This window comes from Halomonas sp. SL1 (assembly GCF_003030865.2).
GTDB classification, from domain to species: Bacteria; Pseudomonadota; Gammaproteobacteria; order Pseudomonadales; family Halomonadaceae; genus Halomonas; species Halomonas halophila.
The window spans coordinates 1-55499 of record NZ_PYUQ02000007.1; the positions used below are offsets into that span (position 1 = coordinate 1).

The 55499-nt window shown below is 69.1% G+C and carries 56 protein-coding genes (1 of these 56 running past the window's edge); 26 read left to right on the forward strand and 30 right to left on the reverse strand.

Annotation, left to right across the window (positions count from 1 at the left end; translation table 11 throughout):
• Window positions 1–80 precede the first annotated feature (80 nt).
• The 3 genes from rpsI to zapE form a co-directional block, all read right to left on the reverse strand.
• Entirely contained in the window at window positions 81–470 is a 390-nt protein-coding gene (gene rpsI / locus C9J49_RS02335) for a 30S ribosomal protein S9 (RefSeq protein WP_035592430.1), read from the reverse strand.
• A 13-nt stretch (window positions 471–483) separates the two neighbouring features.
• Complete coding sequence (gene rplM, locus C9J49_RS02340; RefSeq protein ID WP_016854409.1) at window positions 484–912, reverse strand: 50S ribosomal protein L13; 429 nt, start codon at window positions 910–912, stop codon at window positions 484–486.
• A 241-nt stretch (window positions 913–1153) separates the two neighbouring features.
• Window positions 1154–2311 carry a cell division protein ZapE gene (gene zapE, locus C9J49_RS02345; RefSeq protein WP_258393727.1) on the reverse strand — a complete coding sequence of 386 codons (1158 nt, stop codon included), beginning with the start codon at window positions 2309–2311 and terminating at the stop codon, window positions 1154–1156.
• 204 nt (window positions 2312–2515) lie between these two features.
• On the opposite strand from zapE, the gene C9J49_RS02350 reads away from it, so the two are divergent.
• Entirely contained in the window at window positions 2516–2941 is a 426-nt protein-coding gene (locus tag C9J49_RS02350) for a YhcB family protein (RefSeq protein WP_160174894.1), read from the forward strand.
• A gap of 102 nt (window positions 2942–3043) precedes the next feature.
• On the opposite strand, the gene C9J49_RS02355 is transcribed toward C9J49_RS02350, so the two are convergent.
• The gene (locus tag C9J49_RS02355; RefSeq protein ID WP_035592426.1) at window positions 3044–3805 is read right to left on the reverse strand and encodes a Nif3-like dinuclear metal center hexameric protein; all 762 of its coding nucleotides are present in this window, start codon (window positions 3803–3805) and stop codon (window positions 3044–3046) included.
• Between the two features lie 100 nt (window positions 3806–3905).
• On the opposite strand from C9J49_RS02355, the gene C9J49_RS02360 reads away from it, so the two are divergent.
• A complete protein-coding gene (locus C9J49_RS02360; RefSeq protein WP_046079767.1) occupies window positions 3906–5126 on the forward strand; it encodes a S1C family serine protease in 1221 nt (406 codons plus the stop codon).
• A gap of 83 nt (window positions 5127–5209) precedes the next feature.
• On the opposite strand, the gene hisD is transcribed toward C9J49_RS02360, so the two are convergent.
• The 9 genes from hisD to C9J49_RS02405 all read right to left on the reverse strand — a co-directional run bounded on the left by hisD (window position 5210) and on the right by C9J49_RS02405 (window position 12118).
• Complete coding sequence (hisD, locus tag C9J49_RS02365) at window positions 5210–6532, reverse strand: histidinol dehydrogenase (RefSeq protein ID WP_046079768.1); 1323 nt, start codon at window positions 6530–6532, stop codon at window positions 5210–5212.
• Between the two features lie 34 nt (window positions 6533–6566).
• Entirely contained in the window at window positions 6567–7220 is a 654-nt protein-coding gene (gene hisG / locus C9J49_RS02370) for an ATP phosphoribosyltransferase (RefSeq protein WP_035592422.1), read from the reverse strand.
• 19 nt (window positions 7221–7239) lie between these two features.
• Entirely contained in the window at window positions 7240–8502 is a 1263-nt protein-coding gene (gene murA / locus C9J49_RS02375) for a UDP-N-acetylglucosamine 1-carboxyvinyltransferase (RefSeq protein ID WP_046079769.1), read from the reverse strand.
• A 13-nt stretch (window positions 8503–8515) separates the two neighbouring features.
• Window positions 8516–8770, reverse strand: a complete 255-nt coding sequence (locus tag C9J49_RS02380) for a BolA family protein (RefSeq protein ID WP_016854417.1) — start codon at window positions 8768–8770, stop codon at window positions 8516–8518.
• A gap of 233 nt (window positions 8771–9003) precedes the next feature.
• Window positions 9004–9351, reverse strand: coding sequence for a lipid asymmetry maintenance protein MlaB (locus C9J49_RS02385; RefSeq protein WP_046079770.1), 348 nt, complete (start codon window positions 9349–9351; stop codon window positions 9004–9006).
• Window positions 9348–10004 (reverse strand): phospholipid-binding protein MlaC, encoded by a 657-nt coding sequence (locus C9J49_RS02390; protein ID WP_046079771.1) that lies wholly within the window; start codon window positions 10002–10004, stop codon window positions 9348–9350. Before C9J49_RS02390 ends, C9J49_RS02385 begins: the two co-directional genes overlap by 4 nt.
• 5 nt (window positions 10005–10009) lie before the next feature.
• Entirely contained in the window at window positions 10010–10474 is a 465-nt protein-coding gene (gene mlaD, locus C9J49_RS02395; protein ID WP_035592413.1) for an outer membrane lipid asymmetry maintenance protein MlaD, read from the reverse strand.
• Window positions 10475–10526: 52 nt separating this feature from the next.
• On the reverse strand, window positions 10527–11309 hold the full coding sequence (mlaE, locus tag C9J49_RS02400) for a lipid asymmetry maintenance ABC transporter permease subunit MlaE (RefSeq protein ID WP_035592411.1): 783 nt from the start codon (window positions 11307–11309) through the stop codon (window positions 10527–10529).
• Window positions 11306–12118, reverse strand: a complete 813-nt coding sequence (locus C9J49_RS02405) for an ATP-binding cassette domain-containing protein (protein WP_046079772.1) — start codon at window positions 12116–12118, stop codon at window positions 11306–11308. Before C9J49_RS02405 ends, mlaE begins: the two co-directional genes overlap by 4 nt.
• Window positions 12119–12306: 188 nt before the next feature.
• On the opposite strand from C9J49_RS02405, the gene C9J49_RS02410 reads away from it, so the two are divergent.
• From C9J49_RS02410 to C9J49_RS02460, 11 genes are all read left to right on the forward strand, one after another.
• Window positions 12307–13293, forward strand: coding sequence for a KpsF/GutQ family sugar-phosphate isomerase (locus tag C9J49_RS02410; RefSeq protein ID WP_035592405.1), 987 nt, complete (start codon window positions 12307–12309; stop codon window positions 13291–13293).
• A 14-nt stretch (window positions 13294–13307) separates the two neighbouring features.
• On the forward strand, window positions 13308–13865 hold the full coding sequence (locus C9J49_RS02415; protein ID WP_107180755.1) for an HAD family hydrolase: 558 nt from the start codon (window positions 13308–13310) through the stop codon (window positions 13863–13865).
• A gap of 4 nt (window positions 13866–13869) precedes the next feature.
• Window positions 13870–14454 (forward strand): LPS export ABC transporter periplasmic protein LptC, encoded by a 585-nt coding sequence (gene lptC, locus C9J49_RS02420; protein ID WP_107180756.1) that lies wholly within the window; start codon window positions 13870–13872, stop codon window positions 14452–14454.
• Entirely contained in the window at window positions 14451–14978 is a 528-nt protein-coding gene (lptA, locus tag C9J49_RS02425) for a lipopolysaccharide transport periplasmic protein LptA (protein ID WP_107180757.1), read from the forward strand. Before lptC ends, lptA begins: the two co-directional genes overlap by 4 nt.
• Window positions 14975–15700, forward strand: coding sequence for an LPS export ABC transporter ATP-binding protein (gene lptB / locus C9J49_RS02430; protein WP_035592394.1), 726 nt, complete (start codon window positions 14975–14977; stop codon window positions 15698–15700). The genes lptA and lptB overlap by 4 nt, the downstream gene beginning before the upstream one ends.
• Before the next feature lie 156 nt (window positions 15701–15856).
• Window positions 15857–17257, forward strand: a complete 1401-nt coding sequence (locus tag C9J49_RS02435; protein ID WP_107180758.1) for an RNA polymerase factor sigma-54 — start codon at window positions 15857–15859, stop codon at window positions 17255–17257.
• Between the two features lie 112 nt (window positions 17258–17369).
• Window positions 17370–17681, forward strand: a complete 312-nt coding sequence (hpf, locus tag C9J49_RS02440) for a ribosome hibernation-promoting factor, HPF/YfiA family (RefSeq protein WP_016854429.1) — start codon at window positions 17370–17372, stop codon at window positions 17679–17681.
• 3 nt (window positions 17682–17684) lie between these two features.
• Window positions 17685–18170 (forward strand): PTS sugar transporter subunit IIA, encoded by a 486-nt coding sequence (locus C9J49_RS02445; protein WP_107180759.1) that lies wholly within the window; start codon window positions 17685–17687, stop codon window positions 18168–18170.
• 32 nt (window positions 18171–18202) lie between these two features.
• The gene (gene rapZ / locus C9J49_RS02450; protein ID WP_107180760.1) at window positions 18203–19102 is read left to right on the forward strand and encodes an RNase adapter RapZ; all 900 of its coding nucleotides are present in this window, start codon (window positions 18203–18205) and stop codon (window positions 19100–19102) included.
• Window positions 19103–19106: 4 nt separating this feature from the next.
• Window positions 19107–19376, forward strand: a complete 270-nt coding sequence (locus C9J49_RS02455) for an HPr family phosphocarrier protein (protein WP_107180761.1) — start codon at window positions 19107–19109, stop codon at window positions 19374–19376.
• Between the two features lie 50 nt (window positions 19377–19426).
• Window positions 19427–19966 (forward strand): hypothetical protein, encoded by a 540-nt coding sequence (locus C9J49_RS02460; protein ID WP_046079779.1) that lies wholly within the window; start codon window positions 19427–19429, stop codon window positions 19964–19966.
• Window positions 19967–20048: 82 nt separating this feature from the next.
• Here C9J49_RS02460 and pmbA read toward each other — a convergent pair whose 3' ends face one another.
• Window positions 20049–21389, reverse strand: coding sequence for a metalloprotease PmbA (gene pmbA / locus C9J49_RS02465; protein ID WP_107180762.1), 1341 nt, complete (start codon window positions 21387–21389; stop codon window positions 20049–20051).
• A gap of 125 nt (window positions 21390–21514) precedes the next feature.
• On the opposite strand from pmbA, the gene yjgA reads away from it, so the two are divergent.
• Window positions 21515–22018 (forward strand): ribosome biogenesis factor YjgA, encoded by a 504-nt coding sequence (gene yjgA, locus C9J49_RS02470; protein ID WP_107180763.1) that lies wholly within the window; start codon window positions 21515–21517, stop codon window positions 22016–22018.
• Window positions 22019–22118: 100 nt separating this feature from the next.
• Here the strand turns inward: yjgA and tldD are convergent, their stop codons facing one another.
• From tldD to C9J49_RS02505, 7 genes are all read right to left on the reverse strand, one after another.
• On the reverse strand, window positions 22119–23573 hold the full coding sequence (gene tldD / locus C9J49_RS02475; protein WP_035592371.1) for a metalloprotease TldD: 1455 nt from the start codon (window positions 23571–23573) through the stop codon (window positions 22119–22121).
• Window positions 23570–27427, reverse strand: coding sequence for a YhdP family protein (locus C9J49_RS02480; RefSeq protein WP_107180764.1), 3858 nt, complete (start codon window positions 27425–27427; stop codon window positions 23570–23572). The genes tldD and C9J49_RS02480 overlap by 4 nt, the downstream gene beginning before the upstream one ends.
• A 4-nt stretch (window positions 27428–27431) precedes the next feature.
• A complete protein-coding gene (gene rng, locus C9J49_RS02485; RefSeq protein WP_046079784.1) occupies window positions 27432–28895 on the reverse strand; it encodes a ribonuclease G in 1464 nt (487 codons plus the stop codon).
• Window positions 28896–28928: 33 nt separating this feature from the next.
• Window positions 28929–29546, reverse strand: coding sequence for a nucleoside triphosphate pyrophosphatase (locus tag C9J49_RS02490; protein WP_106488740.1), 618 nt, complete (start codon window positions 29544–29546; stop codon window positions 28929–28931).
• Between the two features lie 5 nt (window positions 29547–29551).
• On the reverse strand, window positions 29552–30040 hold the full coding sequence (gene mreD, locus C9J49_RS02495; protein WP_035598422.1) for a rod shape-determining protein MreD: 489 nt from the start codon (window positions 30038–30040) through the stop codon (window positions 29552–29554).
• Window positions 30040–30918, reverse strand: a complete 879-nt coding sequence (gene mreC, locus C9J49_RS02500) for a rod shape-determining protein MreC (protein WP_052052561.1) — start codon at window positions 30916–30918, stop codon at window positions 30040–30042. Before mreC ends, mreD begins: the two co-directional genes overlap by 1 nt.
• Window positions 30919–31236: 318 nt before the next feature.
• Window positions 31237–32274, reverse strand: coding sequence for a rod shape-determining protein (locus C9J49_RS02505; RefSeq protein WP_035598417.1), 1038 nt, complete (start codon window positions 32272–32274; stop codon window positions 31237–31239).
• A 160-nt stretch (window positions 32275–32434) separates the two neighbouring features.
• On the opposite strand from C9J49_RS02505, the gene gatC reads away from it, so the two are divergent.
• From gatC to C9J49_RS02530, 5 genes are read left to right on the forward strand one after another with little or no spacing between them, the layout of a single operon-like run.
• Window positions 32435–32722 carry an Asp-tRNA(Asn)/Glu-tRNA(Gln) amidotransferase subunit GatC gene (gene gatC / locus C9J49_RS02510; RefSeq protein ID WP_035598414.1) on the forward strand — a complete coding sequence of 96 codons (288 nt, stop codon included), beginning with the start codon at window positions 32435–32437 and terminating at the stop codon, window positions 32720–32722.
• Window positions 32723–32773: 51 nt separating this feature from the next.
• Entirely contained in the window at window positions 32774–34234 is a 1461-nt protein-coding gene (gatA, locus tag C9J49_RS02515) for an Asp-tRNA(Asn)/Glu-tRNA(Gln) amidotransferase subunit GatA (RefSeq protein ID WP_107180765.1), read from the forward strand.
• Window positions 34234–35700 carry an Asp-tRNA(Asn)/Glu-tRNA(Gln) amidotransferase subunit GatB gene (gatB, locus tag C9J49_RS02520; RefSeq protein WP_107180766.1) on the forward strand — a complete coding sequence of 489 codons (1467 nt, stop codon included), beginning with the start codon at window positions 34234–34236 and terminating at the stop codon, window positions 35698–35700. The genes gatA and gatB overlap by 1 nt, the downstream gene beginning before the upstream one ends.
• A gap of 53 nt (window positions 35701–35753) precedes the next feature.
• The gene (locus C9J49_RS02525; RefSeq protein ID WP_035598406.1) at window positions 35754–36305 is read left to right on the forward strand and encodes a cupin domain-containing protein; all 552 of its coding nucleotides are present in this window, start codon (window positions 35754–35756) and stop codon (window positions 36303–36305) included.
• A 56-nt stretch (window positions 36306–36361) separates the two neighbouring features.
• Window positions 36362–36571 (forward strand): 2-hydroxymuconate tautomerase family protein, encoded by a 210-nt coding sequence (locus tag C9J49_RS02530; protein ID WP_035598404.1) that lies wholly within the window; start codon window positions 36362–36364, stop codon window positions 36569–36571.
• A gap of 95 nt (window positions 36572–36666) precedes the next feature.
• Here C9J49_RS02530 and C9J49_RS02535 read toward each other — a convergent pair whose 3' ends face one another.
• The 4 genes from C9J49_RS02535 to C9J49_RS02550 form a co-directional block, all read right to left on the reverse strand.
• Entirely contained in the window at window positions 36667–36834 is a 168-nt protein-coding gene (locus C9J49_RS02535) for a DUF6435 family protein (protein ID WP_107180767.1), read from the reverse strand.
• Window positions 36835–37125: 291 nt separating this feature from the next.
• Window positions 37126–38637: an aldehyde dehydrogenase gene (locus C9J49_RS02540; RefSeq protein WP_107180768.1), complete on the reverse strand. Its 1512-nt coding sequence runs from the start codon at window positions 38635–38637 to the stop codon at window positions 37126–37128.
• Window positions 38634–40031 carry an aspartate aminotransferase family protein gene (locus C9J49_RS02545; protein WP_107180769.1) on the reverse strand — a complete coding sequence of 466 codons (1398 nt, stop codon included), beginning with the start codon at window positions 40029–40031 and terminating at the stop codon, window positions 38634–38636. The genes C9J49_RS02540 and C9J49_RS02545 overlap by 4 nt, the downstream gene beginning before the upstream one ends.
• Window positions 40032–40062: 31 nt before the next feature.
• Complete coding sequence (locus tag C9J49_RS02550) at window positions 40063–40836, reverse strand: gamma-glutamyl-gamma-aminobutyrate hydrolase family protein (RefSeq protein ID WP_107180770.1); 774 nt, start codon at window positions 40834–40836, stop codon at window positions 40063–40065.
• Between the two features lie 256 nt (window positions 40837–41092).
• Between C9J49_RS02550 and C9J49_RS02555 the strand changes: the two genes are divergently transcribed.
• A complete protein-coding gene (locus C9J49_RS02555) occupies window positions 41093–42469 on the forward strand; it encodes a glutamine synthetase family protein (RefSeq protein ID WP_035597878.1) in 1377 nt (458 codons plus the stop codon).
• Window positions 42470–42614: 145 nt separating this feature from the next.
• Window positions 42615–44093, forward strand: coding sequence for a Na+/H+ antiporter NhaC family protein (locus C9J49_RS02560; RefSeq protein ID WP_107180771.1), 1479 nt, complete (start codon window positions 42615–42617; stop codon window positions 44091–44093).
• A 50-nt stretch (window positions 44094–44143) separates the two neighbouring features.
• Here C9J49_RS02560 and C9J49_RS02565 read toward each other — a convergent pair whose 3' ends face one another.
• A complete protein-coding gene (locus tag C9J49_RS02565; protein WP_035597874.1) occupies window positions 44144–45205 on the reverse strand; it encodes a substrate-binding domain-containing protein in 1062 nt (353 codons plus the stop codon).
• A 133-nt stretch (window positions 45206–45338) separates the two neighbouring features.
• Here C9J49_RS02565 and C9J49_RS02570 point away from each other — a divergent pair, with 133 nt between their 5' ends.
• The 5 genes from C9J49_RS02570 to C9J49_RS02590 are packed head-to-tail and all read left to right on the forward strand — an operon-like array spanning window position 45339 to window position 51357.
• Window positions 45339–45833: a formate dehydrogenase subunit gamma gene (locus C9J49_RS02570; RefSeq protein ID WP_046079802.1), complete on the forward strand. Its 495-nt coding sequence runs from the start codon at window positions 45339–45341 to the stop codon at window positions 45831–45833.
• Window positions 45830–47386, forward strand: coding sequence for an NADH-quinone oxidoreductase subunit NuoF (locus tag C9J49_RS02575; RefSeq protein WP_046079803.1), 1557 nt, complete (start codon window positions 45830–45832; stop codon window positions 47384–47386). The genes C9J49_RS02570 and C9J49_RS02575 overlap by 4 nt, the downstream gene beginning before the upstream one ends.
• On the forward strand, window positions 47383–50250 hold the full coding sequence (gene fdhF / locus C9J49_RS02580; RefSeq protein WP_046079804.1) for a formate dehydrogenase subunit alpha: 2868 nt from the start codon (window positions 47383–47385) through the stop codon (window positions 50248–50250). The genes C9J49_RS02575 and fdhF overlap by 4 nt, the downstream gene beginning before the upstream one ends.
• Before the next feature lie 56 nt (window positions 50251–50306).
• Window positions 50307–51101: a formate dehydrogenase accessory sulfurtransferase FdhD gene (fdhD, locus tag C9J49_RS02585; RefSeq protein ID WP_181454232.1), complete on the forward strand. Its 795-nt coding sequence runs from the start codon at window positions 50307–50309 to the stop codon at window positions 51099–51101.
• Window positions 51102–51111: 10 nt separating this feature from the next.
• Window positions 51112–51357, forward strand: coding sequence for a formate dehydrogenase subunit delta (locus C9J49_RS02590; RefSeq protein ID WP_035597861.1), 246 nt, complete (start codon window positions 51112–51114; stop codon window positions 51355–51357).
• A gap of 127 nt (window positions 51358–51484) precedes the next feature.
• On the opposite strand, the gene C9J49_RS02595 is transcribed toward C9J49_RS02590, so the two are convergent.
• The 4 genes from C9J49_RS02595 to C9J49_RS02610 all read right to left on the reverse strand — a co-directional run.
• On the reverse strand, window positions 51485–52033 hold the full coding sequence (locus tag C9J49_RS02595; RefSeq protein WP_107180773.1) for a glycine zipper 2TM domain-containing protein: 549 nt from the start codon (window positions 52031–52033) through the stop codon (window positions 51485–51487).
• Window positions 52034–52276: 243 nt separating this feature from the next.
• A complete protein-coding gene (locus C9J49_RS02600) occupies window positions 52277–53569 on the reverse strand; it encodes an FAD-binding oxidoreductase (RefSeq protein ID WP_046079806.1) in 1293 nt (430 codons plus the stop codon).
• 168 nt (window positions 53570–53737) lie between these two features.
• On the reverse strand, window positions 53738–54811 hold the full coding sequence (locus tag C9J49_RS02605; RefSeq protein ID WP_107180774.1) for a PotD/PotF family extracellular solute-binding protein: 1074 nt from the start codon (window positions 54809–54811) through the stop codon (window positions 53738–53740).
• A 60-nt stretch (window positions 54812–54871) separates the two neighbouring features.
• Window positions 54872–55499, reverse strand: the 3' end of a protein-coding gene (locus tag C9J49_RS02610) for a glutamine synthetase family protein (protein ID WP_035597851.1). 737 nt of this gene lie beyond the right edge of the window; the window shows 628 of its 1365 coding nt (coding positions 738–1365); its start codon lies off the right edge, out of view — the gene reads right to left on this strand; the stop codon is at window positions 54872–54874.

A 55499-nucleotide genomic window follows, 5' to 3' on the forward strand; every position in this document is an offset into this window, starting at 1 on the left:
CCCCGAAGGTTGGATTGGGTGTCCAACTTTCGGGGTGCAGTTCAGAGGACCCGGGCGTTCTTGACGAGGCTCGTCGCAGATCAGCGCTTGGAGAACTGCGGACGACGACGGGCCTTGCGCAGACCGATCTTCTTACGCTCGACTTCACGGGCGTCACGGGTGACGTAACCGGCTTCACGCAGCGGCTTGCGGAAGTCTTCGTTGTACTGCATCAGGGCGCGAGTGAGGCCGTGACGAATGGCGCCGGCCTGGGCGCTGCCACCGCCGCCCTTGACGGTCACGTAGACGTCGAACTGGCCGAGGGTCTCGGTCAGCTCGAGCGGCTGACGGACGACCATGCGACCGGTGACACGGCCGAAGAACTCGTCCAGATCACGGTTGTTGACGGTGATCTTGCCAGTGCCCGGCTTCAGGAAGACGCGGGCGGTAGAGGTCTTGCGGCGACCGGTACCGTAATACTGCTGTGTCATGGCGAAAGCTCCCTCAGATGTTCAGTTCTTGCGGCTGCTGCGCGGCGTGCGGATGCTCGGTGCCGGCGTAGACCTTGAGCTTGGAGTACATGGCACGACCCAGCGGGCCTTTCGGGAGCATGCCCTTGACCGCGGACTCGATGACGCGCTCCGGTGCGTGAGCGATCATCTTCTCGAAGTTCATGGAGCGCAGGCCACCCGGGTAACCGGTGTGACGATAGTAGTTCTTGGCGCTCGCCTTGTTGCCGGTGACATGCACCTTCTCGGCGTTGATCACGACGATGTAGTCGCCAGTGTCAACGTGCGGGGTGTATTCCGGCTTGTGCTTGCCACGCAGGCGGCGAGCGATCTCGGTGGCCAGACGGCCCAGAGTCTTGTCCGCAGCGTCGACGACGTACCAGTCGCGCTGGACGGACTGCGGCTTGGCAGTGAACGTCTTCATGGGTGAATCACCAAATCGATGTATTGGGTCCTGCCCCGGCTCGGCGGTTCGGACCATCCCTATTTTTCTTGGTTGCCGTCCGCGGACGACAACGGTCAAGCGCGCGAATTCTACACGCCCCAGACCGGCAAGGCAATGACGCACAAGCTGGAAAACAGCATGCCCCCTTCGTCACGGAGGAAAGAAAGGGGGGGCTTCCGGCTTCAAGCTCAAGGCTTACAGCTCCCGGCCAGAGGCCGGGTCAGGGCTTGTGCGGCAGGGCCAGATACTCCCTCGACTGCATCTCCTGGAGGCGCGAGAGGGTCCGCTCGAACTCGAACTCCAGCTTGCCGTCGCGATAGAGCCGCTCGGCCGGCGCTTCGGCGGACATCAGCAGCTTGACGCCGCGGTCGTAGAACTCGTCGACCATGTTGATGAAGCGCCGGGCCTGGTCGTCGCTGGCGCCGTCCATGCACGGCACGCTGGAGACCAGCACGGTGTGGTACTCGCGAGCCAGCTCGATGTAGTCGTTCTGACTGCGCGGGCCGTCGCAGAGCTCGTCGAACGCGAACCACACCACGTCGTCATGCAGCCGCCGGCTGTGCAGCACCCGATGATTGATCTCGATCGGCGCCCCGTCCTCGCCCTCGTGGCCGGCGATCTCGCGGAAGCTGCGTGACAGCTCGGCCTCGGCGGCCTCGTCCAGCGGCGAATGAAAGATCTCGGCGCGTTCCAGGGCGCGCAGTCGGTAGTCGATGCCGGAGTCGACGTTGACCACCTCGCAGTGACGCTCCAGCAGGTCAATCGCCGGCAGGAAGCGCGCGCGCTGCAGGCCATCCTTGTAGAGGTCGGCCGGCACGATGTTGGAGGTCGCCACCAGCACCACCCCGCGGGCGAACAGCGCCTCGAGCAGGTTGGCCAGGATCATGGCGTCGGTGATGTCCTTGACGAAGAACTCGTCGAAACAGATCACCCGCGCCTCGGCGGCGAACTTGTCGGCCACGAGGGTCAGCGGATTCTTCTCGCCCTTGTAGTGCTCGAGTTCGTTGTGCACCCGCTGCATGAAACGGTGAAAGTGGGTGCGCATCTTCTCGGGAAAGGGCAGCGCCTCGAAGAAGGTGTCCACCAGGTAGGTCTTGCCCCGCCCGACACCGCCCCAGAAATAGAGCCCGGTCACCTCCGGCAGTGCCGGTGCCTCGGGCTCGCCGCGGCGGCCGAACAGCCCGGCCATCCGCGACTTCAGCCCCTTGCCCGCCGACGCCGGCCGAGCATACTCGCGCGGCTTGGCCAGCAGGTCGTCAAACAGGCGCTGCAGGTGCGTCACGGCCTGTTCCTGGGCGGGATCGAAGACGAAATCGGCGCGCTCGAGATCGGCGCGATAGCGGCCCATCGGGGTGTTCGGCTCGGCGGCGGTCGGCATCCTGTGACGCTCGCTCATGGACATGGGGGCGACGGTCCTCGGCATCCGGTGAAAGAGGGGCATTATACCCACCGGGGCGTCGCTTGGCATCGCCGGCCGGCCGTTGACCCCGGCATCTGCCTCGGCCCTATAATGGGCCGCCGGCACGCCCGGCGCTGGAGCCGGCCGCCGATGCCGAGCCGAGAGACCGCTCAGGAGAACGATGTGGAATTAAGCAATATCAACTGGATGCTGGGCGCCGCTTGCCTGCTGGCCGGGATCGGCCTCGGCGTGATGGGCTACCACCTGATGAATGCGGGCGCACGCAACGTGCAGATGTTGCGCCAGCGCCTCGCCGAACGCGACCGCCAGCTGGCCGAACTTCGCGACGGCGTCGGCGATCACGTCGAGCGTCTCGGCAGCCTCGCCGCCGCGCTGAACAAGGAAGTGAGCGAGGCCAGCAGCCGGCTGGGGGCCGAAGCCCCGCAGCGCGCCGACCTGGCCGCCGCCACGCCCACGACGCCCGAGGTCGAAAGCGACGACGATGTCGCCGCCCCCCGCGACTACGCCGATGGCAACCGCGGCACCCTCTCGGAGGACTTCGGCCTCAAGCAGAACGACGCCGACGCGCCCCAGCCACCCCGCTACTGAGGCCCTCCCGGCGCCCGATCCGGGAACCCGCCACGAACACGAAGACGCCGCCCATGGCTCGAGCTCCATGGGCGGCGTCTTCGCGTCCACGCCCCGCCGCCGTCAGGCGGGGTTGTCGATATCCACGAAGCGATGCTCGATGCCGAACTCCGCGGCGAGGCGTTCGCCCAATGCCTGGACGCCGTAGCGCTCGGTGGCGTGATGCCCCGCCGCCAGGTAGTGGATGCCCAGCTCCCGCGCCAGGTGCGTGGTGCGCTCCGAGATCTCGCCGGAGATGAAGGCATCGGCCCCGGCCGCCGCGGCCTCGGCGATCATGTCCTGGGCCCCACCGGTGCACCAGGCCACGCGCCGGACCTCGCCGCCGCCGGGCGCCTCGACCAGCAGCGGCTCGCGACCCAGCCGCTCACCGACATGCTCGGCCAGCGCCGCCGCGCTCATCGGCACGGAAGGCCGCCCCCGCCAGATCAGCCCCTCGCCGAGCTCGCCGTCGGCGCAGCCTTCCGCCACGAAGCCCAGCCGCTCGCCCAAGCGGGCGTTGTTGCCGAGCTCGGCATGGGCGTCCAGCGGCAGGTGATAGGCCAGCAGGCCGATGTCATGAGCCAGCAGGGTCGCCAGCCGGCGACGCTTCATGCCGGTGACCGCCACCGGCTCGTTCTTCCAGAAATAGCCATGGTGCACCAGCAGCAGATCGGCGTCCCAGGCCACCGCCTGGTCGAGCAGTGCCTGGCAGGCGGTGACGCCGCTCATCACCCGAGCGACCCGCTCGCGGCCTTCGACCTGCAGGCCGTTGAGGGTGTAGTCCTTGAATCGCGCCGGTGACAGCAGCCGATCGCAGGCCGCCACCAGTTCCGTGGATGTCGTCATGAAGCCTCCGGACGGTTCACGCATGCAATGTTACAATTCGAGCCATTCTAAACCGCCGCCCCGCCACCCTGCGACCACGCACCAGAAGGAAGCCCGCCGCATGCGACGCGCCCTCCCCTATGTCTGGCCCATCCTGATCGGCCTGCTGCTGGCCATCGTGCTGCTCAACGCCTTCCCGCGACTGGTGGGTCGCCAGGCCACGCCGCCCGTCGCCACCTCGCCGCCCCCGCTGCAGACCGCCGACGAGGTCGAGCGGCCGGCCCCCAGCCTGCGCGAAGCCCCGCCCATGGAACGCGGCGAAGGCCCGGCCAGCTACGCAAGCGCCGTGGCACAGGCCGCCCCGGCGGTGGTCAACGTCTATTCCTCGCGGGTGGTGGAGCGCGACAGTCATCCGCTGATGTCCGATCCCTTCTTCCGCCAGTTCTTCGGCGATGACGCTCCGCGCCGCCAGCGCATGCTGTCGAGCCTGGGCTCGGGGGTGATCGTCAGCGCCGACGGCTATGTGCTGACCAACCACCACGTGATCCGCGGCGCCGACCAGATCCAGGTGGCACTGCGCGACGGCCGCGAGACCCTGGCCGAGGTCATCGGCACCGACCCCGAGAGCGACCTGGCGGTGCTGCGCATCGACCTCGACGACCTGCCGGTCATCGAGCTGTCCGACTCGGACCAGGCGGCGATCGGCGACGTGGCGCTGGCCATCGGCAATCCCTTCGGCGTCGGCCAGACCGTGACCATGGGTATCGTCAGCGCCACCGGCCGCAGCCACCTGGGGCTCAACGCCTACGAGGACTTCATCCAGACCGATGCCGCCATCAACCCGGGCAACTCCGGCGGCGCCCTGATCAATCCGGACGGCGCACTGGTCGGCATCAACACCGCCATCTTCTCGCGCTCCGGCGGCTCCCAGGGCATCGGCTTCGCCATCCCCGCCAACCTGGCACGCAGCATCCTCGAGCAGATCGTCACCCAGGGCCGGGTGGTGCGCGGCTGGCTGGGCGTCGAGGCCCAGGAGCTCAACCCGGAGCTGGCCGCCTCCTTCGGCCTGGCGGCACCCACCGGCGTGATCATCGCCGGCGTAGTGCCCGACGGCCCGGCGGACGATGCCGGCCTGCAGCCCGGCGACGTGCTGCTCAAGGTGGATGGCAACCCGATTCTCGATCCGCGCCAGACCATGAGCGACATCGCCGACATCGCCCCCGGCACCGATCTGCCGGTGACGGTGGTGCGCGGCGGCGAGCCCCTGGAGATCACCCTCGAGGTCGCCGAGCGTCCCACGCCGTCGCGCCCGCTGTCCCTCGAGAAGCCCGACTCGCCCTGAGCGACACCCTTCCGCCGAAACGACCGCGGCCCCGTCGCTGACGGGGCCGCGGTCGTTGTTGCCTGGCAAGGCCCGAAGGGCCCTCAGTCGCGGATGCGGTACTCGGCGCTGCGGGCATGGGCGGTCAGCGACTCGCCGCGGGCCAGCACCGAGGCCGTGCGGCCCAGGGTCGAGGCGCCCTCGGCGGAGCAGCCGATCAGCGAGGAACGCTTCTGGAAGTCGTAGACGCCCAGCGGCGAGGAGAAGCGCGCCGTGCCGGAGGTCGGCAGCACGTGGTTGGGGCCGGCACAGTAGTCGCCCAGCGCCTCGGCGGTGTAGCGACCCATGAAGATGGCGCCGGCGTGGCGCACCTCGGGCAGCCAGTCCTGCGGGGCTTCCACCGACAGCTCCAGGTGCTCCGGGGCGATACGGTTGATCAGCGCCACCGCCTCGTCGCGGTCGCGGCAGTGGATCAGCGCGCCGCGCTCGGCCAGCGAGGTGCGGATGATCGCCTCGCGCTCCATGGTCGGCAGCAGCCGGGCCATGGCCTCGCCGACTGCCTCCAGGTGATCGCCGTCCCAGCTGACCAGGATCGACTGGGCGTCCTCGTCGTGCTCGGCCTGGGAGAACAGGTCCATGGCCAGCCAGTCGGCGTCGGTGCCGCCATCGGAGACCGCCAGGATCTCCGAGGGACCGGCGATCATGTCGATGCCGACCTGGCCGAACACCGCTCGCTTGGCGGTGGCCACGTAGATGTTGCCGGGGCCGACGATCTTGTCGACCCGCGGCACCGTCTCGGTGCCGTAGGCCAGCGCGGCCACGGCCTGAGCGCCGCCGATGGTGAAGACATGATCGACGCCCGCCAGGTGGGCGGCGGCCAGCACCAGCTCGTTGAGCACGCCATCCGGGGTCGGCACCACCATGACGATCTCGCCGACGCCGGCCACGTGAGCCGGCAGCGCGTTCATCAGCACCGAGGACGGATAGGCGGCCTTGCCGCCGGGCACGTAGATGCCGGCGCGGTCCAGCGGCATGACCTGCTGGCCGAGCACCGTGCCGTCATCTTCGGTGTACTGCCAGGATTCGGGCTTCTGGTGCTCGTGGTAGCGGCGCACCCGGTCGGCGGCGGTGGCCAGCGCCTCGCGCTGCGCCTCGGGCAGGCCATCGAAGGCCTGGCGCAGGCGATCCGGCCCCAGGGTCAGATCGGCCATGCTCGACGCCGAGAGGCGATCGAAGCGGTTGCTGGTCTCGACCACGGCAGCATCACCGCGGGTCTTCACGGCCTCAAGGATGTCGGCGACGCGGCGCTGGACCTCGTCATCGGACACGCCTTCCCAGGCCAGCAGGGCATCGAGGCGTGTCTCGAAGTCGGCGTCGGCGGTGGACAGACGCGCGATCTCGAGGCGGCCGGCGGACACTTCACTCATGACGATTGCTCTCCTCTCGGGGATGACCGGCCGCTCAGGCCGGCGCCTCGGCGCTGCGCCGCTCGACCGCCTCGCGCAGGCGGGCGATCAGCGGCTTGAGGCGGTCGTGCTTCATGGTCATGGCCGCCTTGTTGACCACCAGACGGGTGGAGATCGGCGCGATCAGCTCGCGCGGCTCCATGCCGTTGGCCCGCAGGGTGTTGCCGGTATCGACGATGTCGACGATCTCGTCGGCCAGGTTCATCAGCGGCGCCAGCTCCATGGCGCCGTAGAGCTTGATCACCTCGGCCTGGATGCCCTGCTCGGCGTAGTAGCGCTTGGCCACGTTGACGAACTTGGTGGCCACCCGACGCCGGGCGTGGGACGGCTCGGCACCGCTGACCCCCGCGGTCATCAGCTTGCAGCCGGCGATCTCGAGGTCCAGAGGCTCGTAGAGGCCCTCGGCCCCGTGCTCGAGCAGCACGTCCTTGCCCGCCACGCCCACGTCGGCGGCGCCGAGCTGGACGTAAGTGGGCACGTCGGTGGCGCGGATCACCACCAGCTTGACGTCCGGCAGGTTGGTGTCGAACAAGAGCTTGCGGCTGGCCCCCAGGTCCTCGGCGGGCGTGATGCCGGCCTCGGCCAGCAGCGGCAGGGTCTCGTCGAGAATGCGGCCCTTGGACAGGGCCAGAATCAGTTGCTTGCTCATGGTCTCGCCTGTTGTCGGCTCAGCCCGGAATGCGCCGGATCTTGGCGCCCAGCAGCTGCAGTTTTTCCTCGATGCACTCGTAGCCACGATCGATGTGGTAGATGCGGTCGACCAGCGTCTCGCCCTCGGCCATCATCGCCGCGATCACCAGCGACGCCGAGGCGCGCAGGTCGGTGGCCATGACCGGCGCACCGGACAGGCTCTCGACGCCGGTGATCACCGCGGTATTGCCCTCGAGCGCGATGCTCGCGCCCATGCGGTTGAGCTCCTGGACGTGCATGAAGCGGTTCTCGAAGATGGTCTCGACCACCCGGGCGGTGCCTTCGGCCACCGCGTTCAGGGCCACGAACTGGGCCTGCATGTCGGTGGGAAAGGCCGGATAGGGCGCGGTGCGCACGTTGACCGCCCTGGGCCGCTTGCCGTGCATGTCCAGCGCGATCCAGCCCTCGCCGGTGGTCACGGTGGCACCGGCCTCCTCGAGCTTGGCCAGCACCGCCTCGAGGATGTCGGCGCGGGTGTTGCGCACCTTCACCCTGCCCCGCGACAGCGCCGCGGCGACCAGGAAGGTGCCGGTCTCGATGCGGTCCGGCATCACGTCGTGCTCGGCGCCGTGCAGCCGCTCGACGCCCTCGACGACGATGGTGTCGGTGCCGTGGCCGCGAATGTTCGCGCCCATCTTGATCAGGCATTCGGCCAGGTCGGTGACCTCCGGCTCGCGGGCGGCGTTCTCGAGCACCGTGGTGCCCTCGGCCAGCACCGCGGCCATCAGCAGGTTCTCGGTGCCGGTGACGGTGACGGTGTCGAAGAAGATGGTCGCCCCCTTGAGGCGACCGTCGACCCGCGCGCGGATGTAGCCACCCTCGACGCGGATGTCGGCGCCCATGGCCTCGAGGCCGCGGATATGCAGATCGACCGGCCGGGAGCCGATGGCGCAACCGCCGGGCAGCGACACGTCGGCCTGGCCGAAGTGGGCCAGCAGCGGTCCGAGCACCAGGATCGAGGCGCGCATCTTCTTGACCAGCTCGTAGGGCGCGTGACAGTCGGTCACCTGGGCGCCGTCGAGCTGGATGCTCATGCGCTCGCCCATCACCGGCTGCACGCCCATGTGGCCGAGCAGCTCGAGGGTGGTGGTGATGTCCTGCAGGTGCGGCAGGTTCCCGATGGTCACCGGCTCGTCGGCCAGCAGGGTCGCGCAGAGAATCGGCAGGGCGGCGTTCTTGGCACCGCTGGCCCAGACCTCGCCATCGACGGGGCCGTTGCCGGTAATGATCAGCTTGTCCATGTCACCTCGAGCCTCAGGCCCCCTTGTTCTCGGCGGCACCCTGCCACTGCTCGGGCGTGTAGGTCTTGATGGTCACGGCATGCAGGGCGCCGGAGGCGATCTCGTCGGACAGCGCGCCGTAGATCAGCTGCTGTCGCTTGACCCGGGACAGCCCTTCGAACACCTCGCCGACGGCGACCACCTGGAAGTCGCAGCCCTCGCCCTGGATATGAAATTCGCAGCCATCGAGCCGGCTCTCGAGCAGCGCCTTGACCTCAGTGGGAAGCATCGAACCCTCGCTAGAAAATGGTTGATCCGTGAAAGCGCCACCGCGATGCGATGACGGGACGAACAGGCCGACCATGGTAATGAAAAGCGACGCCGTTGGCGACGTGCGCGTATGGCGACATGCGCGCCAGCCGACGAGTCTCGACACGATACGCCTGGTCATGACGAGCCTCGAAACACGAAGGGGCCGGGGCGACGCCCGTCGCTCCCGGCCCCTTGCCGTCATGGTGCCGCTCACGCTTCGGTGGCGTCGACGCTCGCCTCCACCGGCAGCAGGGTATCGACTCCGGCGACCTCGGTCAGCCGGGCCAGCGGCGGCGACAGCCGCACCGCCTCGAGAGTGAGGCCACCGGCCCGACTCTGGCGCGTCCACTCCAGCAGCACGCTGACCGCCGCACTGCTGACGCGCCCCACCCCGCCGAGATCGAAGACCACGCGGCTACCCTCGCTCTGGCTGGCAAGCCAGCGCTGGCCGGCGGCGGCAATCTCCGCGGCCCCGTCGAAGTCGACCTCGCCGGACACCGACAGCACCTCGCCATCGACCTCGAGGCGATTGGCACCGTTCTCCAGCAGCACGCTCATCCTGCCTCACCCTGCTCCAGCTCGTCGACGGCGAGCTCCGGCGCCCAGCCATCGATCACGGCGTCGTAGTCGCGATTCTGGTCGCGCATCGCCTGATCGAACTGGTTGCGGAAGGTCAGCCCCAGGTTGATGCCGTTGACGATCACGTTGACCACCTTCCACTGGCCGTCATCCTGACGCAGCGAATAGCTCACCGGGTAGACGGTACCGTCACTGGCCACCACTTCCATCTCGACGCTGGCCTGGTCCTCGTAGCGGCCGGCATCCTGGTTGTCGAGCACGCGGATGTCCTGGTAATCGAAGGTCACCAGTCCCTTGGCATAGGTATCGATCAGCGTCTGACGGAAGGTGTCGACGAAGCGCGAGCGCTGCGACGGGGTGGCGTTGCGGAAATAGCGGCCCATGACGCTGGCGCCGATATAGCGGAAATCGGCCACCTGCTCGAGGCTGTCGTCGACCACGACCTCGAGCTCGTCGGGATGCTCGCGGTAGTAGTCCCGACGCCCCTCGATATCGCCCATCAGCTCGTCGATGCTGTCGCGGATCAACTGTTCCGGGGTGTTGGCCTGGGCGACCGCCGGCAGCGCCATCAGGCACATCACCAGGATCGTCATGGCGCCGACCAGGCGCCGGGAAAGGCTCGTTGCGTTCATCGGGTTCACTCCTTGGCCATGTTGGACACGAACTGCTGGATGAGCTCTTCCAGCACCAGGGCGGACTGGGTATCGCGCAGGCGATCGCCGTCCGCCAGCGTCTCGGGGGCGCCGCCCACCGACAGTCCCACGTACTGCTCGCCGAGCAGCCCCGAGGTAAGAATCGCGGCGGTGGTATCCTCGGGCAGCGCCCCTTCCAGCTCGTCGTCGAGCGTCAGCACCACCCGCGCGTCGTACCACTCCGTGTCGAGGTCGATGCTCTCGACCCGCCCCACCGTGACACCGGCCATGGTGACCCGGGCACGCGGCTTGAGACCGCCGACGTTGGCGAAGTTGGCCTCCAGGCGGAAGTCGTCGCCCGGGGGCGCGAGGCTCAGGCCGCTGACCCTCAGGGCGAGGAACAGGAGCCCCAGGATGCCGGCCAGCATGAACAGGCCGACTCCGAGTTCCATCGTCTTGCTGCGCTTCATTCCATGTCTCCACAAATCCGCGGCGGCCGACAGCCGCCATCATGCTTCCGCCTCAGGCGAGCCCGCCGAACATCAGGGCGGTCAGGACGAAATCCAGCCCCAGCACGGCCAGCGAGGCATAGACCACGGTGCGCGTGGTGGCGCGGGCGATGCCCTCCGACGTCGGCACCAGGGCGTAGCCCTGATAGACCGCAATCCAGGTCACCACCAGGGCGAACACCAGGCTCTTGATCAGGCCGTTGAGGATGTCATCGACGAATTCGACGCTGGCCTGCATGTTGCCCCAATAGGAGCCCTCGAAGACGCCCAGCCACTTCACGCCGACCAGCTCGCCGCCCCAGATGCCGATCACGCCGAAGCCGATGGTCAACAGCGGCAAGGCGACGAAACCGGCCCACAGGCGCGGGGCAACGACCCGGCGCAGCGGGTCGACGCCGATCATCTCCATGCTGGTGAGCTGCTCGGTGGCCTTCATCAGGCCGATCTCGGCGGTCAGCGCCGAGCCGGCACGGCCGGCGAACAGCAGCGCCGCCACCACCGGCGCCAGCTCGCGCAGCAGCGACAGCGCCACCATCTGGCCGAGCGCATCCTCGGCGCCGAAGTCGACCAGGATGGTGTAGCCCTGCAGGCCCAGCACCATGCCGATGAACAACCCCGACACCATCACGATGGCCAGCGACAGCACGCCCACGAAGTACATCTGGCGCAGCCACAGACGGATCCCTTCGCCGGAGGGCACGCCCACCGCCGACTGGACGAGCAGCAGCGTCGCCTGGCCGAGTCCCTCGGCGACGCCGAAGCCCAGGCGTCCCAGACGTTGAATCATCGCCATCATCTCGCGCCTCCCGTCCCCAGCAGGTCCTCATGGAAATCCCTGGCGGGATAGTGGAACGGCACCGGGCCGTCCGGCTCGCCGTGAACGAACTGGCTGACCCTGGGGTCGCGATCCACGTCGAGGCTCTGTGGCGTGCCCTGGGCCATCACCTGGCCGTCGGCGATCACGTAGACGTAGTCGGCGATGGACAGGGTCTCCTTGATATCGTGGGACACCACCACCGCGGTCAGCCCCAGGGCATCGTTGAGCCGGCGAATCAGCTGCACCAGCACGCCCATGGAGATGGGGTCCTGGCCGACGAAGGGCTCGTCGTAGAGGATCAGGTCCGGGTCCAGGGCGATCGCCCGGGCCAGCGCCACGCGCCGCGCCATGCCGCCGGAAAGCTCCGACGGCATCAGCGTTCGGGCGCCGCGCAGGCCCACCGCCTGAAGTTTCATCAGCACCAGGTCGCGGACCATCGATTCGGGAAGGTCGGTGTGCACGCGCAGCGGAAAGGCCACGTTCTCGAACACGTCGAGATCGGAGAACAGCGCCCCGCTCTGGAACAGCATGCCCATGCGCCGACGCATCCGGAACAGCGCCTTGCGCGACAGGGCGTGCACGTCCTCGCCGCCGATCATCACCCGACCGGCGTCAGGGGCGAGCTGGCCGCCGATCAGCTTGAGCAGGGTGGTCTTGCCGGTGCCGCTGGGTCCCATGATCGCGGTGATCTTGCCGCGTGGCACCGCCATGTCGAGGCCGCGGAAGATCTCCGTCTCTCCGCGAGAGAAGCGCAGGCCCTCCACCTCGATGAGGGGAGAATCGGTCATCCAATGAATTCCCTGATAGATTATCGAACATCGTATCCTAACCATCGACCGGGGCGCCAGCGCCGTCATGTGCCGGCTTGCGCAGCACGGCCTCAGCGGGTTCAATGAGCGCCCTCTTGCGTGGCCCGCCGGCGCCGAATCGGCCGTCCGCCCTTGAGCCCAACCCCGCGACAGGCAACAATCCTCCCATGACAGACGACACCTCCTCCCTCACCGGCCTGCTGGCCAGCGCCGAACGCACCCTGCGGCTGGAGCAGCAGGCCATCGGCGCCCTCGTCGCGCGCCTGGACGGCGACTTCGAGCGCGCCTGCGAGCTGATCCTGGCCTGTCGCGGCCGCGTGGTGGTCACCGGCATGGGCAAGTCCGGCCACATCGGCAGCAAGATCGCCGCCACCCTGGCCAGTACCGGTACCCCGTCCTTCTTCGTGCATCCGGGCGAAGCCAGCCACGGCGACCTGGGCATGATCACGCCGGGCGACGTGGTGCTGGCGCTGTCGAATTCCGGCGAGACCGCCGAGGTCACCGCCCTGCTGCCGCTGCTCAAGCGCCTCGGCACCCCGCTGATCAGCATGACCGGGCGCCCCGGCTCGACCCTGGCTCGCCACGCCGAGGCCCACCTGGATGCCGGCGTCGAGCGCGAGGCCTGCCCGCTGGATCTGGCGCCCACCTCTTCGACCACCGCCGCCCTGGCACTGGGCGATGCCCTGGCCGTGGCGCTGCTCGAGAGCCGCGGCTTCACCGCCGAGGATTTCGCCCTCTCGCATCCCGGCGGCAGCCTCGGCAAGCGGCTGCTGCTCAAGGTCTCGGACCTGATGCATCAGGGCGCCCGCCTGCCGCAGGTCGCGCTGGGCAGCCCGCTGCGCGATGCGCTGCTGGAGATCACCCGCCAGGGCCTGGGCTTCACCTGCGTCATCGACCCCGAGGGCAGGCTGGCCGGGGTCTACACCGACGGCGACCTGCGCCGCACCCTGGATCAGTTCAGCGACCTGTCGTCGCTGACCGTGGATCAGGTGATGACGACCCCCGGCAAACGGACCTCGCCCGACACCCTGGCCGCCGAGGCCGTGCGGCTGATGGAGGACAACCGCATCACCGCCCTGGCCGTGGTCGACGATGACGGCCGCCCGGTGGGCGCGCTACACATGCATGACCTGCTGGCCAGCGGCGTCATCTGACCCAAGGAGATTCCATGCCCTTCGACGCCCCCCTGCTGAACCCGGACCTGGTCCAGCGCCTGCGACAGGTGCACCTGCTGGCCCTGGATGTGGACGGCGTGTTGACCGACGGCCGCCTCTACTTCGATGCCGACGGCGACAGCCTCAAGGCCTTTCATACCCTCGACGGTCACGGCATCAAGCTGGTGCAGCGCGCCGGCATCCAGGTGGCGCTGATCACCGGCCGCGACTCGCCGATGGTCACTCGCCGCGCCAGCGCGCTCGGCATCCGGCATCTGCATCAGGGCATCGAGAAGAAGCTGCCGACGCTGCGCCAGCTGTGCCAAGACCTCGAACTCGACCTCTCCCAGGTCGCCTACTGCGGTGACGACCTGCCCGACCTGGCCCCGATCCATCGGGCCGGCGTCGGCATCAGCGTCCCCGGCGCGCCGAGCTACATCCGTCGGCACGCCGACTGGGTCACCGAACGCGAGGGCGGTCATGGCGCGGTTCGCGAGATCTGCGACACCCTGCTCCAGGCCCAGGACAGCCTGGACGCCGTGCTCGACACCTATCTGAACGGCCAGGACTGACGCCATGCGCCTCCCTCGTCCCGGCTTTCGCACCTGGCTGTTCCTGCTGCTGCTCGCCCTGGGCGGCGGCCTGGCGCTGCTCGACCAGCGCCCCGAGGCACCGCCGGGCCCCGCGCCCCAGGGCGAGACGGGAGAGCCCGACTACTACCTGGAGGACGCGCACCTGACGCGATTCGACGCCCAGGGCGCGCCTCACCAGCGCCTCACCACGCCGCGCCTGGAGCACACGCCCGTCGACGACGTCACCCGGCTGACCACGCCCCACGCCCAGCTTCGCGACAGCGAAGGCCGGCAATGGCTGGCCGACGCCGAGCGCGGACGCCTGGAAGACGGCCAGCGCCTGCTCACCCTCGAGGGGCAGGCGGTGCTGACCGCCCCCGAGGAACGCTGGCGGCTCGAGACCGAACGCCTGTACTACGACAGCATCGCCGGTCACGCCTGGAGCGACACGCCGGCACGACTGAGCCAGCCGCCGCAGTGGATGCGCGGCGAGCGCTTCGACGCCTGGCTCGATGACAACCGCGCCCGACTGACCGACAATGTGCGCGGCCACCACCCGCCGGACCCCCAGGAGGACCCCGAGTCATGACGCGATCCCTCGCTTCACTGCTCAGCGCAGCGCTGCTCGCCAGCGCGCTGGCTGCCCCCGCCGCCCTGGCGCTGGAAGGCGACGCCAGCGCGCCCATCCAGGTCGAGGCCGACCGCCTGGACCTCGACGACCGCGCCGGCACCGCCGTCTATCAGGGCGACGTGCAGATCCAGCAGGGCAGCATGCAGCTGACCGGCGACCGCGTGGAGATCCAGCGCAACGAGGCCGGCCAGCTGACCACCGCCACCGCCACCGGCCAGCGCGCCTACCTGGAGCAGAAGCCCGCCCCCGATCAACCCCTGGTCCGCGCCTGGGGCCGCACCGTGGTCTACCACGTGGCCGAGCGGCGCATCGAGCTCGTCGACCAGGCCGAGCTGCACCAGGGCGGCGACACCTTCGACGGCGGCTACCTCGAATACTTCCTCGACCGCCGGGTGGTGCAGGCCCGCTCCGACGCCGAGGGCATCGGCGAGCGCCAGCGCGTGCGCATGACCCTGGAGCCGGAACAGCAGGACGGCCCATGAAGACCCTGAGTGCCCAGAACCTCGCCAAGAGCTACAAGCGCCGTCGCGTCGTTCACGACATCAGCCTGGAGATCCAGCAGGGCCGCATCGTCGGCCTGCTGGGCCCCAACGGCGCCGGCAAGACCACCTCCTTCTACATGATCGTCGGCCTGGTTCGGGCCGACGCCGGCCGCGTCGCCATCGACGACCGCGACCTCTCCGGCGCCGCCATGCACCAACGCGCCCAGGCCGGCATCGGCTACCTGCCCCAGGAAGCCTCGATCTTCCGCAAGCTGTCGGTGGCCGACAACATCATGGCCATTCTCGAGACCCGCCGCGACCTCGACCGTGCCGGCCGCAAGGCGCGCCTGGAGGCACTGCTGGAGGAGTTCCACATCACCCACATCCGCGACAACCTGGGCATGAGCCTGTCCGGCGGCGAGCGCCGGCGGGTCGAGATCGCCCGGGCGCTGGCCACCGAACCCGATTTCATCCTGCTCGACGAGCCCTTCGCCGGCGTCGACCCGATCTCGGTAGGCGACATCAAGGGCATCATCCGCCAGCTCAAGGCCCGCGAGATCGGCGTGCTGATCACCGACCACAACGTGCGCGAGACGCTGGACATCTGCGACGGCGCCTACATCGTCGGCGACGGCCAGATCATCGCCGAAGGCGACGCCGAGGCCATCCTCGCCAACCAGCGGGTACGCGACGTCTACCTGGGCCAGGACTTCCGACTCTGAGCCTATTGGCTTCGCAAGTCACTGATATATTGTCGCCATGCACAGACAGGCATGGCAATTGCCATTGGCATGCTAATTGCTGAGCAAAGGCTTGCACGGCGGGCACACCCACACTAGGGTGGAAGGCCTCTTTGCCGCAGGACCGGAACGCTTGCCATGGCCATGAAGGCATCCCTCCAACTGCGTGTCGGCACCCAGCTGACCATGACGCCCCAGCTGCAGCAGGCCATCGGCCTGCTGCAGCTCTCGACCCTTGATCTGCGCCAGGAGATCCAGCAGGCCCTGGAAGCCAATCCCATGCTGGAGCTGGAGGACGACTTCGGCGAGCAGGCCGCCGGGGAGACGCCGGACGACGACTGGTCCGACGAGATTCCGGAAGAACTCAGCGTCGACAGCGACTGGTCGGACACCTTCCAGGACGCCGGCGGCAGCGGCGAGGCTCCCGACTTCGAGCGCCAGGCCGCCGGCCAGAGCCTGCAGAGCCACCTCGTCTGGCAGCTGGCCATGAGCGAGCTCGACGAACGCGAGACCCGCATCGCCGAGAGCCTGATCGATGCCGTGACGCCGGACGGCTATCTGGATCAACCGCTCGACGAGCTGCGCGACGGCCTGCGCGCCCAGGGCCTCGACGGGCTCGCCACCCGCGAGGTCGAAGCGGTGCTGCTGCGCCTGCAGCAGTTCGAGCCCACCGGCGTGTTCGCCCGCGATCTGCGCGAGTGCCTGCTGCTGCAGCTGGCCACCCTGCCCGACGACACCCCGCTGCTGCCCCAGGCGCGCCGCCTGGTACGCCAGTTCCTCGAGGCCCTGGCCGGCAACGACCGGCGGCTGCTCAAGCGGCGCCTGGGGCTCGACGACGAGACCCTCGACGAGGTCATCGGCCTGATCCGCGGCCTCGACCCGCGCCCGGGCAGCGAATTCGCCAGCGGCGACAGCGACTACGTGATTCCCGACCTGATCGCCCGCTACACGCCCCAGGGCTGGCGCGTCGAGCTCAACCCCGAGGCGATGCCGCGGCTGCGCATCCAGCCCGACTACGCGGCGCTGATCAAGCGCGCCGACAAGAGCGACGACAACCAGTTCCTCAAGGACCACCTGCAGGAGGCGCGCTGGCTGATCAAGAGCCTGGCCAGCCGCAACGACACCCTGCTGCGCGTCGGCCACGAGGTGATGACCCGCCAGATCGAGTTCCTCGAGCACGGCGAAGAGGCCATGAAGCCGCTGATCCTGGCCGACATCGCCCAGACGGTGGAGATGCACGAGTCGACCATTTCTCGGGTCACGACCCAGAAGTTCATCCACACCCCCCGCGGCGTCTTCGAGCTCAAGTACTTCTTCTCGAGCCAGGTCGGCGACGGCGAGGATGCCCACTCCAGCACCGCGATCCGCGCCCGCATCCGCAAGCTGATCGAGGGCGAACCGCCGCGCAAGCCGCTGTCCGACAGCAAGCTGGTCACCCTGCTCGCCGAGGAGGGCATCGAGGTGGCCCGACGCACCGTCGCCAAGTATCGCGAAGCGATGCACATCCCCTCCTCCAGCCAGCGCAAGCGCCTCGGCTGAGGCCCTCCCGACGGGGGGTTCCAGAGTATGAAAACGCGTCTGGCACGGGGGGTTTGCAAGGCACCAAAAAGGGTTACAATCGAGTCACCACCCAAGGAGCAAGGAGCGTGTCATGCAAGTCAACCTCACCGGCCATCACGTGGAATTGACCGAGCCCCTGCGTGACTACGTGCAGGAGAAACTCTCCCGCCTGGAACGCCATTACGACAACATCACCACCGTTCAGGTGACGCTCTCCGTCGAGAAGGAACGCCAACAGGCCGCCTGCACGCTGCACGCCGCCGGTGCCGATCTGCACGCCGAAGCGATGGACGCCGACATGTACGCCGCCATCGACGCCCTTGCCGACAAGCTGGACCGCCAGCTCGTCAAGCACAAGGAAAAGACTCAGGCCCGCGCCCAGGGCGCCGCAAGCGTCCGCTGAGTCATGTCACTCGAAGCCATCCTGCCCCCCGAGCGCACCCTCTTCGGTGTGCCCGGGGGGAGCAAGAAACGTGTGCTGGAGTTCTTCAGCACCTTCATCGCCCAGAACATTCCCAGCCTCGACAGCCAGGAGGTCTTCAGCCGGCTGATCGGGCGGGAGCGCCTGGGCAGCACCGGCATCGGGCACGGGGTCGCCATCCCCCATTCCCGCAACCCTCACTGCAAGGCCCCTATCGCCGGCTTTCTCAAGCTCGACGAACCGGTCGACTTCGACGCCATCGACGGTGAACCCGTCGACCTGGTGTTCGTGCTGCTGGTACCCGAGGAAGCCGACGACGCGCATCTCGCCCTGCTCGGCCAGGTCGCCGGCGTGATGAACGACGCCGCGACCCGCAGCGCCCTGCGTCGGGCCGGCAGCCAGCGCGAGCTGCACGACAGCCTCCTCGACGCCATCCGACGACAGGCACCGGCCGCCAGCGGACGCAGCTGAGGGCCGCCCCCGACCAGGAGACCCGATCCGTCATGCAGCTCGTCATCATCAGCGGACGCTCCGGCTCCGGCAAGTCGATCGCCCTGCAGGCCCTCGAGGACCTCGGCTACTACGCCATCGACAACCTCCCGGCGATGCTCCTCGGACCGCTGGTCGACGAGCTGCGCAGCGGCCAGTCCCTGCGCAGCGCCGTCGCGGTCAGCATCGACGCCCGCAACCTGCCCCATGCCCTGGAACGCTTCCCGACGCTGCTCGAGGACGTGCGTGCCCGCGACATCCAGTGCCAGGTGATCTACCTGACCACCGATGCACGCATCCTGCTGGAGCGCTACTCCGCGACCCGGCGCCGACACCCCCTGACCCGCGATACCGAGATGACGCTGGCCGAGGCGATCGATCGCGAGGAAGACGCCCTGTCGGAGATTCGCGACCTCGCCGATCTGCTGATCGATACCTCGCGGCTCTCGGTGCACGACCTGCGTGGTCGCATCACCGACCAGGTCGCCGGGCACGGCCGCGAAGGGCTGACGCTGACCCTCGAGTCGTTCGGCTTCAAGCGCGGCGTGCCTCTGGACGCCGATATCGTGTTCGACGCCCGCTGCCTGCCCAACCCCTACTGGGACCCGCGGCTGCGTGATGCCACCGGCCGCGACGACAGCGTGATCGCCTTCCTCGAGGGCTACCCGGTGGTCGACGAGATGGCCGACGACATCCTGGCCTGGATCGAACGCTGGCTGCCCCGCTACCGCGCCAGCCAGCGCAGCTACCTGACCGTGGCGATCGGCTGCACCGGCGGCCAGCACCGCTCCACCTACCTGGCCGAGCGACTGTCCCGGCGTCTTGCCGAGACCCACGCCGGCGTGCGCCTGCGCCATCGCGAGCTCGGCCTGCAACTCACGCTTCCCGACCCGAACGACGCCAAGGACCGCTAGTCACGTGCCCAGCCGCAAGCTCACCCTGACCAACAAGCGCGGCCTGCACGCCCGGGCCGCCACCCGCCTGGTGCAGTGCTGCCAACCCTACGCCTCCCGCGTCACCGTCTGCCATGGCGACCAGCAGGCCGATGCCACCAACATCATGGCGCTGCTGATGCTGGCCGCACCCTGCGGCACCGAACTGATCCTCGAGGCCGACGGCGACGACGGCGAGGCGGTGCTGGATGCGCTGGAAGCCCTCTTCGCGGCCCGCTTCGACGAAGAAGCCTGACCAGAGGCCGTCTCGACGGCGCCATCACTCCCCCTCTACCGAGCAGGACCATGCAGCTGATCCAGACCGGCAAGTACTCCAGAGTCCACTTCGATCCCGAGCGCGACCACTTCATCAAGACCTTCCAGCCAAAGACCGTCGACCGGCTGCGCTACCTGGCGCGCATCCGGCCCTACCCCGGGCGCAACTTCGCCCTCATTGCTTCGCGGCTCGAAACCCTCGGCATCGCCACGCCGACCATCGTCGAGGCGCGCCCCTATCGGCTGGTCACGGAGAACATCCATGGCGTACCGCTCAAGCAACTGATCCTCGACTCCCCCGACCTGCAGGAACAGTATCTGGACGCGCTGGTCGCCTTCGACCGCGACGGCATTCACTGCCGCGGCCTGCACACCGACAACTTCCTGGTTCGCGACGGTCGCCTGTTCGCCATCGACCTCGATGCCTACAAGGCACCGCGCTGGCGGCGCTATCCGCGCCGCGAGTACCTGGACTGCCTGAGCCGCTCGCTCAAGGGCAACGAGGCCTTCCTGTTCACTCGCCTGCTCGAGCGACTGGGCGTGGACGAACACTACCGCCCGAAACGCTGAGCACCGGCACCCGGACCACGACAACATCGTACAAAAAAGCCCGCGAGCGTCTCGCGGGCTTTTTGTCGTCACCAGGGCCGGCTCAGCTGCCGGCCACGGTCATCTCGTCGATCAGCCAGCTGCCGGTATGGATGCTGCCGCGGGTGTCGATGTCGTCGCCGACGCCGACCAGTCCCCGGAACATAGTCGCCAGGTTGCCGGCGATGGTGAATTCCTCCACCGGGTGCTGGATGCGGCCGTTCTCGACCCAGAAGCCCGCGGCGCCGCGGGAGTAGTCGCCGGTAACGCCGTTGACGCCCTGACCCATCAGCTCGGTGACCAGCACCCCGCGATCCATGCGCGCGAGCAGCGCCTCCTGGGACTCGAGCGGCGCGCTGAGGCGCAGGTTGCGGGCGCCGCCGGCGTTGCCGGTGGTCTCCATCCCCAGTCGCCGCGCGCTGTAGGCGGACAGCATGTAGCTGGCCAGCCGTCCCTGATCGATGAAGACGTTGTCGCGGGTCGCCACGCCGTCACCGTCGAAGGCGCTGCTGGCCATGCCGCGCACCAGGCGCGGCTTCTCCTGCAGCGAGAACCATTCGGGGAAGAGCGCATCGCCGAGGCGGTCGCACAGGAAGGAGGATTGGCGATAGAGGGCGCCGCCGGCGATGGCACTCAAGAAGCTGCCGACCAGCCCCGACGCCAGGCTCGGATCGAACAGCACCGGCATCCGCCCGGTGGCCGGGCGCTGGCCGCCGAGCCGGCGCAGGGTGCGCCGCGCGGCGCTCTCGCCCACGGCCTCGGGCGCCAGTAGCTCGCGAGGGTCGCGGGCGCTGGTGTAGTCGTAGTCGCGCTGCATGCCGTGCTCGTCCTCGGCGATCAGCATGCAGGACAGCGAGTGGCGGCTGCCGCGCTGACTGCCCAGGAAGCCGTGGCTGTTGGCGTAGACGCGCACGCCCTCGCCGCTGGACAGCCCCGCGCCGTCGGAGCTCCTGATGCCCGCCTGGCCGCGGCCGGCGTTCTCGCAGGCCAGCGCCAGCTCGACCGCCTCCTCGGTGGACAGCGCCCAGGGATGATGAACGTCGAGGTCCGGCAGCTCCCGGGCCATCAGTTCGGCCGGGGCGAGCCCCGAGGCCGGGTCCTCGCCGGTGTAGCGGGCGATGGCCATGGCCTTCTCGACCACGTCCTGAATCGACGCCTCGGAGGCGTCGGTGGACGAGGCACTGCCTTTGCGTTGGCCGACGTAGACAGTCACCGCGATGCCCTGATCGCGGGACAGCTCGACGGTCTCGACCTCGCCCTCGCGCACGTTGACGCCCACGCCCTGGTCGACGCTGGCGCCCACCTCGCAGGCATCGGCGCCGAGCCGGCGGGCCAGCGCCAGGGCCGCCTCGGCACGGGTTTCCAGCAGCGACTGCTGGGCGACGGCATCGAAAGCCTGTGTCATCGTCTTGACTCCTCACTCGACCGGCCAGGCGGCCGATACACAACATGGTCGTTTGGCCAGCCCGACGCGGCGGGCTGGTATACTGGGCCGATGCCTAACGCCCCTCTCATGAATCAGGACGCCGCATGACCCAGGATGATTTCTCTTCGGCCGACGAACGGCCCAGCAAGTCGCAGCTCAAGCGCGAGATGCATGCCCTCCAGGAGCTCGGCGAACGGCTGATCGCCATGCGCGAGGCCGAACGCGACCGCTTCCCGCTCTCCGACGACCTGCTGGCGGCCATCGAGGAGACCGGCCGCATCCGCGCCCGGGAGGCCCGCCGCCGGCACATGCAGTACGTCGGCAAGCTGATGCGCCGCGAGGACCTCGACGGCATCCAGGCGGTGTTCGACGAGATGGACCGCGAGCAGCTGCGCCGCGACCACGCCTTCCATCGCCTGGAACAGTGGCGCGACCGCCTCATCGAGGACGACGACGCCCTCGAGGCCTTCATCGCCGACTACCCCGACGTCGACCGCCAGGCCCTGCGCCAGCTGATCCGCAACGCCCGCCGCGAACGCGATCAGGGCAAGCCGCCGACCAACGCCCGGCGGCTGTTCAAGCTGATCCGCGAGACCGCCGAGCTGTAAAGCCGGAAGCTTGAAGCCTGAAGCTGGAAGTCCTCCCGTCAGGCCATGGGTTTCTCTTCCAGCTTCCCGCCGCGAAGCGGCGCTCTTACAGCTTCAAGCTTTAGGACTGCGTGCCGCCGACGGTCAGCTCGTCCAGCTTCAGCGTCGGCTGGCCGACGCCCACCGGCACACCCTGCCCTTCCTTGCCGCATACGCCGATGCCGGTATCCAGCTCCAGGTCGTGGCCGATCATCGACACATGCCCCATGGCCTCCGGACCGTTGCCGATCAGGGTCGCACCCTTGACCGGCGCGGTGATGCGGCCGTCCTCGATCAGATAGGCCTCGCTGGCCGAGAACACGAACTTGCCGGAGGTGATGTCCACCTGGCCGCCGCCGAAGCTCACGGCATAAATGCCGCGAGAGACGCTCTTGATGATGTCGGCGGGGTCGTCCTGGCCGGCGCGCATGTAGGTGTTGGTCATGCGCGGCATCGGCATGTGGGCGAAGGACTCGCGGCGGGCGTTGCCGGTGGGCGCCATGCCCATCAGTCGGGCGTTGAGCTTGTCCTGCATGTAGCCGGTGAGGATGCCGTCCTCGATCAGCGTGGTGCACTGGGTGGCCGTGCCCTCGTCGTCGACGGACAGCGAACCGCGACGGTCGGCCAGGGTGCCGTCATCGACCACGGTCACGCCGGGCGCGGCCACGCGCTCGCCCATGCGGCCGGCGAAGGCCGAGCTGCCCTTGCGATTGAAGTCGCCTTCCAGGCCGTGGCCCACGGCCTCGTGGAGCAGGATGCCCGGCCAGCCGGCGCCTAGCACCACCGGCATCTGGCCGGCCGGGGCGTCCACGGCGTCGAGGTTGACCAGCGCCTGGCGCACCGCCTCCTTGGCGAAGCGCTCGGCGACGTTCTCGTCGCGTAGCCGGGACATCGGGTAGCGGCCACCGCCGCCGGCACTGCCGCGCTCGCGGCGGCCGTCGCGTACCGTGATCACGCTGACGTTGAAACGCACCAGCGGGCGCACGTCGGCGGCCAGGGTGCCGTCGCTGGCACGCACCAGCACCACCTCGTAGACGCCGGTCAGCGAGGCGCTGACCTGGCTCACCGACGGGTCGGCGGCCCGGGCGACGCGATCGGCCTCCTTGAGCATGGCGACCTTCTCGTCGGCGGAGAGTCCGGCCAGCGGATCGATGCCGGCATAGCGAGCGGCCGGCGCCGTCACCACCCGCGGGGCGGCGCTCAGGCGCTGGCCGCTGCGCACGATGCCGGCGGCGGTGCGCCCGGTCTCGGCCAGGGCCTCCATGGAGATCTGGTTGGAGTAGGCGAAACCGGTCTTCTCCCCGGCCAGGGAGCGCACGCCGACGCCCCCGTCGATGTTGTAGCTGGCCTCCTTGACCTCACCGTCCTCCAGCACCCAGCCCTCGTGCCAGCTGCGCTGGAAGTACAGATCGGCGTAGTCGATGCCGGCGCCCATGGCGTGGCCGAGGCCGGTGTCGAGGGCATCGAGATCGAGCCCGCCGGGGGTCAGCAGCGCCTCGGCGGCCTGGTCGAGCAGGGGTTGCGTGTGTGATGTCATTCGGCACTTTCCAGAGCGATGCGCGGCGAGGTCCAGGGCCCCTCCACGCGATAGTGAATTCGGGTCACGCGGTCGAGGGCGTCGCCGAACAGCTTGTCGGCGATGAACAGCGCCCCTCCGACCACCGGCGCCCCGGCGATCACCGCCGCCAGGGGCAGGTTGCTGCTCACCGGCAGGGTAATGCCCAGGCGCTGGTCGAGTTCCCGCCGCGCCAGATCGACGCTGCCGTCGAGGGTGAAGCGGGTGGCCGGACCGTCGATCTCGACCGGACCGCGGGTCTCCAGCACCCCACCATACAGGGTCGCATCGCCGCTGACACGATCGAAGGCGGTGCCCCGCCCGGTGACGTCGGAGAAGTCCAGGGTCAGCCGGCGCAGCAGGTTGTCCACGTTGAGCAGGCCGACCAGCCGCGCCGAGGGCGATTCCAGGTTGACGAAACGACCGTCGCGCAGCTCGACCGCCAGGTTGCCCCGGGAGCGCGCCAGGGCGAACTGCCAGGGCGCACCGGGCCAGGCCAGCTGTCCGTCGACGCGGGTCTCGGCGTTGCGGATCGCCACCGGCTGGCCCAGCGCCTCCAGGGCCGACCCCAGGTCGCCGCCATCGATGTCCAGCCGTGCCCGGGTCAGGCTCGCCTCGGGGCCGGCGGCCTCCCAGGTCAGGCTGCCCCGGGCATCGATCTCGCCCAGCGTCAGCGCCAGCGGATCGATCACCAGGCGATCCGGCTCGGCCCGCCACTGGGCGTTCAGCGGCCCGAACCGTCGACCCTGATAGCTCAGTTCGTCGATGCCCAGCCGACCCGCCGGCAGCGCTTCGAGAGACGCCGGCATGGCGACCGGCGTCGGTGGCACCTCCAGCTCCTCGAGCAGGCGGCCGCCTCCCGCGGAGACCGGTGCCGGCTCGGCCGGCAGCAGACCGTCGAGGCGCAGCCGCGACAGCGAGACGTCGAGCGGCTGCGAAAGCCCCGGCCGATAGGCTAGCCGGCCGGTCAGCAGGCTGCCGTCCAGGGCCAGGTCCCAGCCGCCGGCCGTCGGGGCTCCCTCGACGATCATCGAGCCCAGGCAGCGCCGCTCGACGCTCAGGCAATCGGTATCCAGTATCAGGTGCGAGATGGCGCCGCTGCCCGCCAGCCCCTCGCCGGCACCGTCCACGCCGGCGGACAACGGCGCCAGGGCGGTGCCCCAGGCCTCGGCATCGACGCGCGGCAGATAGGCCTGCAGCGACCAGCCGGATTCACTGGGCCAGGTCGCCGGTGCCTCGCGGCCCAGCCAGGCCTGCCCCTGGCCGCCGCGCCCGGGGCGCCAGCGCCAGCCGAGGCGCGCACCCAGCCGGCCCGACCAGGGCCCGGACTCGGCCAGGGCGAAGGTCAGGCGCAGGTCCCGCGGCGTGCCGGCCGGCTTGCCCAGCGGCGCCGGCAGGTCGATGACCAGGTCGCGCAGTTCGCTCGACAGGTTCAAGATCGGCGTCTCGGCGTCGAGATCCACGTCGCCCTGCCAGGCCAGCGGGCCGGACAGCATGCCGCCGATGCCGGCCGGCGCGCCCAGCTCGGTCAGCGCCCCGGCGCGGGCAGTGCCCGACAGCGCGACACGTCCCTCGCCGGTGGCCAGCGTGGCGCTGACCGGCCCGCCCAGCAGCCGGCCGCTCAATCGACCGTCGAGGGAGCCGGCCTCGCCGCGCTGGCGCCAGGCCAGCGGCCCGCTGATGTCGCGGAACGAAAGCCCGCTCGCCGCATGGGTCAGGCGCGGCAGGTCGGCGTCGCCGGCGATGTCGAGCTGCAGCGCCTGGGGCTCGTCCAACGCCATCTCGAGGTCCAGGCCGGCCTCGACGCTCCCCTCGGCCTGCCAGTCGGTGACCGCCTCGATGCCATCGACGGGCATCGCGGCAAGATAGCCCGAGAGTGCCGGGGCGTCGGCGACGAGCGGCCCGCTGACCGAGAGCCGATCGTCCTCGAGGCGCACCTCGGCGTCGCGGGTGCGGATGCCCAGGCTCTCGGCGGCGTCCACCTCGGCCTCGAGGGTCTCGCCGCGCAGGCGCAGGCGGCCGGCCACGTCATCCAGCGCCGGCCAGCCGTCGGCGAACGGCAGCCGCCCGGCCTCGACCTCGAGATCCAGGTTCAGGGTCGGCTCGATGGTGGAAAGCCCGGTCTGCTCGTCGCGCAGCGGCACGTGCAGGCGCAGCGCCCCCGCAGGCACCCGCCCGGCCAGGCCGCCGGATAGCCAGTCGGCGAGCTCCGGGGCTTCCTCGCGCAGCACCACCATCGGCAGCCAGTCGGTCAACGGCCGCGAGCGAGCGTCCACGTCACGGAAATCCAGCGCCAGGCCGAAGCCGCCGCGGCCGGGGCCACCGGTGGCCAGGCCGAAGTCGCCGCTCACCTCGGCGCCGCGCCAGCCCGCCGAGAGGTGCCGCCCGCTGACGAAGCCGCGCTCGCCGTCGTAGCGCCAGCTCACCTCGCCGCTGGCATGATCGAGCGACATCGGCGCCTCGAAGACCTCGGGAAAGGCCAGCGTGCTGCCCTCGCCGCCGGCGAAGCGCACGCTGCCGTGATTCCCGTCGGCCTCCAGCCACAGCGCCAGCGGACCGCCGCCCGGGGCTTCGTTCCAGGGCGCCACGCTCACCTCGCTGGCACTGACCCGGGCCTGCCAGACGCCATCCTTCACCCCGGCGCCGAGGGCCTCGATGCGCCCGCGCGGGGCCAGCGCGGCCACGCCGCGGTCCAGCGCCTCCGGCAGCGGCAGCCGGGAGCGCCAGGCGGCCAGGGCCTCGAGATCGAACGGGCCGGTGGTGAGCCACCAGTCGCTGTCGTCGCCCTGAAGATACCAGTCCCGAGGCAGCGCTCGCGCCTCGGCCGAGGCCTCGGGGCCGGCGACCTGCTCGGCGTCGGCCTGCACCCAGGCCTGCCAGTCCTCGGCGCCGGCCGTGCGCCGCCATTGGCCCCGCAGCATGGCGTTGTCGAGCACGATATCCGACGCCTCGGCGTCGTCTACCGTCGTGCCCAGCACCAGGCGTGGCGCGGTGACGTCGAGGCGCGCGTCGGCCAGGCGCCCGTGGGTCCAGCGCCCCCACAGCCGGGCCTCGCCCGCCAGGTCGTCGAAGTCCGGCAGCCCCTCGACGCCGAACAGCGACGACAGCCCGGTCAGGCTGTCGAGGCTCATGTCGGCCTGCAGGGCCGCGCCGAAATCGTCCAGCCCCTCGCCCGGCACCAGCTCCATGACCACGCTCGCGGCCTCCCCCGGTCGGCCCCGCAGCCGCACCCGCCCCTCCAGATGCGTGCGTCGGGCATCGCCGACCATCAGCAGCCGCGGCGCCTCGAGCACCGCCTCGTGCTCGTCGCCGTGCAGCACCAGCTCGATGTCCTCGGCCCAGGCGCGCTGGCGCAGCAGCACGCCGACCCAGAAGTCCAGGCGCTCGAGATCGAACTCGCTATCGGGAATCAGCTCGGGGGGCACGTCGGCCGGCTCCGGCCAGTGCCATCGGCCGTCTTCGGCCTGATAGAGATGCAGGGTGAGATCGGACAGCCGCGCATCGGACACCACCGGCATCCCATCGCGCAGGCTGGCACCGGCATCGAGCCGCAGGCGAGCGTCGCCGAGCTCGAGCAGGGGCCGGTCGCCGCCGGCCGCACGCAGCGAGAGTCCGCGCAGCTCGAGCTCGGGATCGAATCCGGCCAGCCCACCCTCGATCGCCTCCAGGCTCACTGCAGCCTCGAAGCGGGCCGAAAGCAGCGCCTCCAGGCGCGGGGTGAGCTGATCGACCTGACCGAGCAGCAGGCGCAGCACCAGGGTGAGCACCGCCACCAGGGTGAGCGCCGCCGCCAGCAGCGTCAGGGTCCAGCGAATGGCCAGGCGAGTCCTCGACATGGGCTCACATCAGCACGATATCGTACTGCTCCTGGGAGTAGTGGGCCTCGACCTGGAAGCGGATGGTCTTGCCGATGAACTCCTCCAGGTCGGCCACCGCCGCGGACTCCTCGTCGAGCAGGCGATCGACCACCGGCTGGGAGGCCAGCACCGTATAGGTCTCGGCGCTGTAGGCCCGCTCCTCGCGCAGGATCTCGCGGAAGATCTCGTAGCACACCGATTCCGGGGTCTTGAGGGTGCCGCGACCGTGGCAGGACGGGCAGGCCTCGCACAGGGTCTGCTCGAGGCTCTCGCGGGTGCGCTTGCGCGTCACCTGCACCAGCCCCAGCTCGGTGACGCCGGTGCACTTGGTCTTGGCGTGATCGCGCTCGAGCGACTTCTCCAGCACGCGGAGCACCTGGCGCTGATGCTCCGGCTCCTCCATGTCGATGAAGTCGATGATGATGATGCCACCCAGATTGCGCAGCCGCAGCTGGCGGGCGATGGCGGTGGCGGCCTCGAGGTTGGTCTTGAAGATGGTCTCCTCGAGGTTGCGATGTCCCACGAAGCCACCGGTGTTGACGTCGATGGTGGTCATGGCCTCGGTGGGATCGATCACCAGGTAGCCGCCGGACTTGAGCTGGACCTTGCGTCCCAGCGCCTTCTGGATCTCGTCCTCGACGCTGAACAGGTCGAAGATCGGCCGCTCGCCAGCGTAGTGCTCGATGCGCTCCACCGCCGAGGGCATGAATTCCTCGGCGAACTCCAGCAGCTTGACGTGATTCTCCCGGGAATCGATGCGCACCTTCTCGATGTCGTCGCGCATCACGTCGCGCAGGGTGCGCATGAACAGCGGCAGGTCATCGTAGATGACGCTGGGGGCCGAGGCGGTGACCTTGCGCTCGCTGACCTTGCGCCACAGGCGCAGCAGGAAGTGCATGTCGCCAGCCATTTCCTCCTGCGTGACGCCCTCGGCGGCGGTGCGCACGATGAAGCCGCCCGTCACCTCCAGCGTCTGTTCCGCCTGGGCGGCCTCGACCAGCTCGCGCAGCCGCTCCCGCTCGCGCTCGTCCTCGATGCGCTGGGAGACGCCGTTGTGCGGCGAGTCCGGCATGTAGACCAGGTAGCGCGACGGCACCGAGAGATGCGTGGTCAGGCGCGCGCCCTTGGAGGCGATGGGGTCCTTGGTGACCTGCACCACCAGCGACTGGCCCTCGTGGAGCAGGTGGCCGATGGAGGCCTGCTCGTCGGCCGGGGTCCCGGAGGGCATCACCTCATGCGCGTGGATGAAGGCGGCCCGCTCGAGGCCGATGTCGACGAAGGCAGCCTGCATGCCCGGCAGTACACGCACCACCTTGCCCTTGTAGATGTTGCCGACGATGCCGCGGCGCCGGGCCCGCTCGATGAAGGCTTCCTGGAGCACGCCGTTCTCCACCACGGCGACCCGGGTCTCCATCGGGGTCAGGTTGATCAGTACTTCACCGCTCATGCGGAAATCCTTGTCCAGAGGAAACTCGAGGCATTATGACATAGCGCGGTTCCACAGCGGCACGCCCTGTCGGGCCAGCAATTCAGCGGTCTCGAACAGCGGCAGGCCGACCACCGCGGAATGGCTGCCCTCGAGACGCGACACGAACAGCGCCGCCCGGCCCTGAATGGCATAGCCGCCGGCCTTGTCGGCGGGCTCGCCGGTGGCCCAGTAGGCGGCGGCCTCGGCCTCGGTGATCTCGCGTAGCGTCACTCGCGTGGTCACGCAGGCGCTCAGCAGGCCCGCCGGGCCGGTCACCGCCACCGCGGTCAGCACCCGATGGGTGCGCCCGGACAGCGAGCGCAGCATGGCGGCGGCGTGCTCGCGGTCGCGCGGCTTGCCGAGGATGGCGTCGTCACACACCACCGCGGTGTCGGAGCCGAGCGTGGGCAGCGTGCTGCCCAGCGCCCCGGCCCGGGCCTTGTCCTCGGCCAGACGTCGAACATAGGCCTCGGGGGCTTCGCCGGGCCGCGGTGTCTCGTCGAGGTCGACCGGATGCACCTCGACCGGCACGTCGATGCTGGCCAGCAGCTCCCGGCGGCGCGGCGAGGCGGAGGCCAGCCGGATCAGCGGCGGCTCGGGAGCATCGGTGGCGGCATCGGACATCGTCATCCGGCTCACTCCTCGCTGCCGCGGCGTCGGAAGGCGCGGAACAGCGTGGTCAGCCAGGGCCACAGCAGCGCCCCGATCACCGAGGGCAGCAGGAAGGACAGGTGAATCGCAAAGGGCCCCAGCAGGGTCCGCAGCCACTGCTCCACCAGCTGCACCGTGCCCAGCAGCACCAGGATCAGCACCGCCTGCTGGAGCAGCGAGTAGGCCCGGAAACGCGGATAGACCAGGGCACACAGGAAGGCCAGCAGCGACAGCAGCAGAGCGTTCTGTCCCAGCGGCGCGCCCTGAATCAGGTCCACCAGGATGCCCAGCGCGAAGCCGTGGAAGACCCCGACCTTGTGGGGCGCTTTCATGCACCAGTAGATCAGCATCAGGCCCAGCCAGTCCGGGCGCCAGATCTGCCAGCCATCGGCCAGCGGCATCACCTGAAGGCACAGCGCCAGCAGCAGGGTCAGCCAGATCCAGGGCAGGCTCGCCGTCGCGCGTGCGGCCATTATTCCTCCTCCCCGACGGGACCGATCATTTCCAGCGCCGCCTGGACGGCGGCCTGGTCGAGCGCGACCGTCCAGCCCCCGCGGCCCGGCGCCTCGGGGGGCTCCGGCGGAAACAGCAACAGGAAATGGCGGGCGCGCTGCAGCTGGGCCACCGGGCGGGCCTCGACCCGGGCGAAGGGCTCGCCGGGATCGTGGACCACCGAGGTGACCCGCGCCACCGGATAGCCGGGCGGAAAGCGCCCGGCCAGCCCCGAGGTCATCAGCAGGTCGCCCTCGCGGATATCCGCGGTGTCCGGCACGTGCAGCACGCCGAGGGCGTCGTACTGGCCGGTGCCCTGAAGGATGAAGCGCAGGCCGTTGCGGTTGACCTGGACCGGCAGCGAGTGACTGGCGTCGGACACCATCAGCACCCGGCTGGCGTAGGCCGACACCGAGGTCACCTGCCCCACCAGCCCGGCGGCATCCATCACCGGCTGGCCGACGAAGACGCCGTCGCGCTGCCCGCGGTCGATGACCATGCGGTGGCTGAAGGGATCCGGGTCCAGCGACAGCAGCTCGGTGGTGATGAAGGGAATGTCATGCTCGCGGGTGGCATCCAGCAGCTCGCGCAGCCGCACGTTCTCGGCGGTCAGGCTGGCCATGCGCTGGACGCGATGCGAGAGGGTCAGGATCTGCTCGCGCAGTTGGCGATTCTCGTCGAGCAGCTCGCGCTGGTCGGAAAACGCCAGCGACGCCCAGTTGAGGGCGTCGCTGGGCAGGCTGACCAGCCACTGGACCGGCGCCACCAGGGTCGACAGCTGGGCCCGCACGGGCTCCATGCGCGTGAAACGCAGATCGGCGAACATCAGGGCCACGGCGAGGAGCGCGCAGAGCAGCATGCGATACCCCGGCACCGAGCCGTGCGAGAACAGCGGTTTGATGGCGTCCTCTCCCTATTCTCCTTGGCGGCGTCGGGCCTCTTGCCGCGACGCCTAGGCGAGGCCGTCGAGAGGCCACCCGCCCCTGGTGCTTCTAGCTTCCGCGGGAGAGCGCTGATTTATGTCGCGAGCGACGAGAGGCGGGGGCGCCTAGCCTGGCCGCCGCCGGAGCACAGCGCCCGCAGTGTAGCCTGCTACATGAGAGCCGACCGGGCCGGCGTACCGGCACCGCCGGTGGCCAGGATATCGAGCGCAGCAATAAATCAGCGCTTTCCAACGTCAGTCGCTGGAGAGCAGTTCAAACGTATGCTGATCGATCATCTCGAGGGCCTTGCCGCCGCCGCGGGCCACGCAGGTCAGCGGGTCCTCGGCGACGACCACCGGCAGGCCGCTCTCCTCGGCGATCAGCTTGTCGAGATCGCGCAGCAGCGCACCGCCGCCGGTCAGCACCAGGCCGCGCTCGGCGATGTCGGAGGCCAGCTCGGGGGGCGACTGTTCCAGCGCGCTCTTCACCGCCGCGACGATGGAGCCCAGGGTCTCCTGCAGGGCGTCGAGGATCTCGTGGGAATTCAGGGTGAAACTGCGCGGAATGCCCTCGGCCAGGTTGCGGCCGCGCACGTCGATCTCGCGCAGCTCGCCGCCGGGGTAGGCGCAGCCGATCTCTTCCTTGATGCGTTCGGCGGTGGACTCGCCGATCAGGCTGCCGTAGTGGCGGCGCACGTAGGCGATGATCGCCTCGTCGAAGCGGTCGCCGCCGACACGGATCGACTCGGAGTAGACCACGCCGTTGAGCGAGATGATGGCGATCTCGCTGGTGCCGCCGCCGATGTCGACAACCATCGAGCCCTGGGCTTCCTCGACCGGCAGGCCGGCGCCGATGGCCGCGGCCATGGGCTCCTCGATCAGGAACACCTCACGGGCGCCGGCGCCCTCGGCGGATTCCTTGATGGCGCGGCGCTCGACCTGGGTCGACATGCAGGGCACGCAGACCAGCACCCGCGGGCTCGGCGTCAGGAAGGTGCTCTGATGGACCTTGCGGATGAAGTACTGCAGCATCTGCTCGGTCACGGTGAAGTCGGCGATGACGCCGTCCTTCATCGGGCGGATGGCGGTGATGTTGCCCGGTGTGCGGCCCAGCATGCGCTTGGCGTCGGCACCCACGGCGGCCACGCTGCGCATGTTGCCGGACTGGCGGATCGCCACCACCGACGGCTCGTCGAGCACGATGCCGCGCCCGCGGACGTAAATCAGCGTATTGGCCGTCCCCAGGTCGATCGACAGATCGCTGGAAAACAGCCCCCTCAAACGTTTGAACATGAAGTCGTTACCTAGTGCAGACCGGGGACCCTGTGCGGGGGCAAACCGTATCACTGCACCCCCCCAGCGGCAAGCGCCACGCCCCTGGCCCCTGCCCGCCGTGACGCGAATGTGATAACTTCTGCGGTCTTTTCTGCCACCCTTTCGAGGACACCCGATCATGGCGCTTGAACACGCAGACGTTCTCCGGGCCGCCCACCTGGCCCGTCTCGGCCTGGACGAGGGTGAGGCCGACCGCTACCTCGACGACCTGGGCCGCATCCTGGAGATGGCCGACCAGCTGCAGTCGATCGACACCGACGGCGTCGCCCCGCTGGCCCACCCGCTGGACGCCACCCAGCGCCTGCGCGCCGACGAGGTCACCGAGGCCGACCAGCGCGAGACCTTCCAGCGCTGCGCCCCCGCGGTGGAGAACGGCCTCTATCTGGTGCCGCGAGTCGTCGAATGACCGCCTCCCTCTTTCGTCGTCAATGACATGTCATCACGGAGCCCCGGCCCCATGCACGACCAGACACTGACCGGACTCGCCGCCGCCCTGGCGGCCGGCGAGTTCTCCAGCCGCGAGCTGACCGAACATCTGCTCGCGCGCATCGAGCGCCATGACGGCGCGCTCAACAGCTTTATCACCGTCACTGGCGATGCCGCGCTCGAAGCAGCGGATCGCGCCGATGCCGCCCGCGCTCGCGGTGAGGCCGGCCCGCTGACCGGCCTCCCGCTGGCACTGAAGGACATCTTCTGCACTCGGGGCGTCAAGACCAGCTGCGGCTCGAAGATGCTCGACAACTTCGACGCGCCCTACGACGCCACCGTGGTCGAGAAACTGGCCGCGGCCGGCACCCTGAGTCTCGGCAAGACCAACATGGACGAGTTCGCCATGGGCTCGTCCAACGAGAACAGCTTCTATGGCGCGGTGAAGAACCCCTGGGACCTCGGCGCCGTGCCCGGCGGCAGCTCCGGCGGCAGCGCCGCCGCGGTGGCCGCGGGCCTGGTGCCGGCGGCGCTCGGCACCGACACCGGCGGCTCGATCCGTCAGCCGGCGGCCTTCTGCGGCATCACCGGCCTGAAGCCGACCTACGGTCGCGTGTCGCGCTACGGCATGATCGCCTACGCCTCGAGCCTCGACCAGGCCGGCCCCATGGCCCGCACCGCCGAGGACTGCGCCCACCTGCTCGGCGCCATCGCCGGCCACGACCTGCGCGACTCCACCAGCGTGGCGCGCGGCGTGCCGGACTACACCGAGGGCCTCGACGCCCCGCTGTCCGGCCTCAAGATCGGCCTGCCCAAGGAGTACTTCGGCGACGGCCTTTCCGCCGAGGTCGAGAGCGCGGTGCGCGAGGCGATCGCGGTCTACGAATCGCTCGGCGCCACGGTGCGCGAGGTCAGCCTGCCGCATACCCACTATGCGATCCCGGCCTACTACGTGATCGCGCCGGCCGAGGCCTCCTCCAATCTGTCGCGCTTCGACGGCGTGCGCTTCGGCCACCGCTGCGAGAACCCGACCGACCTGATCGACCTCTACAAGCGCTCCCGGGGCGAGGGCTTCGGCGAGGAGGTCAAGCGGCGCATCCTGATCGGCACCCACACCCTCTCCGAGGGCTTCTTCGACGCCTACTACAAGCAGGCGCAGAAGGTCCGCCGCCTGATCCGCCAGGACTTCCTCGACGCCTTCGAGGAGGTCGACGTGCTGATGGGCCCGGCCTCGCCGACCCCGGCCTTCGACCTGGGCGTCAACAAGGACCCGGTGTCGATGTACCTGCAGGACATCTACACCATCGCCGTCAACCTGGCCGGCATCCCCGGCATCAGCGTGCCGGCCGGCTTCGCCGGCGGCCGCCCCGTGGGCCTGCAGATCCTCGGCACCCACTTCGCCGAGGCCCAGCTGCTCAACGTCGCCCACCAGTTCCAGCAGGCCACCGACTGGCACCTGCGCCGTCCCGACCTCGCCGAGGAGACCGCCTGATGCAATGGGAAACCGTGATCGGGCTGGAGGTCCACGTCCAGCTCGCCACCCGCTCCAAGATCTTCTCCGGCGCCTCCACCGCGTTCGGCGCCGAGCCCAACACCCAGGCCTGCGCCGTCGACCTGGGCCTGCCGGGCGTGCTGCCGGTGCTCAACGAGCAGGCAGTGGCCATGGCCGTGCAGTTCGGCCTCGGCATCCACGCCGAGATCCCCGAGGTCTCGGTGTTCGACCGCAAGAACTACTTCTACCCGGACCTGCCCAAGGGCTACCAGACCAGCCAGATGTATGAGCCGATCGTCGGCCCGGGCGAGGTCGAGATCCTGCTCGACGACGGCGAGAGCAAGCGCATCCGCGTGCATCACGCCCACCTCGAGGAAGATGCCGGCAAGTCGCTCCACGAGGACTTCCACGGCATGACCGGCATCGATCTCAACCGCGCCGGCACGCCGCTGCTGGAGATCGTCTCAGAGCCGGACATGCGTAGCGCGAAGGAGGCGGCCGCCTATCTGAAAGCCATTCACTCCATCGTAACGTATCTCGGGATCTCGGACGGCAATATGGCCGAGGGTTCGATGCGCTGCGACGTCAACGTCTCGGTGCGCCCCAAGGGCCAGGAAGCCTTCGGTACCCGCGCCGAGATCAAGAACGTCAACTCCTTCCGCTTCGTCGAGCGTGCCATCGAGTTCGAGGTCGAGCGCCAGACCGAGCTGCTCGAGGACGGCGGCACGGTGGTCCAGGAGACCCGTCTCTACGACCCCGAGGCCGACGAGACCCGCAGCATGCGCACCAAGGAGGAGGCCAACGACTACCGTTACTTCCCCTGCCCCGACCTGCTGCCGGTGGTGCTCGACCAGGCCTACGTCGACCACCTGCGCGGCCAGCTGCCGGAACTGCCGGCCGCCAAGCGCGAGCGCTTCCAGGGCGAGCTCGGCCTCTCCGCCTACGACGCCGGCGTGCTCTCGGCGAGCCGTGCCATGGCCGAGTACTTCGAGCGCGTTCATGCGGTCTGTGGCGACGCCAAGCAGGCCGCCAACTGGGTCCAGGGCGAGCTGTCCGGCGCCCTGAACCGCGAGGGCCTGGCGATCGTCGACAGCCCGGTCTCCGCCGACCAGCTCGGCGGCCTGATCGTCCGGGTGCTGGACGACACCATCAACGGCAAGGCCGCCAAGCAGGTGTTCCAGGCGCTGTGGCACGGCGAAGGCGGGGGCGAAAACAACAGCGCCGACGCCATCATCGAGGCCAAGGGGCTGAAGCAGGTCACCGACACCGGCGCCATCGAGGCCATGATCGATCAGGTGATCGCGGACAGTCCGGCCCAGGTCGCCCAGTACCGCGACGCCGAGCCGGACAAGCGCGGCAAGATGATCGGCTACTTCGTCGGCCAGGTGATGAAGGCCTCCCGCGGCACCGCCAACCCCCAGCAGGTCAACGCCCTGCTCAAGGAAAAGCTCGACGCCCTGTGCTGAGCCCCGAGGGGCGGGCCTGACCGGCCCGCCCCGTCGACTTCAGAGGATGAACCATGGCAGAAGACGTCGGCGCGCGATTGCGTGCCCTGCGTAAACTGAGAGGCATCTCCCAGCGCGAACTGGCCAAGCGCTGTGGCGTCACCCACTCCAGCCTGTCGCTCATCGAGCAGGGCAAGGTCAGCCCCTCGGTGAGCTCACTGAAGAAGATCCTCGATGCCATCCCCATGAGCGTCGGCGACTTCTTCACCATGGACCTGGAGAGCCGCGACCAGGTGTTCTATTCGGCCGACGAGCTGGCCGACGTGGGCAGCGGCGACGTCATCTACAAGCTGGTCGGCGGCAATCGCACCGCCCGCGCGCTGAACTTCATGGTCGAGACCTACCCCCCGGGGGCCGACACCGGCCGCGAGATGATCGCCCACCAGGGCGAGGAAGCCGGCGTAGTGCTGGAGGGCGAGATCGAGATCACCATCGGCGCCGAGACCCGCGTGCTGACCTCCGGCGAGGCCTACTACTTCGACACCAACGTCCCCCATCGCTTTCGCAACGTCGGCGAGGTCGCCTGCCGACTGGTCAGCTGCGCCACCCCGGCCCGCAGCTTCTGAACGTGGCGACGCCCCGGCACCACCGCCGGACATCGCCCCCACCCCGGGAGACCCCCATGCCGAACGTCAACATCCAGCTGATCGAAGGCCGCAGCGCCGAGCAGAAGGAAGCCCTGATCGAGAAGATCACCGCGGCCTGCGTCGAGGCCATCGACTGCACCCCGGAGAGCGTGCGCATCGTGCTCTCCGACATCGCGCCCCAGGACTTCGGCCTGAGCGGCGAGTCGGTCGCCAAGCGCCGCGCCGATCAGGACACGACGGCCTAATCCTCCCCCCTTTCCCGGATGAGGCGTGGGGCGGACGACTCCACGCACCGCGCCTCGATCGGGTCATTCGCCAGGCCAGCCGGCCACCGCCGCTTTCAGCTCTTCTGCCGCTCAATCTCCGCCCGCAGCGCCTCGGCCTGCTCGGTCAGCACCGCATTGGACCGCATGTCACCGTTGCGTGCAGCCGTCATGGCCTCCTCCAGCTTCTGCTCGTACTGCCGCTGGAGCTTCTTAAGCGGGTCTCGCTTGAGCCAGTTCAACATGCCATTTCCTCCGCAAGAGCCAGAATTTCGTACAACTTAGAAACAACTATTGTACAAGAAAATTCCGCTCCCGGCGCTCATTCGACGCCCCCATAACGAGCCGGCCGACGATCGCCTGACGAGGTGACGGGTGTGCCACGCGGCGAACAGCGCCGCAATCCTTCCCCCCTGGCCGCCGCCCAGGACGCCGTTTCCTGACCGAGCCCGCGGCACGAAAAAAGCCGGCCGCGGCGAACCGCGGCCGGCAAGTCGAGGGATCCCCTCCCCCATCAGTGCTCCAGGCTCCGCCCCTCAGGGTGCCAGCGTCATCCACACGCTCTTGAGATCGGAGTACTCTTCCAGCGAGTGATGCGACTTGTCGCGCCCGTTGCCCGACTGCTTGACCCCGCCGAAGGGCACCGTCTGGTCCATGTCCGCCCAGTTGTTGACGAACACCTGGCCCGAGCGCAGCCGGCGCGTGACGCGCATGATGCGATCGATGTCCTGGCTCCACAGCCCGGCCGCCAGGCCGTAGTCGCTGTCGTTGGCCAGCCGTACCGCCTCGTCCTCGTCATCGAAGCCGAACACCGCCAGCACCGGGCCGAAGATCTCCTCGCGGCCGATGGCCATGGCGTCGGTGACGCCGTCGAACACCGTCGGCGGGATAAACAGTCCCTTGCCCTCGATGGCGGTGGCCTCGCCACCGGCGCGCAGGGTCGCGCCCTCCGCCACGCCGCGACGGATATAGTCGAGCACCCGCTCGTACTGGGCCTGGTCGACCATCGCGCCCATGAAGCTGTCCGGGTCCAGCGGGTCGCCGGGCTGCATGCGCTCGGCAGCGGCCAGCACCTTGTCGACGAAGGCCTCGCGGATCGAGTTCTCGACCAGCAGCCGCGAGCCGGCGATGCACACCTCGCCCTGGTTGTGGAAGATCGCCCCGGCGGCGTGCTCGGCGACCCTGTCGAGATCCTTGCAGTCGGCGAACACCAGGTTCGGGCTCTTGCCGCCGCACTCCAGGAACACCTTCTTGAGATTGGACTGGCCGGCGTACTGCATCAGCTGCTTGCCGACCCCGGTGGAGCCGGTGAAGGCCAGGCAGTCGACGTCCATCGACAGCGCCAGCGCCTTGCCCACGGTGTGGCCGAAGCCCGGCAGCACCTGGAACACGCCGCACGGCAGGCCGGCCTCGCGGGCCAGGCTGGCCAGGCGCAGCGCCGACAGCGGCGACTTCTCCGACGGCTTCAAGATGACGCTGTTGCCGGCGGCCAGCGCCGGGCCGATCTTCCAGGCGGTCATCATCAGCGGGAAGTTCCACGGCACGATGGAGGCCACCACGCCCAGCGGCTCGCGCAGCACCAGCCCCAGGCTCTCCTCGCCGGTGGGCGCGACTTCGCCGTAGAGCTTGTCGATGGACTCGGCATGGTGACGAATGCAGCCGATGGCGCCGGCCATGTCGCCCAGCGAACTATTCACCGGCTTGCCCATGTCCAGGGTGTCGAGCAGCGCCAGCTCGTGCTTGTTGGCCTCCATCAGCGCGGCCAGGCGAAGCAGCACGGCCTTGCGCTGGCCCGGGGCCCGGCGCGACCACTCGCCGCCCTCGAAGGCGCGCCGGGCGGCCGATACCGCCCGTTCGGCGTCGGCGGCGTCGCAGCTCGCCACCTCGGCCAGCGCCTCGCCGGTGGCCGGGTTGACGGTGGTCAGGGTCGCGCCGTCGACGGCGTCGACGAAGGCATCGTCGACGTAGGCGCGGGTCTCGAAGCCTTGCTCGACCAGCGAGGCGGCCAGCGCCTGCCAGTCGTCACGGGTCGTCGGGGCGGGGCTCATGCGCGAATCTCCTCTCGCGGGGCGTTGTCGGTCACCGCATGCTCGGCCAGGCGAGCCGCGGTCTCGTCGAGCGCCTGGCGGGCCAGGCGCACCAGTTCATCGATCTCGTCGCGGGTGATCACCAGGGGCGGCGAGATGATCATGGTATCGCCCACCGAGCGCATCACCAGCCCCGCCTCGAAGCACAGATCGCGGCACAGGTTGCCGGCGCCCAGCGACTTGTCGAAGCGCGTACCCGAGGCCTTGTCGGCGACCAGCTCCAGGGCGCCCATCAGCCCCAGCGAGCGCGCCTCGCCGACGATGGGATGCTCACCCAGCTCGGCCCAGCGCCGGGCCAGATAGGGCCCCAGATCATCGCGCACGCGATCGACCACGCCCTCGGCCTCCAGCAGCTCCAGGTTCTTCAGCGCCACGGCGGCGCAGGTGGGATGCCCCGAGTAGGTGAAACCGTGGAAGAACTCGCCCCCCTCCTCGATCAGGGCCTCGGCCACCCGATCGCCGACCAGCACGCCGCCGATCGGCAGGTAGCCCGAGGAAAGCCCCTTGGCGATCGGCATCAGGTCCGGCTCGAGGCCGAAGTGCTGACTGCCGAACCACTCGCCGAGGCGACCGAAGCCACAGATCACCTCATCGGCGACCAGCAGGATGTCGTACTTGGCCAGCACGGCCTTCACCGCCGGCCAGTAGCTCGCCGGCGGCATGATGGCGCCGCCGGCCCCCTGGACCGGCTCGGCGATGAAGGCGGCGACGTTCTCCTCGCCGAGCTCGAGGATCTTGTCCTCCAGCGCCTCGGCGCAGCGGCGCCCGAAGGCCTCCTGCGACAGGTCACGGCCCTCGCCAAACCAATAGGGCTGCGCGACATGGGCGATCTCCGGCACGCAGGGCCCACCCTGGTCGTGCATGGGCGCCATGCCGCCGAGGCTCATGCCGGCCAGGGTGGAACCGTGATAGCCGTTCTCGCGGCCGATGATCCAGCGCTTGCCGGGGCGCCCCTTCAGCGCCCAGTAGCGGCGCACCATGCGCAGCACGGTGTCGTTGGCCTCGGAGCCCGAGCCGGTGAAGAAGACATGATTGACGTGTGCCGGGGCGAGCTCACAGAGCTTCTCGGCCAGCTGCAGGGCCGGCGGATGCGTGGTCTTGAAGAAGGTGTTGTAGTAGGGCAGCCGCTCGAGCTGAGCGGTCGCCGCCTCGACCAGCTCGCGACGGCCGTAACCCAGGTTCACGCACCACAGTCCCGCCATGCCGTCGAGGATACGGTGCCCCTCGCTGTCGTGGATGTAGACGCCCTCGGCATGGGTCACGACGCGGCTGCCCTCCTCGCCCAGCGCCTTGAAATCGGTGAACGGATGAAGATGATGCGCGCGGTCGCGGGCCTGATATTGCGATGTCTGCATGATGATTCTCCTTGATGACACTCGCGGCCGATCAGGCCGGGGTCGCGACCGGGGCGGCGACGCGAGCATGGTCGCCACAGGCCTCGGCGAAGCCGCGGAAGATGGCGTCGTAGAGCGGATGCTCCCGAGGCTGCCATTCGGGATGCCACTGCACGGCCAGGGTGAAGCCCGGCGCATCGGTCACCGAGATGGCCTCGACCAGGCCGTCCGGCGCCTGGGCCTCGGCGGTCAGGCCCTCGCCGAGGCGGTCGATGCCCTGCTGGTGCAGGGAGTTGACCCGAGAGCGAGGCTCGGGATACAGCGCCGACAGGCGTCCGCCCGGGCGAATCGAAAGCTCGTGGGCCGGCGCATACTGGGCCGCCCGCTCGCCCGCCCGCTCGCGATGATCGAGCATGCCGGGCACGGTCTGAACCGCCTGGTGAAGACTGCCGCCGAAGGCCACGTTGAGTTCCTGGAAACCGCGGCAGATCCCCAGCAGCGGCAGACCGAGGTCCAGCGCCGCCGGCACCCAGGCCATGGCCGCGGCGTCGCGATGACGATCGTCACGGGTGTTCTCGGGCGCCCGCTCGGCGCCGTAGCGGGCTGGCTCGACGTTGGTGTAACTCCCGGTCAGCAGCAGGCCGTCCAGACGTGACAGCAGCGGTGTCACAGTGGCGGCATCGCCCCCCTCCCAGACCGGCAGTATCACCGGCTCGAGCCCGTAGTCGCGCAGCGCGCTCAGGTACTTGTCGGTCACCATATGGGCGGGATGCCCTTCCACCTCACGGCGACAGGCGATCACTCCCACCAGGGGTCGGCTCTGCATGGCAGCCTCCTCGAAACGACAGGACAGAAAGTTGTTATGGTTTGCTCAACATATCTTGGTTGCTTAATCTTGCCAACCCGACGAAAGCGACAGCATCAGAAAATAAATCACAACACACTGATATTATTGAGATAACAATCAAAAATACGGAAATCACCACATTGTCAAAAGCGCCATAAACGTAAAAAATTTGACAACAAAAGCGAAGAACACCAATGATGACGACCATGCCAACATCCTAAAAACAGGTGTCATCATGCCCTCTCACCCCGTCGACGAAGCCCGCGACTTCCTGGCCCGCCACCCCGAGGTCACCAGCATCGATCTGCTGATCAGCGACCTCAACGGCGTGATGCGCGGCAAGCGCATCCCCCGCGACAACCTGGAGAAGGCCTTCGAGCACGGCATCAACCTGCCGGCCTCGGTCTTCGCTCTGGACATTCTCGGCAACACGGTGGAAGCCACGGGGCTGGGACTGGACACCGGCGACGGCGACCGCGTCTGCCGCCCCGTGCCGGGCACCCTGATGCCGACGCCCTGGCTGCGCGATGGCCGCCAGGCGCAGCTGCTGATGACCATGGAAGACAGCAACGGCGGCCCGTACCCCGTCGACCCGCGTCAGCTGCTCGCCGGCGTGCTCGAACGGCTGAAGCGGGAAGGCCTCACCCCGGTGGTGGCGGTGGAAATGGAGTTCTACCTGGTGGATCGCAGCCGAAACGAACTGGGCATGGTGCAGCCGCCCTGTTCACCGGCGACGGGCGAGCGCGCCACGCATAGCCAGCTCTACTCGATCAGCGAGCTCGACGAATACGCGGACTTCCTGGAGGAGGTGCACACCGCCGCCGAGACCCAGGCCCTCCCGCTGGATACCGCCCTGAAGGAATGCGCCCCCGGTCAGTTCGAGATCAACCTGATTCACTGCGACGATGCCCTGGCGGCCTGCGACAGCGCCGTGCTGCTCAAGCGCCTGATCAAGGGCATCGCCCTGCGGCACGGCTTCGAGGCCACCTTCATGGCCAAGCCATACGGGGACGAGGCCGGCAACGGCACCCACGTGCATATCAGCCTGCTCGACGAGAGCGGGCACAACGTCTTTGCCGCCGAAGACGGCGACCCGCTGGGCACCCCCCGGCTCAAGCAGGCGGTGGCCGGGCTGCTGGCGATGATGCCCGCCTCGATGGCCCTGTTCGCGCCCAACCTCAACTCCTTCCGCCGTTTCCAGCCCGGCCTCTACGTGCCCATGGCGCCGACCTGGGGCTTCGACAACCGCTCGGTGGCGGTGCGCATTCCTTCCGGCCCCAACGCCGCACGGCGCCTGGAGCACCGCGTGGCCGGCGCCGACGCCAACCCCTACCTGCTGGTCGCCACCCTGCTGGCGGCCATCGAACACGGCCTGCACCAGCAGATGACGCCCCCGCCGGCGATCACCGGCAATGCCTACGACCAGGTCGCCCCCAGCCTGACCAACAGCTGGAGCCAGGCCCTGGACCTGCTCGAGGAGAGCAAGGCGCTCACCGAAGCCCTGGGACCACAGTTCCTGCGCGTTTTCCTCGCCAACCGCCGTGCCGAGCGCGACCAGGCCATGCAGGCGGTCAGCAAGCTGGAATACGACTGGTACCTGCGCCACGTCTGAGCAGGAAAGCCATCCTTCCACCTTCGACCGTGGGCGGCATCACCGCCCGCGGGGACGCGGCACGGTCGCGCCGGCAACGATCACAACGACCCAAGGCTCGCCTCGCGCCTGCCGAACCTCACAACACCACAAGATGGAGGTCGTCATGAGCACCACCCACCCCTTCTCACCCTCGCTGCCGGCCCGGGACGGTACCGGCCGCACCCTGCTGCTGGTGCTGGCCGTGCTGGGCACGGTCACCGCGCTGACGCTGACCCACGACCCCGGCAGCGACTACGGCTGGGCCAGCCTGGTCCCCTCGCTGATCGTGCTGGTGGTGGCCATTGCCACGCACCGCACCCTCGAGGCGCTGGCCATCGGCGCGCTGTCCGGCCTGATCATGCTGCAGCCGGAGGACTTCATCGGCGAGCTGGCCGACATCTCGCTGTCGGTGATGATGAACGAGACCATCGCCTGGCTGATCCTGGTCTGCGGCCTGATGGGCGGCTTCATCGCCATGCTCGAGAAGTCCGGCTGCACCCTGAGTTTCAGTCACGTCATGACCCGACTGGTCAAGACGCGCCGTCAGTCGATGCTCAGCACCGCGCTGCTGGGCGTGCTGATCTTCATCGACGACTACTTGAACGCCCTGGCGACCTCGGCGGCCATGAAGCGTCTCACCGACCGCTTCGGCGTCTCCCGCGAGAAGCTGGCCTATATCGTCGACTCCACGGCGGCGCCGATCTGCATCCTGGTGCCGATCTCCACCTGGGCGGTGTACTTCGCCGAACTGCTGAAAACCAACGGCGCCACCGACGGCCCCGGCATGGGACTCTACATCGCATCGATCCCGTTCATGCTCTACGGCTGGGTGGCCATGGGCCTGGTGGTGCTGGTGGCCAGCGGCAAGCTGCCCGACATCGGCCCGATGAAGGCCGCCGAAGCCCGGGCCCGGGCCGGCCAGCCGATCCCCGACGGCGCCCCGGACGAAGCCCTGGGGGAGACGACGCCCAACCAGTCGCCGTGGCGCGGCGTGTTCAACTTCCTCGCCCCCATGGCGGTACTGATCGGTGCCAGCGCCTACTTCGAGATCGACCTGCTCAAGGGCGTGATGGTCGCCACCCTGTTCACCCTGGTGCTTTACCTCATCCAGCGCCTGGCGACCTTCGCCAGCCTGATGGACGGCATCATGGACGGCTTCCGTACCATGATGCTGCCGCTGGCCATCGTCGCCGTGGGCTTCGTGCTGCGCGAGGTCAACGACCAGCTGGGCATGACCCAGTTCATGATCGATGCCCTCGCCCCCTATCTGACGCCGGCGCTGCTGCCCGTCCTGGTGTTCGTGTCCATGGCGGTGGTGGTGTTCGCCACGGGCTCTTCCTGGGGCGTGTTCGTGATCTCGATCCCCATCGTGGTCCCCATGGCCCAGCACATGGATGCCCCGATGCCGCTGGTGGTGGGTGCCCTGCTGTCGGCCTCGAGCTTCGGCAGCCACGCCTGCTTCTTCTCCGACTCCTCGGTGCTGTCCTCACAGGGCAGCGGCTGCCTGCCGATGCAGCACGGCCTGACCCAGTTCCCCTACGCGCTGATCGGCGCCCTGATCACCGCCGGCGGCTTCCTGGCGCTGGGCCATGTCCTGACCTGAGCCTGACCTGAACAAGGCCTGTCACGCGGCGCCGCCCGGCGCCGCGTGCGTCAATCCGGCAGCAGCGACTCGATGCCCTCCACCTGGCCGCAGCGATCCGGCCGATAGCCCGGCAGCTCCGCCACCGCCGCCTGAAACGCCTCGCCGGCGATCACCTGACACAGCGACTGCAGCTTGGGCTCCGCCAGGCTGCGCCGATGACCGACCAGAAGATAGTCCTCCAGCGCCAGCGGCACGAAGTCGAGACCGAAGCGCCGCGCCGCCGCCTCCACCCCGAAACCGACCTCTGCCATGCCGGCAGCGACATAGGCCGCCACCGCCGAGTGGGTGTATTCCTCGAGTTCATAGCCGCGGATGCGCCGCGTCGCGAGCCCTTCGCCCTCGAGGAGGCCGTCCAGCAGCGCCCGGGTGCCCGACCCCACCTGGCGATTGATGAAGCGCACCTCGCCCTTGGCCAGATCGTTCAACCCTTTGACACCCAATGGATTTCCCGGCGCCACGATCAACCCCTGGCGTCGGGTGATGAAGCGGATGACGCGATAGCTGCGCGGCTTGAGCAGGTCTCGATAGCCGCGGCTCACCCGCTTGCCGACCTCCCCCCGCGGCAGGTGGAAACCGGCCAGATCGCAGGCCCCGCGATGCAGCGCCGAGAGGGCCTCACGGGAGCTACAATATTGGAGATCGAGGCGCAGCTCATCGAGATAGGCCGGGAGCAGCTCCACGGCATAGCCGTGGGTGGCATAGAGCCGCAGCACCGGCTTGACGCCCTCGAGGGTCTGCTGGATGGCGAGGTTGAGCTCGGAGCCCAGGCTCTCCAACTGCGGCCCCAGTCGGGCAATCACCCGCTGCTCGGCCCACAGCAGCTTCTCGCCCAGTGGCGACAGTCGTGCACCCTTGCCACGCTCGAGGTCGACCAGGGCGATGCCGAAGAACTCGCCCCACTTGTTGAGCAGGTTCCAGGCATGGCGATAGGAGATACCGACAGCCTCGGCGGCCTGGGTGAGCTTGCCGTGGCGATGCACCGCCTCGAGCAGGCCGAACAGCTTGGGATCGAGCTGGTTACCGGCCTCGTCGCTGAAGTACCAGGCCGGCGTGATGCGGATACGCTTCATGTGAAGTAAGTTTCATATTTCGCCATGGAAACACCAATGCTAGCTTTACCGCGACCGTGACGCACGCCCCGCCCAAAATATGAAGAAGCGTGCATATTTAAAAGCCAGCTACAATGATAACCAGGGGTACTCGATGAACGATTCCCGAGAGTGGACGCCCCAGGCGGTCCAGGCCGAGATCGACGCCCTGAAGCACAAGCCCGGCGCCCTGCTGCCGATCCTGCACGCCCTTCAGGACCGCTTCGACCATGTGCCCGAAGGCGCGGTGCCGATCATCGCCGAATCGCTGGGCCTCACCCGCGCCGAGGTGCACGGGGTGATCAGCTTCTACCACCATTTCCGCACCTCGCCGCCGGGGCGCCATGTGGTCCAGGTGTGCCGCGCAGAGGCCTGTCAGGCCCGCGGTGCCCGCACCCTGGAAGCCCATGCCAAGGCCACCCTCGGCGTCGGCTACCACCAGACCACCGCCGACCGCGAGATCACCCTCGAGGCCGTCTACTGCCTGGGCAACTGCGCCTGCGGCCCCTCGGTCCGCGTCGACGACCAGATCCTCGGCCGCGTGACGCCCGAGAGCTTCGATGCCCTGGTCGATGAACTCCGCACCCAGCCGCTGGAGGTGCTCGGATGAGCGTCCGCGTCTTCGTTCCCCGTGATACCACCGCCCTCTCGCTGGGCGCCGACGCCGTCGCCACGCGCCTGGAGCGCGAGGCCGAACGGCGTGGCCTCGAGCTGACCGTGGTGCGCAACGGCTCCCGCGGCCTGGCCTGGCTCGAGCCGCTGGTCGAGGTCGAGACCCCCGCCGGCCGCGTCGCCTATGGCCCGGTGACGCCCGCCGACGTGCCGTCGCTGCTCGATGAGGGCCTGCTCGAGGGTCGTGACGGCCACGCGCTGGCCCAGGGGCCGACCGAGTCGATCCCCTATCTCGCCCGCCAGCAGCGCCTGACCTTCGCCCGCATCGGCGTGACCGATCCGCTGTCGGTCGATGACTACAAGGCCCACGACGGCTTCCGCGGCCTTGAGGCCGCGCTGGCGCTCGAGCCCCAGGACATCGTCGAGGAGGTCAAGGCCTCCGGCCTGCGCGGCCGCGGCGGCGCGGCCTTCCCCACCGGCATCAAGTGGCAGACGGTGCTCGACACCCCGGCGGACCAGAAGTACATCGTCTGCAACGCCGACGAGGGCGACTCCGGCACCTTCGCCGACCGCCTGATCATGGAGTGCGACCCCTACGTGCTGATCGAGGGCATGGCCATCGCCGGGCTCGCCGTGAACGCCACCCAGGGCTACATCTACCTGCGCTCCGAGTACCCGCTGGCCAAGGAGATCCTCGACGACGCCATCGCGCGCGCCGAGGCCGCCGGCTACCTGGGCGACGACCTCCAGGGCAGCGGCCGCGCCTTCCATCTGGAAGTGCGCCTGGGCGCCGGCGCCTACATCTGCGGCGAGGAGACCTCGCTGCTGGAGAGCCTCGAAGGCAAGCGCGGCCTGGTCCGCTTCAAGCCGCCGCTGCCGGCCATCGAGGGCCTTTTCGGCCGCCCCACCGTGGTCAACAACGTGCTGTCGCTGGCCGCCGTGCCCTTCATCCTCGCCGAGGGCGCCCAGGCCTACGCCAACCACGGCATGGGCCGCTCCCGCGGAACCCTGGCGCTGCAGCTGGCCGGCAACGTCCAGCGCGGCGGTCTGGTCGAGCTGGCCTTCGGCACCACCCTGCGCACCCTGATGGAAGAGTTCGGCGGTGGCACCGCCAGCGGTCGCCCGCTGCGCGCGGTGCAGGTCGGCGGCCCGCTGTGCGCCTACCTGCCCGAGAACCAGTGGGACATGCCGCTGGACTACGAGACCTTCGCCGAGGTCGGCGCGGGCGTCGGCCACGGCGGCGTGGTGATGTTCGACGACAGCGTGGACATGGCCGAGCAGGCCCGCTTCTCGATGGAGTTCTGCAAGGTCGAATCCTGCGGCAAGTGCACGCCCTGCCGCATCGGCTCGACCCGCGGCGTGGAGGTCATCGACCGCATCCGTGCCAACGAGAACCGCGACGCCAACCTCGAGCTCCTCGGCGAGCTCTGCGAGACCATGGAAGACGGGTCACTGTGCGCCATGGGCGGCATGACGCCCTTCCCGGTGCAGAGCGCCCTGAAATACTTCCCCGACGACTTCCAGCGCGCGCCGGAAGGAGACCGCTCATGATTCAGCACTTCGACCCCAGCCAGCACGAAAAGGACCTCGGCACGCCGGCCCCCGCCGCCGACGCGGCCCCGGTGAGCCTCGAGATCGACGGCGTCGAGATCACCGTGCCCGAGGGCACCTCGGTGCTGCGCGCCGCGGCCCTGGCCGATATCAACATTCCCAAGCTGTGCGCCACCGACAGCCTGGAAGCCTTCGGCTCCTGCCGGCTGTGCGCCGTCCAGGTCGAGGGCAAGCGCGGCACGCCGGCGGCCTGCACCACCCCGGTCGCCGCGGGCATGAAGGTCACCACCCAGAACGACCGGCTGGCCAAGCTACGGCGCAACATCATGGAGCTCTACATCTCCGACCACCCGCTGGACTGCCTGACCTGTCCGGCCAACGGCGACTGCGAGCTGCAGGACATGGCCGGCGCGGTGGGCCTGCGCGAGGTGCGCTACGGCTTCGAAGGCGAGAACCACCTGGCCGCCGAGACCGACCACTCCAACCCCTACTTCAGCTTCGATCCCAGCAAGTGCATCGTCTGCTCGCGCTGCGTGCGGGCCTGCGAGGAGGTGCAGGGCACCTTCGCGCTGACCATCGACGGCCGCGGCTTCGACTCGACGGTGGCCGCCGGCCAGGACGAGGCCTTCATGGACTCCGAGTGCGTGTCCTGCGGCGCCTGCGTCCAGGCCTGCCCGACCTCGACGCTGATGGAGAAGAGCGTCATCGACGCCGGCCAGCCCGAGCACAGCGTGATCACCACCTGTGCCTACTGCGGGGTCGGCTGCTCCTTCGAGGCCCAGATGAAGGGCGACCAGCTGGTGCGCATGGTGCCCTACAAGGGCGGCGACGCGAACCACGGCCACTCCTGCGTCAAGGGCCGCTTCGCCTTCGGCTACGCGACCCATCCGGACCGCATCACCTCGCCGATGATCCGCGATGCCATCGACCAGCCCTGGCGCCCGGTCGAATGGGACGAGGCGATCTCCTTCGCCGCCAAGCGCCTCACGGCGATCCAGGACGCGCACGGCCGCGAGAGCATCGGCGGCATCACGTCCTCGCGCTGCACCAACGAGGAAACCTACCTGGTGCAGAAGCTGATCCGCGCGGCCTTCGGCAACAACAACACCGACACCTGCGCCCGGGTCTGCCACTCGCCCACCGGCTACGGCCTGAAGACCACCCTGGGCGAGTCCGCCGGCACCCAGACCTTCGACTCGGTGATGGAAGCCGACGCCATCATCGTGATCGGCGCCAACCCCACCGACGCCCACCCGGTGTTCGGCTCGCTGATGCGCAAGCGCCTGCGCCAGGGCGCCTCACTGATCGTCGCCGACCCGCGGCGCATCGACCTGCTCAAGACGCCTCACCTCGAGGACGCCCAGCACCTGCCGCTGCGCCCGGGCACCAACGTGGCGCTGGTCAACGCCCTGGCCCACGTGGTCGTCACCGAGGGCCTCGAGGATCACGACTTCATCGCCAAGCGCTGCGACACCGAGGCGTATCGCGCCTGGCGTGATTTCATCAGCGAGGAGCGCCACTCCCCGGAGGCCACCGAGGCGATCACCGGCGTGTCCGCCGAGGCCGTGCGCCACGCCGCGCGCACCTACGCCACCGCCGGCAACGGCGCCATCTACTACGGCCTGGGCGTCACCGAGCACAGCCAGGGCTCGACCATGGTGATGGGCATCGCCAACCTGGCGCTGGCCACCGGCAACATCGGCCGCGAGGGCGTGGGCGTGAACCCGCTGCGCGGCCAGAACAACGTCCAGGGCTCCTGCGACATGGGCTCCTTCCCCCATGAGCTGCCGGGCTACCAGCACGTCGCCGACGTCGCGGCGCGCGGCCGCTTCGAGGATGCCTGGGGCGTCAAGCTCGACGACGAGCCGGGCCTGCGCATCCCCAACATGTTCGACGCCGCCATCGAGGGCAGCTTCAAGGCGCTCTACGTGCAGGGCGAGGACATCGCCCAGTCGGACCCCGACACCCAGCACGTGGAGGCGGCGCTGCGCTCGCTGGACTGCCTGATCGTCCAGGACATCTTCCTCAACGAGACCGCCAAGTACGCCCACGTGCTGCTGCCGGGCTCGAGCTTCCTGGAGAAGGACGGCACCTTCACCAACGCCGAGCGCCGCATCAATCGCGTGCGCAAGGTGATGCCGCCGGTGGCCGGCAAGGCCGACTGGGAGGTCACCGTCGACCTGGCGCGTGCACTCGGCTACCCGATGGAGTACACGCATCCTTCCGAGATCATGGACGAGATCGCGCGGCTCACGCCGACCTTCTCCGGGGTCAGCTACGACAAGCTCGACGAGCTCGGCAGCCTGCAGTGGCCGTGCAACGAAGAGCATCCCGAGGGCACCCCGACCATGCACGAGGTGGACTTCCCGATCGGTCGCGGCCGCTTCGCGATCACCGAGTACGTGGCCACCGAGGAGCGCGCCAATCGCCGCTTCCCGCTGCTGCTGACCACCGGGCGGATCCTGTCCCAGTACAACGTCGGCGCCCAGACCCGGCGCACCGACAACCAGGTGTGGCATGACGAGGACGTGCTGGAGCTGCACCCCTCCGACGCCGAGGTGCGCGGCATCCAGGACGGCGACTGGCTGGGCATCACCAGCCGCTCCGGCCAGACGGTGCTGCGGGCGCGGCTCAGCGAGCGCATGCAGCCGGGCGTGGTCTACACCACCTTCCACCACCCGGGCAGCGGCGCCAACGTGATCACCACCAGCAGCTCCGACTGGGCCACCAACTGCCCCGAGTACAAGGTGACCGCGGTGCAGGTCGAGAAGGTCAGCCAGCCGTCGCAGTGGCAGCGCCGCTTCGATGAGGTCGACCGTCAGCAGCGCGAATACCTGGCCACGGCCAGGGACGCCGCCTCATGAGCCGTCGAGGGGCACCATCGCCCAGCGACGGCGCCCCTCCCCTGACACACCGGCGCGTGGAGGTCCACCGCGGTGCGTCGGGCCGGGACGCCGACGCGGTCGACGACGCCCTGGCACTGGAGGTGCCGGTGGCGCTGGTCTACAACGGCATCTCCCACGCGGTAATGATGGCCAGCCCCGCCGACCTCGAGGAGTTCGCGCTGGGCTTCAGCCTCACCGAGGGCATCCTCGCACACCCCCACGAGTGCTACGACCTGGAGGTACACGAGGAGCCCGGCGGGCTGACGGTACAGCTGAGCATCGCCAGCCAGCGGCTGGCGGAGCTCAAGGAGCGCCGTCGCAGCCTGGCCGGCCGCACCGGCTGCGGTCTGTGCGGCACCGAGGCGCTGGATCAGGCGATCCGCCCGATTCCGCGGGTCCGGGCCCCGGCGCTCGACGACGACGCCATCCAGCAGGCCCTCGGGGCCCTCGCCGATCACCAGGTGCTGCAGGCGGCCACCGGGGCCACCCATGCCGCCGCCTGGTGCGAGGCCGACGGCCGCGTGCGGCTGGCGCGCGAGGACGTGGGACGCCACAACGCCCTCGACAAGCTGATCGGCGCCCTGGCCCGGGAGGGCGGCCCCAGCGACGGCGGCTTCGCCCTGGTCTCGAGTCGCGCCAGCTACGAGATGGTGCACAAGAGCGCCAGCGCCGGCATCGGCGCTCTGGTGGCCGTCTCGGCGGCCACCTCGCTGGCGGTGGAACAGGCCGAGCAGGCCGGGCTGCTGCTGGTCGGCTTCGCCCGTCCCGGCCGCCATCTGATCTATCATCGCCCCGTCGACGCCTCGTCGGCGCGGGCCCAAGGTTGTTGAGGAGCAGAGCATGTCGCACGATCAAGGCGAGACCCTGGTGCATATGGTCAATCAGATTGCCACCAACCTGAGCGGCGGCCGCGAGGAAGCCGAGGCCGTGGAAGGCGTCTGCAGCCACCTGGAGAAGTTCTGGGCCCGAGCCATGAAGCAGCGCATCGTCGCCTGCCTCGACGAGCCCGACGCCGGCGGCCTGGAACCGGTGGCCCGCCAGGCCGTGGAGCGGCTGGCCGAGCAACAGGCCCGCAAGGCGGGCTGACACGGGTCGCCCCGCTCCGCGGAGCAGGCACAACGCAGAAGGGCCGCCCCAATGGGGCGGCCCTTCTGTCTGTTGTTTCCTGCCGTTCCTGACTTAGTGCCGGCACCTGCCGCACGTCGGAGACCCATCAGCTCTGGCTGCGGGGCTCGCCCCACTGCGGCTCGCCGTTCACGACGCGCACCGTCTCGCCCTGGGGGCGCTGGTCCAGCCGGCTGGTGTGCGACTGGCCGTCATAGCGCCAGCTGACCTCGTAACCGGTGGTCTCCTGGTGGGAATCGGTGACGGTGTGGCAGCTCTGCTCGGTGGTGGAGACGGTCTGGCCGGCCTCGACCCGCTGCTGAACCTCGCGGCCGGCGAGGCCACCGCCGATGGCACCGGCCACGGTGGCGATCTTCTTGCCGCTGCCGCCGCCGACCTGATTGCCCAGCAGCCCGCCGACGATGGCGCCGGCCGCCGTGCCGACCACGCTGTGCGGATCGCGGGTCGGCGCCTGGCGCTGCACCACCACGTTCTCGCACACCTCGCGCGGGGTCTCCACGGTGCGGGTCAGGGGTTCCACGCCGGTGATATCGGCGAACTGGGGCTGACGGCTTTCCTGGACCTGCCAGGCGCCGAAGGCCATGCCGCCGAGGCCCAGTGCCGCCAGGACGCTGCCCACCACGATCGACTTGCTCATGTTCGTTACCTCTCGTCGGGCGCTCGTCACGCCGCTCGCTGGAATCCTGGAACACTGCTCCAGCGGTTGCGATGGCGGGCGGGGCTTCCCGCCCCGCACCGGTGCCCGACAGTATCGACCGTCCGCGTCTGCGGCTCCAGACCGGTCGAAGAGGTTTCACACTTGCTGCGCCACCGTCGGCGAGCGGCGACAGCGGGCTGGGTAGCATGCCTGCCATGGCGTCATCGCGACGCAGGTGCCCCCTCAGATGCCCAGGCGATCGCGCGTCTCGTAGTACCAGGCGCCCATGGCCGAAAGCGGCACGCGCAGCATCCGCCCGCCCGGGAACGGCAGGTGCGGCAGTCCGGCGAAGGCATCGAAGCGCTCCTCGCGTCCGGTCATGGCCTCGGCGATCAGACGACCGGCCAGGTGGGTGCAGGTCACGCCGTGGCCCGAATAGCCCTGGGCGTAATAGACGTTGTCGTTGATCACGCCGAACTGCGGCAGCCGGTTGAGCGTCATCAGGAAGGTGCCGCTCCAGGCATAGTCGACGCTCACGTCCGCCAGGCCCGGGAAGGTCTTGAGCATCTTGGGCCGGATCACCGCCTCGATGTCGGCCGGGTCCTGGCCACCGTAATTGACGCCACCACCGTAGATCAGCCGGTTATCGGCGGTCAGGCGGAAATAGTCGAGCAGGTAGTTGCAGTCCTCGACCGCCAGGTTATTGGGCAGCAGCGCCCGGGCGCGCGCCTCGTCCAGCGGCTCGGTGGTGATGATCTGGGTACCGCAGGGCATCGACTTGCCCTCCAGCGCCGGCATGATGCCCTGGTGATAGGCATTGCCGGCCATCACCACGCGCTCGGCGATGACCGTGCCGCTGGGTGTGGCCAGGCGCACCGGCTGGCCATGCTCGATGGCCGTCACCGGCGTCTGCTCGTGGATCACGCCGCCCAGGGACTCGATGGCGGCGGCCTGGCCAAGCACCAGGTTGAGCGGATGGAGGTGCCCGCCGGAGTGATCGACCAGCGCGCCCACATAGCGCTCGGTGCCCACCTCGCGCTTCACGTCTTGACCGTCGAGCAGTTCCAGCTCGCGATGGCCGTAGCGCTCCCACAGCGCCTTGTGCTCCACCAGCCCCTTCATCTGCTTGGCATTGCAGGCGGCGAAGAGGTTACCGTCGCGCAGGTCGCAGTCGATGCCGTAGCGCGCGATCCGCTCGCGGATGATGCGATTGCCCTCGAAGGCCATGTCGCCCAGCGCCCGTGCCGTCCCGTCGCCGTACTTCTCCTCGATGACGTCCATGTCGCGGCTGTAGCTGTTGACGATCTGGCCGCCGTTGCGCCCGGAGGCGCCAAAGCCGACCCGAGCGGCTTCCAGTACCACCACCTTGAGGCCCTTCTCGGCCAGGTGAAGGGCCGCGGAGATGCCGGAGAAGCCCGCGCCCACCACGCAGACGTCACAGCTCGTTTCCCCCTCCAGGGCGGGTCGCTCAGGGGCCGAATTGGCGGTGGCGGCGTACCAGGAGCCGACGTGTTCGGTTTCGTTCGAGACGCGCATAGAGCCTCCAGATGGTTATTTTATTTAACACACTGGAGCCAATATTACGGCGCAACCGCGTAAAATTCCAATCACCAGCCATGCTTTTCTTTCCACCCACCCCTCTAGAATGCAAGAAGGCGCCGGCATGACCGGCGCCTGGACGCACACGAGGGACAAGACATGACGTCAGCGGCTGCGGGCATCGCTCCACAGCTGCTGAAGCAGTTGCAGCTGCTCGCCGCTCACCGAGGGAGTGAAGGACAGGTGCTGTCGCGTCTCGGCCGCGGGCATGACCGGTGGCTCGCGCAAGGCCGGATCCACCAGAGGCAGCGCCGCCTCGTTGGGTGTGGTGTAGAAGTTGTGGTTGGACAGGCGAGCCGCCACCTCGGGGCGCAGCAGATACTCGATGAAGGCCCTGGCCGCCTGAGGGTTGGGGGCTTGCGCCGGCACCGCCATCACGTCCACCCATCGCTGGGAGCCCTCTTCGGGCACGAAGAAGCCGAGATGGCCGTAGAGCTCGGGATCCCCCGCACGCTTGGCCGCGACATCGCCGTTATAGGCAACGCCGGCATGGATCACGCCGGAGGCCACCTGCTCGATGGCCGCCGTCGCATCGACGAAGCCGACGAAGTTGTCCCGTCGGCGGGTCTCGATCAGGCCATGTGCCGCCGCCACCCAGGGCGCCTCGCCCACGCAGTCGAAGCCCGCCCCCTGGAAAGCGCAGAGGGTGCCGAAGGTAAACTGGGCGTCGCCCTTGAGCAGGGCGAAGGGATAGGCGTCGTTGACCTCCGGATCATAGAGCAGCGACCAGCTGGGCGCGGGGTCGGGGAAGGTCTCGGCGTTGTAGACCACCCCCGTCACCCCCCACTGATAAGGCACGGTGAAGCGCCCTTCGGGGTCGAAAGACGGGGTACGGAACTCCTCCAGGATGTTGTCGCGGCCCTCCAGGGCCTCCCCTTCCGGCACCAGTGGCTGGATGAGGCCGGCATCGATGAGCCGGGGCACGAAATAGTCCGAGGGCACGACCAGGTCATATTGGGCATCTCCCCCGGCGGTCAGCTTCGATAACAGCTCGGCATTCGAGTTGTAGTAGTTCTGGACGACCTCGATGCCCGTTTCGGCTTCGAACCCCTCGATGATCGAGGGCGCCATGTAATCCGTCCAGTTGAAGAGGCGAAGCTTGCCCTCCTCGGCGACGGCCAGAGGGCCGGCAGCCAGCAGACCGAGGCCGGTCACGCCGGCCAGAATGAAGTGCCTCATGAATCGCCTCCTTGCCATAGGATCGGGCGGGCCTGTCACCCGCCCTTCTTGTGGTAACCCCTAGACGCGCAACAGCAGATGCTCACGCTCCCAGGAACTGATCACCTGGAAGTATTCCCGATGCTCGGCCCGCTTGACGGCCAGATAGCTGTGGGTGAAACGCTCGCCGAGCATCTCGGCCAGCTCGGGGCAGTCATGCAGCAGGTCCAGCGCCGGCCCGATGTCGTCGGGCAGCTTGTGCCCGCCGGCCCAGGCCGAACCCACCACGGCCGGGCGAGGCTCGAGCTGGTTGAGCATGCCGAGATAGCCGCAGGCCAGCGACGCCGCCATCACCAGGTAGGGATTGGCGTCGGCCCCGGCCAGGCGGTTCTCGACGCGAGTCGCCTCGGGCGGCGAGACCGGCACCCGCAGGCCCACGGTGCGGTTGTCGGTGCCCCACTCGACGTTGATCGGCGCCGAGCCGCTGGTCTCGGTGCGCATCAGCCGGCGGTAGGAGTTGACGTTGGGCGCCATCAGCGGCATCGCCGCCGGCAGGTAGCGCTGCAGGCCGCCGATGAACTGCTGGAACAGCCGGCTGGGCCTGCCGTCTTCCCCGGCGAACAGGTTGTCGCCCTCGATGCCCACCAGACTCTGGTGCAGGTGCATCGAGCTGCCCGGCTCATTGGCCATCGGCTTGGCCATGAAGGTC

Excerpts from the sequence above, each read along its gene's own strand:
- rpsI (WP_035592430.1), bottom strand. The coding sequence starts at position 470 with ATGACACAGCAGTATTACGGTACCGGTCGCCGCAAGACCTCTACCGCC.
- rplM (WP_016854409.1), bottom strand. The coding sequence starts at position 912 with ATGAAGACGTTCACTGCCAAGCCGCAGTCCGTCCAGCGCGACTGGTAC.
- zapE (WP_258393727.1), bottom strand. The coding sequence starts at position 2,311 with ATGCCGACCGCCGCCGAGCCGAACACCCCGATGGGCCGCTATCGCGCC.
- C9J49_RS02355 (WP_035592426.1), bottom strand. The coding sequence starts at position 3,805 with ATGACGACATCCACGGAACTGGTGGCGGCCTGCGATCGGCTGCTGTCA.
- C9J49_RS02360 (WP_046079767.1), top strand. The coding sequence starts at position 3,906 with ATGCGACGCGCCCTCCCCTATGTCTGGCCCATCCTGATCGGCCTGCTG.
- hisD (WP_046079768.1), bottom strand. The coding sequence starts at position 6,532 with ATGAGTGAAGTGTCCGCCGGCCGCCTCGAGATCGCGCGTCTGTCCACC.
- hisG (WP_035592422.1), bottom strand. The coding sequence starts at position 7,220 with ATGAGCAAGCAACTGATTCTGGCCCTGTCCAAGGGCCGCATTCTCGAC.
- murA (WP_046079769.1), bottom strand. The coding sequence starts at position 8,502 with ATGGACAAGCTGATCATTACCGGCAACGGCCCCGTCGATGGCGAGGTC.
- C9J49_RS02380 (WP_016854417.1), bottom strand. The coding sequence starts at position 8,770 with ATGCTTCCCACTGAGGTCAAGGCGCTGCTCGAGAGCCGGCTCGATGGC.
- C9J49_RS02385 (WP_046079770.1), bottom strand. The coding sequence starts at position 9,351 with ATGAGCGTGCTGCTGGAGAACGGTGCCAATCGCCTCGAGGTCGATGGC.
- C9J49_RS02390 (WP_046079771.1), bottom strand. The coding sequence starts at position 10,004 with ATGAACGCAACGAGCCTTTCCCGGCGCCTGGTCGGCGCCATGACGATC.
- mlaD (WP_035592413.1), bottom strand. The coding sequence starts at position 10,474 with ATGAAGCGCAGCAAGACGATGGAACTCGGAGTCGGCCTGTTCATGCTG.
- mlaE (WP_035592411.1), bottom strand. The coding sequence starts at position 11,309 with ATGATGGCGATGATTCAACGTCTGGGACGCCTGGGCTTCGGCGTCGCC.
- C9J49_RS02405 (WP_046079772.1), bottom strand. The coding sequence starts at position 12,118 with ATGACCGATTCTCCCCTCATCGAGGTGGAGGGCCTGCGCTTCTCTCGC.
- C9J49_RS02410 (WP_035592405.1), top strand. The coding sequence starts at position 12,307 with ATGACAGACGACACCTCCTCCCTCACCGGCCTGCTGGCCAGCGCCGAA.
- C9J49_RS02415 (WP_107180755.1), top strand. The coding sequence starts at position 13,308 with ATGCCCTTCGACGCCCCCCTGCTGAACCCGGACCTGGTCCAGCGCCTG.
- lptC (WP_107180756.1), top strand. The coding sequence starts at position 13,870 with ATGCGCCTCCCTCGTCCCGGCTTTCGCACCTGGCTGTTCCTGCTGCTG.
- lptA (WP_107180757.1), top strand. The coding sequence starts at position 14,451 with ATGACGCGATCCCTCGCTTCACTGCTCAGCGCAGCGCTGCTCGCCAGC.
- lptB (WP_035592394.1), top strand. The coding sequence starts at position 14,975 with ATGAAGACCCTGAGTGCCCAGAACCTCGCCAAGAGCTACAAGCGCCGT.
- C9J49_RS02435 (WP_107180758.1), top strand. The coding sequence starts at position 15,857 with ATGGCCATGAAGGCATCCCTCCAACTGCGTGTCGGCACCCAGCTGACC.
- hpf (WP_016854429.1), top strand. The coding sequence starts at position 17,370 with ATGCAAGTCAACCTCACCGGCCATCACGTGGAATTGACCGAGCCCCTG.
- C9J49_RS02445 (WP_107180759.1), top strand. The coding sequence starts at position 17,685 with ATGTCACTCGAAGCCATCCTGCCCCCCGAGCGCACCCTCTTCGGTGTG.
- rapZ (WP_107180760.1), top strand. The coding sequence starts at position 18,203 with ATGCAGCTCGTCATCATCAGCGGACGCTCCGGCTCCGGCAAGTCGATC.
- C9J49_RS02460 (WP_046079779.1), top strand. The coding sequence starts at position 19,427 with ATGCAGCTGATCCAGACCGGCAAGTACTCCAGAGTCCACTTCGATCCC.
- pmbA (WP_107180762.1), bottom strand. The coding sequence starts at position 21,389 with ATGACACAGGCTTTCGATGCCGTCGCCCAGCAGTCGCTGCTGGAAACC.
- yjgA (WP_107180763.1), top strand. The coding sequence starts at position 21,515 with ATGACCCAGGATGATTTCTCTTCGGCCGACGAACGGCCCAGCAAGTCG.
- tldD (WP_035592371.1), bottom strand. The coding sequence starts at position 23,573 with ATGACATCACACACGCAACCCCTGCTCGACCAGGCCGCCGAGGCGCTG.
- C9J49_RS02480 (WP_107180764.1), bottom strand. The coding sequence starts at position 27,427 with ATGTCGAGGACTCGCCTGGCCATTCGCTGGACCCTGACGCTGCTGGCG.
- rng (WP_046079784.1), bottom strand. The coding sequence starts at position 28,895 with ATGAGCGGTGAAGTACTGATCAACCTGACCCCGATGGAGACCCGGGTC.
- C9J49_RS02490 (WP_106488740.1), bottom strand. The coding sequence starts at position 29,546 with ATGACGATGTCCGATGCCGCCACCGATGCTCCCGAGCCGCCGCTGATC.
- mreD (WP_035598422.1), bottom strand. The coding sequence starts at position 30,040 with ATGGCCGCACGCGCGACGGCGAGCCTGCCCTGGATCTGGCTGACCCTG.
- mreC (WP_052052561.1), bottom strand. The coding sequence starts at position 30,918 with ATGCTGCTCTGCGCGCTCCTCGCCGTGGCCCTGATGTTCGCCGATCTG.
- C9J49_RS02505 (WP_035598417.1), bottom strand. The coding sequence starts at position 32,274 with ATGTTCAAACGTTTGAGGGGGCTGTTTTCCAGCGATCTGTCGATCGAC.
- gatC (WP_035598414.1), top strand. The coding sequence starts at position 32,435 with ATGGCGCTTGAACACGCAGACGTTCTCCGGGCCGCCCACCTGGCCCGT.
- gatA (WP_107180765.1), top strand. The coding sequence starts at position 32,774 with ATGCACGACCAGACACTGACCGGACTCGCCGCCGCCCTGGCGGCCGGC.
- gatB (WP_107180766.1), top strand. The coding sequence starts at position 34,234 with ATGCAATGGGAAACCGTGATCGGGCTGGAGGTCCACGTCCAGCTCGCC.
- C9J49_RS02525 (WP_035598406.1), top strand. The coding sequence starts at position 35,754 with ATGGCAGAAGACGTCGGCGCGCGATTGCGTGCCCTGCGTAAACTGAGA.
- C9J49_RS02530 (WP_035598404.1), top strand. The coding sequence starts at position 36,362 with ATGCCGAACGTCAACATCCAGCTGATCGAAGGCCGCAGCGCCGAGCAG.
- C9J49_RS02535 (WP_107180767.1), bottom strand. The coding sequence starts at position 36,834 with ATGTTGAACTGGCTCAAGCGAGACCCGCTTAAGAAGCTCCAGCGGCAG.
- C9J49_RS02540 (WP_107180768.1), bottom strand. The coding sequence starts at position 38,637 with ATGAGCCCCGCCCCGACGACCCGTGACGACTGGCAGGCGCTGGCCGCC.
- C9J49_RS02545 (WP_107180769.1), bottom strand. The coding sequence starts at position 40,031 with ATGCAGACATCGCAATATCAGGCCCGCGACCGCGCGCATCATCTTCAT.
- C9J49_RS02550 (WP_107180770.1), bottom strand. The coding sequence starts at position 40,836 with ATGCAGAGCCGACCCCTGGTGGGAGTGATCGCCTGTCGCCGTGAGGTG.
- C9J49_RS02555 (WP_035597878.1), top strand. The coding sequence starts at position 41,093 with ATGCCCTCTCACCCCGTCGACGAAGCCCGCGACTTCCTGGCCCGCCAC.
- C9J49_RS02560 (WP_107180771.1), top strand. The coding sequence starts at position 42,615 with ATGAGCACCACCCACCCCTTCTCACCCTCGCTGCCGGCCCGGGACGGT.
- C9J49_RS02565 (WP_035597874.1), bottom strand. The coding sequence starts at position 45,205 with ATGAAGCGTATCCGCATCACGCCGGCCTGGTACTTCAGCGACGAGGCC.
- C9J49_RS02570 (WP_046079802.1), top strand. The coding sequence starts at position 45,339 with ATGAACGATTCCCGAGAGTGGACGCCCCAGGCGGTCCAGGCCGAGATC.
- C9J49_RS02575 (WP_046079803.1), top strand. The coding sequence starts at position 45,830 with ATGAGCGTCCGCGTCTTCGTTCCCCGTGATACCACCGCCCTCTCGCTG.
- fdhF (WP_046079804.1), top strand. The coding sequence starts at position 47,383 with ATGATTCAGCACTTCGACCCCAGCCAGCACGAAAAGGACCTCGGCACG.
- C9J49_RS02590 (WP_035597861.1), top strand. The coding sequence starts at position 51,112 with ATGTCGCACGATCAAGGCGAGACCCTGGTGCATATGGTCAATCAGATT.
- C9J49_RS02595 (WP_107180773.1), bottom strand. The coding sequence starts at position 52,033 with ATGAGCAAGTCGATCGTGGTGGGCAGCGTCCTGGCGGCACTGGGCCTC.
- C9J49_RS02600 (WP_046079806.1), bottom strand. The coding sequence starts at position 53,569 with ATGCGCGTCTCGAACGAAACCGAACACGTCGGCTCCTGGTACGCCGCC.
- C9J49_RS02605 (WP_107180774.1), bottom strand. The coding sequence starts at position 54,811 with ATGAGGCACTTCATTCTGGCCGGCGTGACCGGCCTCGGTCTGCTGGCT.